A 55,390-nucleotide genomic window follows, 5' to 3' on the forward strand; every position below is an offset into this window, starting at 1 on the left:
CTCGGGCGAATGGGCATCGGACCTGGTAGGCCGTGATCTCAACCTCCTCAACCCGGTCGACAACGTCGAGGCAGGCGTAGCGATCCTCAAGCACCTCACCCGCGGCGGCCGCGCACTCGACACCGCCATTGCCGGCTACTACCAGGGCGAAGCCGGGGTCGCGAAGTACGGCATGTACTCCGACACGAAGCAGTACGTCGCGTCGGTCAAGTCGCTCATGGGCCGCTTCTGACAGGTCCCGCGGCGCACCGTGGCGGCGCCCCCGTCGCAGCCTCGCCCGCGCCTACAATGATCAGCGTGTCAGAGACCCTCACCGACCCCCTGCTCGGCCGCGTTATCGATGGCCGCTACGAGGTGCGTGAGCGTGTCGCCGCAGGCGGCATGGCCACGGTGTACGTCGCCTTCGATCGCAGACTCGAACGCGACGTGGCCCTGAAGGTCATGCACCCCCATCTCGCGGCCGATGCCTCGGAGGCCGACTTCGTGGCGCGTTTCCGCCGTGAGGCCAAGGCCGCGGCTCGACTGACCCACCCGGGCATGGTGCGCGTCTACGACCAGGGGGTCGACGGCTCCGTCTCCTACCTCACGATGGAATACGTGGGCGGCGAGAACCTGCGCCAGCGCATGGCCCATGAGGGCCCACTGAGCGTCGGTGAGGCCCTCGGTATCACCGAACGCGTGCTCGACGCCCTTGCGGCGGCGCACCGAGCCGACCTGGTGCACCGAGACGTCAAGCCCGAGAACGTCCTCATCGACGAGGAGGGCGGCCCCAAGCTCACCGACTTCGGGCTTGCACGCGCCGTCACCGAGGTCACCTCAACGGCCACCGGCACCCTGCTCGGCACCGTGGCATACCTCGCCCCCGAGGTCGTCACCGATGCCTCGGCCGATGCCCGCGCAGACGTGTACTCGACCGGCATCCTGCTGTTCGAGATGATCACCGGACACCAGCCATTCACCGGCGAGACGGCGCTGGCCGTCGCCTCGCGGCACGTCCACGAAGATGTGCCGCCGCCCTCTGCCCTGGTGCCGTGGCTGCCGCCCGAGATCGACGACCTCGTCACGTTGCTCACGGCACGCAACATCGACGACCGTCCCGCTGATGCCGGCGAGGCGCTGGTCGCGGTACGCAACACTCGCGCACAACTCGACGACCCCACGCTCGACCGACGCGCCGCGCGTCCTGCCGGCACCGAGAATCCGACCGGCACGAGCGACGACACCACCGTGCTCGAAGAGGCACCCGCAGGAGCCACCATCGCCCTGCCGATCGGCCTTGACGGCAACGCGACCGCGGTAGCAGTCAGCACCGATCTTCCGGAGGACGACCCCGAGGCAGGCGAGCCGGTGCGCCATCGCCACCGCGCCGGATGGTGGATCGGAGCGATTGTTGGCGCCATCATCGTCGTGGTCTCGCTCGCCGTGTGGTGGTACCAGGCCATCGGCCCCGGTGCCTACACCACCGTGACCGACGTCGCTGGGCTCACCGAGGACCAAGCCACCACCACGCTCCAGGGCCTCGGCTTCACCGTCTCTACCGATGACGCCTTTAGCGACTCAGTCGCTGAGGGCATCGTCATCGAGACGGATCCCAGCAAGAACGCCCGCGCACTCAACGGCGCCGAGATCCTCGTGACCGTTTCCAGCGGCCCGCGCATGACGGATGTTCCCAACGTCGTGGGATCCACCCAGGACGATGCGGAGGACGAGTTGGCGGACCTCGGCTTCACGATCGGTGAGACCGAGCAGAAGTACTCTGACAGCGTTCCGGCCGGCGAGGTTCTCGAGATGACTCCCGCCGCAGGCGAGACCGTCCGCCATGACAGTGTCATCACGCTGACCGTGTCCGAAGGGCCTGAGCCCATCACCACCCCCGACCTCACCGGTATGACGCAGGACGAGGCCGTCGCAACGCTCGCCGAGGCTCGGCATCGAGCCCACGATCACCACGGGCCGCACCGAGGCCGTCGAGACCGGCCAGGTCTACGAGCAGACGCCCACAGCCGGCGCCGATGGCTTCCGCACGCAGGAGATGACCATTACCGTCTCAGAGGGCCTCCCCCTCGTCACCATCGAGGACGTGCGTGGGCTCGGTTTCACCGAGGCCAAGGCCGCACTCGAGGCACAGGGTCTCACCGTTACCGGCGACGACAACCCCTGGAATTTCTCGACCGTGGTCTTCAACATGGACCCCGGCCCCAACACGCAGGTGGAACGCGGCACCGAGGTCTACCTCGAGTACTAGGCCATCGGGCCGATGCCTGGGGCCGCATCGGTCCTCACGCGCCTCAACGCATGATGGCCGGGTTCCCGCGAGGGAACCCGGCCATCATGCTGTGGCGGACGGTGCCTACTTCTGGCTCAGCAACTCCGACACCAGGAACGCCATCTCCAGCGACTGCTGGTGGTTCAGGCGCGGGTCGACCTTGGTCTCGTAGCGCGCCGCAAGGCCCTCGTCGTCGATCTCCTCCGTGCCGCCCATGACCTCGGTCACGTCGTCACCGGTGAGGCTCCACGTGGAGGCCTCCTGGCACGGTGCCCAACGCGCGGTGAACCTCAAAGAAGCCCGTGACCTCGTCGAGGATCGTGTCGAAGCGGCGGGTCTTGTAGCCGGACTCGGACGTGAAGGTGTTGCCGTGCATCGGGTCCGTGAGCCACGTCACGTTGATACCCGCGTCACGCACGGCCTCGACGAGCGCAGGAAGAGCTTCACGCACCTTCGCGGCACCCATGCGGGCCACGAACGTCAGTCGTCCCGGAGTGTTGTCCGGGTTGAGCCTTCTCCGCCAACGCGATCGCGTCCGCGCCAGACGCGGTCGGTCCGAGCTTCACCCCAATGGGGTTGCGGATCTTGGACATGAACTCGACGTGAGCGCCGTCCAGGCTCGCGCGTGCGCTCGCCGATCCACAGGAAGTGTCCGGAGCAGTCGTACGCGTCACCCGAGCGCGAGTCGATGCGCGTGAGTGCACGCTCGTAGTCGAGCAACAGTGCCTCATGCGACGCGAACAGGTCGACGTTGCGAAGGGCGTCAAAGTCGCCTCCCGCAGCACCCATGAACTTCACGGCACGGTCGATCTGCGCGGCCATCTGCTCGTAGCGGGCGTACGCCGGGTTGGCGGCGAAACCCTGATTCCACGAGTGGACGGCCCGCAGGTCCGCGAAACCTCCGTGGGTGAACGCGCGGATCAGGTTCAGCGTCGACGCGGACACGTGATAGGCATCGAGCAGACGCTGCGGGTTGGGGACCCGCGCCTCCTCGGTGAACGCAAAACTGTTGACGATGTCGCCGCGGTACGCGGGCAACGTGATGCCGTCGCGCGTCTCCTCGTCCGAGGAGCGCGGCTTCGCGTACTGACCGGCCATGCGCCCCATCTTCACCACGGGCGTCGAAGCGCCGTAGGTCAGAATGACGGCCATCTGCAGGATGGTCTTGATCTTGTTGCGGATCCGGTCGGCAGTCGCTTCCGAGAAAATCTCGGCGCAGTCGCCACCCATGAGGACGAAGGCCTCTCCCCTGCTCGCGGCGGCCGCCTGCTCACGCAGCACATCGGCCTCACCGGCGAACACCAGCGGGGGCAACTCACTCAGCCGTCCGGTGACCGCCTCAAGGGCGTCCCCGTCGGGCCAGGTGGGCTGCTGCTTCGCCTCAAGGGCGCGGTACGAGTCGACTCCGGCGGCCGCGAGGGCTGCCTCGCTCATGCGGTCACCCCTGGCCGATGTCGGCCAGCAGGCTCGGTGTACCACGAGGTCGTGGTGTCGAACGGCTTGTGGCCGGCAATGCGCGGGAACTCGATGGCCTTGAGGCGGCCGCCGTCCTCCTCGTCGTGACCGATGACGCCGGGCTCGCCGCGAAGGGCGCACTCGACCGCGAGGTCGGTCATCGACTTGATGAGGCGGAGGTCCTCAGCGTTGGCCTTCGCGGCACGCGAGAAGTAGCCCGACTTCTGGACCATGACCTTCTCCGCGCCCAGGCGCTCGGCGAACTGCTTGGCGAACCACTGACCGGGGTTGATCGTGTCGAGCCTTGACGTGGCCGAAGGGGTCCTTCTCGACCTCTCCGCCCGCAGGCTTCAATCTCGGCAATGATCTCGGGCACACCCGCACCCTCCGAAAGGAAGATGTTGACGTTGCCGACCTCGTCCATGACGGCCTTGAGGCGCTCGGCCTCGGCGTCGATGTCGAGCTTCTGCTCCGGCACATAGAGCGCGTGGATGTCCCAGCGCTCCTTGGACAGGCCGATCTCGGGCAGCCACTCCTGCGTGTCGAGCCACTGGCGGTACTTCATGCCTGCGGCAGCGGTCAGCCAGCCACACGCACGGCCCATGACCTCGTGGATGATCAGCATGCGCGGGCCCGAGCGGTGCTCACCGATGACGTTCTGCGCGAACTCCGAGGCCTGCTCGGCAGCCGACCAGGCGCCCAGCGACTGACGGATGGGCACCACGTCATTGTCGATCGTCTTGGGCAGGCCCACGACGGTGAGTTCGTAGTCGTTCTCGTGCAGGTACGCGGCGAGGTCAGCGGCGGTGGTGTTGGTGTCGTCGCCACCGATGGTGTGGAGCACGTCGACGCCATCGGCCTTCAGCCTGCTCAGCGGCCACCTTCAGCGGGTCCTGGCCCTCGCTCACGAGGCCGCGCTTGAAGCAGTCCTCGTAGTTGGTGAGCTTCACGCGCGAGTTGCCGATGGGCGAACCACCGAAGTTGTGCAGCAGGCCCGCCTTCTCACGAACGGTGTCCGTGATCTCCACATACTTGCCCTGCAGAAGGCCCCAGTAGCCGTGCTGATAGGCGATGATCTCCACTTCGGGGAGATCTCGGTGTAACGCTCGATCAGACCTCCGACGGCGGAGGACAGGCAGGGGGCGAAACCACCCGCGGTGAGCAGGGCGACACGGCGGACCGACATGGCAGACCTTTCGTGGGATGTGGTGGGTTGCGTTGACATTCTAGGGGGCCGAGGAGTCGGCTTCTGGCCGCGCGGCCTTGGCCTCACGCTCGAGCCTGGTGCTTGTACTGCGCCGCGTCCCGGTCGACATACTCTTGACCGGACAGCGCGGCGATGGCCTGCATGACGGTGTCCGTCGGCTCGCGCAGTGCCTCGCGGTCGTCCTGGCGCCCGGCGTAGGCCGCGATCTGGAGAGGTTCGCCGATGCGTACGCCGATGGGATGGCGGCTCGGCACACGTTGGCCAATGGGCTGCGCGATGTGGGTATCGATCATGGCGACAGGGATGATGGGCACAGCCGCCTCAATGGCCATGCGCGCCACACCGGTCTTGCCGCGGTACAGGCGTCCGTCGGGGCTGCGCGTTCCTTCGGGGTAGATCCCCAGCAACTCTCCGGCCTGGAGCGTCTCAAGACCCGTCCGTAGCGCAGCCTCGGACGCGCGGCCTCCCCACGGTGCACGGGGATGACGCCCGAACCCTCCATGAACGCCTTCGTCGCCCAGCCCTTGACACCCTTGCCGGTGAAGTATTCGGCCTTGCCGAGGAACAAGACCTTTCGCTTCAGGACCAGCGGGAGGAAGATCGAGTCCGAGAAGGACAGGTGGTTCGAGGCGAGGATGGCCCCGCCCGTCGCCGGCACGTTCTCCGTGCCCTCCGACCAGGGGCGGTAGTACGTCTTCACCGGCGGACCGATGAGGACGTGCTTAAAGAGCCCGTAGTACACGGCGGGTGGCCTCCTGTCGGGTGTGGCTAGGCGCGGGCGTCGCCCGCTCCGATCCGGTTTCCGTCCAGGTCGAGGCGCGCGAGTTCCGCCGCGCCCACGATACCCGCGTCGTTGCCCATCGACGCCGCAACAATCGGGGCAATGGTGCGGTGGCCCGCCGCGGGGAGGTGCTCCCGGTAGGCGGTACGGGCGGGTTCAAGGATCATGTCTCCCGCTGCGACAACGCCGCCGCCGATCACATACATCTCGGGGTCGAGCGCGGCCGAAAGCGACGCGGCACCCTCACCGATCCAGCGACCGAGTTCCGTCAGGAGCTCGATGCCGAGGTCGTCGCCGTCCTCCGCGATCTTGGTGACATCGGGCCCGGTGATGTTCTCGAGATCGCCGCCCACAAGGCGAAGGAGTCCGGCTGCGCGGACGGGACGCTCATGCGCGGCGCGCTTGGCCTCGCGTACCAGCGCCGAACCGGAGGCGTACTGCTCCCAGCAGCCCTTCAGTCCGCAGCCACACGGGTGACCGCCGGGGACCACGCGCAGGTGGCCGAGCTCCGCGGCAAAGCCCTCGGAGCCTCGCACCAGGCTTGCCGTCCGAAATGATGGCCGCACCAAGGCCGGTACCGATGGTCAGCATGATCACGCTCGACGCCTCGCGCGCTGGACCGAAGGCGAACTCGGCCCATCCCGCCGCGTTGGCGTCGTTCTCCACCACCACCGTCAGGTCATCGCGTCCGATGGCGTCGCGGACGCGCTGTGCCAAGGGGTACTCACGCCACGCGATGTTGGGAGCGAACAGCACGCGCTCACGGTCCGAGGACACGAACCCCGCGGCCGCCAGGCCGATGGCCGAAAACTCGTGATCCGCGGCAAGGCTCAGCCACCGCATCGGCGATGGCGACATCGATGCTCGCGGCATCCTCGGGCTGCGTCTTGCGCCGCGTCTTCGCAACGATTCGACCATCTTCATCGACCACGCCGACGGCAATCTTGGTACCGCCGATGTCAACGCCGATCGCGTGCATAAGCCAGGGCTCCCTCTTTTGGGTGGTGGGACTCCCTAGAGGGTATCGTGAGCGCCACCTGCTTCAACGACGGAGACACGACCCATGCCCTCACAGGACGCGACGTACGCGCCCCACATCGTCTCCCTGGTCCGCGAGACCTGGGAGAACCGCGCCTCGACGACGATCGCGCGCAACCCGCTAGCCGACAACAGTTGGAGCGATGTCACCGGCGCACAGGCACGCGCGCAGGTTGACGCCACGGCAAAGGGGCTCATCGCGCACGGCGTGCAGCCGGGCGACAGGGTCGCGATCCTCGCGCGCACGCGGTGGGAGTGGACGGTGTGCGACCTCGCCATCATGACGGCGGGCGCCATTCCTGTGCCGATCTACGACACCTCGTCGGTGGACCAGATTCAGTGGATCTGCGAGGACGCTCAAGTCACGGTGGTGATCGCGGAACGCACGTCTCACGCCGAGAGGGCGCGCGAGGTCATGGCTCAGGGCACGACGCCTGTCCGCGAGGTCCTCGTGATCGACGAGGGCGCGATGGACGCGCTCGCCAAGGACGGCACCACGGTGTCCGATGCCGAACTTGAGGCAGCGCTCGCCACGGTGGGCCACGGCACCCTCGCCACCATCATGTACACGTCTGGAACCACGGGACGCCCCAAGGGCGTGGAACTCACTCAGTTCTCGTACACGCGCCACATCGCGGGGATGAGCGACGAGATGAGCGACATCATCCAGGAGGAGGGCGCCTCGACGGTGCTGTTCCTCACGCTCGCGCACTCGCTCGCACGGCTGGTGCAGTACATCCTGCTCGCCGGCGGCGTCGTCATCGGGTACTGCCCGGACTCGTCGCGGCTCGTGCCACTGATCGGCACCATGCACCCCACGTTGCTCCTCGCCGTGCCCCGCGTGTTCGAGAAGGTCTACAACGGCGCCGAGCAGAAGGCCGCCGCGGACGGCAAGGTCAAGGTTTTCCGGTGGGCCGCGCAGCAGTCGATCGCCTATTCCAAGGCACTCGACACGGACCGGGGCCCCGGCCTCGCTCTGCGACTGCGCCACAAGGTCGCAGATGCGCTGGTGCTCAAGAAGATTCGGGCGCTGCTGGGTGGCCGCGCGCACTGGGCGGTGTCGGGATCCGCTCCGCTGGGCGACCGCCTTGGCCACTTCTACCGGGGCCTCGGCCTCGTGGTGCTCGAGGGCTACGGCCTGACAGAGACCAACGCCGCCTCGCACGTCAATCGCACCGATCTCGCGAAGATTGGCACCGTCGGTCCGCCCCTGCCCGGCATCGAGGTCCGTATCGCCGACGACGGCGAGGTCCTGATGCGTGGCGACCAGTTGTTCTCGGGTTATCACCGCAACGCCTCGGCGTACGCGGAGTCCGTGGTTGATGGCTGGTTCCACACCGGTGACATCGGAGCCGAGGACGAAGATGGCTACCTCACCATCACCGGGCGTAAGAAGGAGCCTCATCGTCACCGCTGGCGGCAAGAATGTGGCTCCTGCGGAATTGGAGGACCGGATCCGCGGCTATGCGCTGGTCAGCCAGTGTGTGGTGGTGGGCGATGCTCAGCCGTTCATCGCCGCGCTCATCACGCTCGATGCGGAAGCCCTTCCCGGATGGCTCAAGGGCAAGGGTTGGGAACCCATGACGGTCGCCGAGGCCGCGCAGGATCCTCGCATCCTCGAGCGAGTGCAGAAGGCCGTCGACCGCGCCAACCGTGCCGTCTCCCGCGCGGAATCCGTGCGCACGTTCCGCATCATCGATGGTGACCTGACCATCGAGAACGGCTATCTGACGCCCTCGCTGAAGGTTAAGCGCGCGCGGGTACTCGAGGACTTCGCGCCCGTGATCGACGCGATCTACTCCGGCAAGCACCAGGCAGGTTAGTCTCCGCGCGCAGTCGCGGGGCATGTCGCCGGGTGCGTCGCCGGCTTAGCCTGCCCTGCGGCGCCTCGGCGCATCGCTCAGGCGTAGCGGCGGGACCAGCCCTCCGGCAACCATCACGTCCACCGCACGGCGCTGAGCCTCGTCCATGACCACCGGCTGCGCTGCTCGCACCGGAATGGTCAAGAACGACACAAAGCAGTCTCCGCAGGCCTTGCCCTTCACCTCACAGGTGTCGCAATCAATGTTCATGCCTGCGACGCTACAACGGCCCTCTGACATCGCGGCGATTCCCGTGGTTCGACCGTGATGTCAGAGCGCCGTCGTACCGTGGGGGTCATGAGTACGCAGGTCCAGGACAGCCTCGACGCCATCGGTGAGCCGTTGTCGGCCACCACGTTTGTCGTGGTTGACCTGGAGACGACCGGAGGCTCCCCCGCGACGTGCGGCATTACGGAGATCGGCGCGGTCAAGACTCGTGGTGGCGAGGTCATCGGCGAGTTCCAGACGCTGGTCGATCCCGGCGCACCGATTCCACCGATGATTGTCGCGCTGACAGGCATCACCGATGCGATGGTGATGGCGGCGCCGCGGATCGAGCAGGTCCTGCCGTCCTTCGTCGAGTTCCTCGGTGACGCCGTACTGGTGGCTCACAATGCTCGCTTCGATGTCGGGTTCCTCAAGGCCGCCTTCCGCGCGCATGGCTACCGCTGGCCGGGCCCGGAGGTGGTCGACACCCTGACGCTCGCACGAAGGGTCGTCACCAAGGAGGAGGCTCCCAACCGCAAGGCTCGGCACCCTGGCACGGGTGTTCGGCACCCGTGTCACTCCCAACCACCGCGCGCTCGAGGATGCACGTGCCACCGGCGAGATCCTCCACGGGATGCTTGAGCGGCTCGCGGCCTTCGGCATCACCCACCGTGCCGATCTCGAGACGTTGCGAGATCCCGTTTCCGACAAGGTCAGGCGCAAGGCCACTATGGCGGACGCGGTTCCCGCGAAGCCGGGTGTCTATACCTTCAGGGGTCCGCGGGGCGAGCGTCTCTACGTGGGCACGTCGAAGAACCTCCGCTCGCGCGTGAAGTCGTACTTCACGAAGGCGGAAACACGGCGCCCCATTCGCGAGATGATCGACCTCGCGGTGAGTGTCGACACCGTCGTCTGCCCCACCGAACTCGAGGCGAACGTCCTCGAGGTGCGCATGATCAACGAGTTCCGCCCTCGGTACAACCGCCGCTCCGCACGCCCGGAGCGCACGCCGTGGGTGCGTCTCACCGACGAGGCGTTTCCGCGCCTCGTCGTGAGCCGCTCCGCCGCTGCCGATGGCGCGGACCTTGGCCCCCTGCGCTCTGCGGCCGACGCCCGGCGCGCCGTCGAGGCACTGCAACACGCACTGGGAGTGCGGACCTGCACCACGCGACTGACGAAGACGCCCCGACAGGGTGCGCGAGCCTGTATCCAGTTTGACCTTGGCCGATGCGCGGCGCCATGTGTCCTGGGTGCCGAAAGCGGCTATGCGGCGGCGATCGACGCCACTCGCGACGCACTGCGGACAGACATCTCACCCGTCGTCGACGCCCTCGCAGGCGAGGTGGCCGCCCACGCGCTCGCCGAGGAGTTTGAGCGCGCGGCTGATACCCGTGACGCCATCAGCGCCGTGGTGGATGCTGCCGAGCGAGCCGGGCGGCTGGCATCACTGCGCGCTTGCAAGATTGTCGCCGTGCGCCGAGTCGACGACGCGTGGGAGCCTGTCTCGAGCGCGCGCGGCATGCTGGTGGGCTCCGCGCGGGTGCGGTCCGGCGTCTGGGACGCCGCCGCCCCGTTGCGACGGGCGTGGGACACCCTGGAGATCGGCGGTGCGCTCGTCGAGGAACAGGAGATGATCCTGCGGTGGCTTGAACGGCCGGGCGTGCGGCTCCTCCATGTCGACGGCGAGTGGTCCTCTCCCCTGACGTCGGCGGGACGTCACCATCGGTGGGTCGATGCGCGACGGCGCGATCACGAACAGGTGGCGCAGTCAGCGCGATAGCGCGTCAGCGCACAGGCAACCGAGGACCTTTCCTCGCTGCCATGCTCGCGTTGTTCGACGCCGCCGCCCCGTCGACCTGCGCGACTACGCCTGGGTTGCCGCAGCCCATCGCTGCAGCACCGACGCAGCGGCGCCCGAATCGATCGCGCGCTCCGCGTGCCCGATTCCCGCCGTCATGCGCTCCACCAGGGTGCCCGAGGACGTCCCCGGCAAGGTCGCATCGGCCACGATGCCCGCGGCCGCGTTGAGGAGCACCGTCTCGCGCACGGGACCCGACGAGCCGTCCAGCACGGCACGCGCGATGACCGCGTTCTCGGACGCGGTACCGCCCCGGATGTCGTCGATCGAGATCGCGCTCAGGCCCAGGTCCGCCACTGGATCGAGGCGCAACTCGGTCACGCCTCCGCCGCGCACCTCCCACACGGTTGCCGGGCAGGTGCCGGCCAACTCGTCCAGCCCGTTGTCGCTGTAGAACACGAGTGCCTCGCGTCCCTGCTCTGCGATGACGCCCGCTAGCACCGGCGAGACCCTGAGGCTCGACGAACCGATGGCGGTCGCCGAAGGCTGGGCGGGGTTGGTGAGCGGCCCCAGAATGTTAAAGGTGGTCGGCACGCCCAGTTCCTTGCGGATCGGCATCGCGAACCGCATGGCGGGGTGGAATACCTGCGCAAAGCAGAAGGTGATGCCCACCTCATCGACGAGTTCCTTCACTCGCTCGACGGGGAGGTCAAGACGGACTCCGAGGCTCACCAAGAACATCGGCGCTTCCGGATTTTGACGTCGCCGCCCTGTTGCCATGCTTGACGACGGTCAGCCCCGCGCCCGCCATGACCAGCGACGACATGGTGGAGATGTTGACGGTCGCGAACCCGTCACCGCCCGTGCCCACAATGTCGACGGTCCGGCCGGGTACCTCGAAGCGCAACGCGTGACGCAGCATCGCTGCGGCAAGTCCCGCGACCTCCGTTGGCGTCTCGCGCTTCACCCTCAAGGCCGCGAGGAACGCCCCCATGGCCACCGGAGACGCAGCATCGGTGAGGATGTCGTCCATCACCGCAGCGGTCTCCTCCGCGCTGAGGTCCTCGTGTTCCACGAGTCGGGAAAGGAGTTCCTGCAGTGCGGCCACGGTGCCTCCGGTCTCGGGTCAGCGGCGAAATCAGCGGATCAGGATGCCTGAGCGGCGGGCGCGAAGAACTCGTCGACGGCGTCGCGCACCACGAACGGGTCAAGCGGGTGCGACACGGCGGCCTCTGCCTCGGACCACGTCGCGAGCCATGCATCGGCGGGACGACCCACAAGGAGCAACACCGGCGGCGCCGCGTAGATCTCGTGCTTGATCTGCCGGCAAATACCCATGCCGCCCACCTTCGCGGCCTCGCCGTCAAGGATGAGCAGATCGAACGGCTGTGACTCCACCGCCTCGATGACGGCGGCGTGCGTCGCGGTCTCGAGCCACTCGACGGGACGTCCATGCGTGGTGGAGCCGACGGCGAAGCGCACCTTCTCGCGCACGTTTCGGTCGTCGCTATAGATCAGGATGCGCGCCTTCAGGGGCGTCGCGGCAGATTCATCGTGCTTGGCCACGTCACTCATGGTGGCCATTCTGGCACGTTCCGGCGGGGTCGTTCGTTACCCTCGCGAGAGCCGCGACAGGCTGCCCTACCTGGCGCCCGCGGGTGCTTTCTTGCGCTTTAATGGGACCTATGTCCCAAGCGACGACTATGCCGTCACCCATTCATGCCACGCGCCCCAATCAGGTAGCCGTTGGCACCATCGTCTGGCTCAGGCTCTGGTGATGTTCTTCGCGGGTTTGTTCGCGATGTACTTCACGCTCCGTGCACAGGTGCCCGAGGTCTGGGCCGAGAAGACGGAGCTCCTGAACGTCCCGTTCGCCCTGGCGAACACCACCATTCTGGTGCTGTCCTCCTTCACCGCCCAGGCGGGTGTGTGGGCGGCAGAGCGCTACCAGCGCCGCCGCACCGGTTCCTTCTGGAACGTGAAGTCGTGGGGCATGCACGAGTGGTTCGTCCTGACGTTCATCATGGGCTCGATCTTCGTCGCCGGCCAGGTCTACGAGTACGCGATGCTCGTGTCCGAGGGCCTCACGATTTCCTCGAGCCCTTACGGATCGGTGTTCTACCTCACGACCGGCTTCCACGGCCTGCACGTGATCGGTGGACTGATCGCGATGCTGTTCGTCCTGGCACGCTCGTTCGCCGCCAAGAAGTTCGGCACGCACGAGGCAACCACCACCATCGTCGTGTCCTACTACTGGCACTTCGTTGACGTCGTGTGGATCGCCCTGTTCGCCGTGATCTACCTGGTTCAGTAAGGGAATCCCGATGCACGCAATCGCCCGCAGGCGCCACCACAAGGCAGCACCGCTGCTCCTGGTGCTGACCCTGCTCGCCCTCATCACCGGTGTGGCCGCCGTCGCCGCACCCTCCGCCGCCACGGCATCCGAGACTGCCTCCGCCGAGGACGTCGCCGCCGGTGAGGCACTCTTCACCGCCAACTGCGCCTCGTGCCACGGCCTCGACGCCGAGGGCCAGGACGGCGTGGCGCCGTCGCTAGTCGGCGTCGGAGCCGCCGCGGTCGACTTCCAGGTAGGCACCGGCCGCATGCCGATGCAGGCCTCGGGCCCGCAGGCCATCGCCAAGAAGGCGCAGTTCAGCCAGGACGAGATCGACCAGGCGGCCGCCTGGGTGGCTTCGCTTGGCGCCGGCCCTGCGGTCCCCACGCCCGAGCAGGTTGACCCCGAACTCGGCGACGCCGCCAACGGTATGGAGATCTTCCGCACCAACTGCGCGATGTGCCACGGCTCCATCGGTGGCGGCGGTGCGCTGACGCAGGGCAAGTACGCCCCGTCTCTGCTCGAGACGACCCCCACCCACATCTACGAGGCGATGCTGACCGGCCCGCAGTCCATGCCGGTGTTCAACGACGCCAACATCACCCCCGAACACAAGCGCGACGTCATTGCCTACATCGCGGCTCAGCAGGACGGCTCCCCCGGCGGCCTGTCGCTGGGCGCCATCGGCCCCGTCTCCGAGGGCTTCTGGGCCTGGTTGGTCCTCCTCGGCCTCATCATCGGCGCTACCGTCTGGGTTGGAGCACGTTCCTCATGAGCACGCCTGAACACCACGAAGAGCCCGTGACCAAGAACGGTTTCACGGACCCCGGACTCGCGGACCACCGTCCGCGCCGCGCCGACGTCGAGCCCAAGGCCGACCGTCGCGCCGAGCGCCAGGTCGCCGCACTGTTCGGCTTGTCGGTCATCGGCACCGTCATCGCCCTGTGGGCGTACTTCGGCCTCGACGCAGGCGACGGGAGCGACGTCAACGCGATTCACCGGGTGAACCTGTGGATCGGCATCGGCATCTTCCTCACCATGGTGGGCATCGGCTTCGGTGCCATCCACTGGGCCAAGACCCTCATGCGCGACCACGAGATGGTCGAGGAGCGTCACGCCCTGCGCACGTCCGACGAGAACCGTGAGGCCGCGATCCAGAACCTCAAGGACGGCGTCGCTGACTCCGGCCTTGGCACCCCGAGCGAGTCCGGCACCGGCGTGAAGCGCCGCAGCCTGCTCAAGGGATCTCTCATCACCGCGATGGCGATCGCTCCCCTGTCGCTCCTGGTTCCCCAGATCGGCAACATGGGTGCGGACTGGAACATCTCCAAGTTCCGTCACACCATGTGGGGTCCCGGCGTGCGCCTCACCCGCGACCCCGACGGCAAGCCGATCAAGGCCGCTGACGTCACCATCGGCTCGGTCTTCCACGTGATTCCCGACGGCCTGAACAAGCCTGGATCACCACCACAAGATGGCGGAGAAGGCCAAGGCTGTGGTGCTGCTGCTTCGCCTCAACCCCGAGGACCTCAAGATCCAGAAGGGCCGCGAGGACTGGTCGTTCGACGGCGTCATCGCCTACTCGAAGATCTGCACCCACGTCGGTTGCCCTGTGGCGCTGTACGAGCAGCAGACGCACCACCTGCTGTGCCCCTGCCACCAGTCGACCTTCGACGTCTCGGACGGCGCCAAGGTGGTCTTCGGTCCCGCAAAGCGCCCCCTGCCCCAGCCTGCCGATCGCCGTGGATGACGACGGCTACATCGTCGCCAAGAACGACTTTGACGAGCCCGTGGGCCCGTCGTATTGGACGCGTCTCACGGGTGACTCCACCACCGAGGCCACGTCCGTCGAGGAGGAGAGCCACTGATGGGCGCCAAGGCTGAACAACGCCGCCTCCGGCACCGCGAACTTCGTTGACGACCGCACCTCCATCGGAGGCTTCGTCAAGTTCTTCGCGCGCAAGGCTCTTCCCCGACCACTGGTCGTTCATGCTGGGCGAGATCGCCCTGTACTCGTTCGTTGTCCTGCTCATCTCGGGCGTCTTCCTGACGGCCTTCTTTGTGCCCTCGATGACCGAGGTGCACTACGAGGGCCCGTTCGAGACCATGCAGGGCGTCTCGATGACCGAGGCGTTCGCCTCGACCCTGCGCATCTCCTTCGAGGTTCCCGGCGGCCTGCTGATCCGTCAGATCCACCACTGGTCGGCGCTGCTGTTCCTCGCCGCGATCATGACGCACATGTGTCGCGTGTTCTTCACCGGCGCGTTCCGCAAGCCCCGCGAGCTCAACTGGCTCGTTGGCTTCACCCTGATGGTGCTGGGCCTCGCGGCAGGCTTCACGGGCTACTCGCTCCCCGATGACGTGCTCTCCGGCAACGGCCTGCGCATCATCGACGGTGTCGTCAAGTCCATCCCGATTATCGGCTCGTACACCTCGTACTGGCTGTTCGGCGGCGAGTATCCCGGCGGCGACATCATCCCTCGCCTATTCACGGCCCACATCCTGCTGGTGCCGGGTCTCATCCTGGCCCTGATCGCAGTACACCTCTTCCTGGTGTTCCTGCATAAGCACACGCAGTACCCGGGCGGCGGCAAGACCGACCGCAACGTGGTGGGCCTGCCCCTGTTCCCCGTGTACACGGCCAAGGCCGGCGGATTCTTCTTCGTCGTGTTCGGCATCATCGCCCTGGTGGCGGCGGTGTTCACCATCAACCCGGTGTGGAACTACGGGCCCTACGACCCGTCCCCCGTCTCAGCAGGTACGCAGCCCGACTGGTACATCCTCTTCGTCGACGGTGCGCTCCGCCTCATGCCCGGTTGGCTGTTCGGTGTCCCGCTCGAGTGGGAGATCTTCGGCTACACCCTGTCGATGAACATCCTGCTTCCTGCAGTCATCCTGCCCGGCTTGTTCTTCGGCTTCATCGCGATGTACCCGTGGATCGAGAAGTGGGCGACCGGTGACCGTGGCGAGAAGCACGTGCTCGATCGTCCCCGCAACGTGCCGGTGCGCACGGGCATCGGCGTGGCCACCATCACGTTCTACGTCATCCTGGTCCTCGAGGGCTCCAACGACATCGTGGCCACCCTGTTCCACCTGTCGCTCAACGACCTCACTATCTTCTTCCAGTGGGCGATCTTCATCCTGCCTCCGATCATGTTCTGGGTCACTAAGCGGATCTGCATGGGCCTCCAGCGCAAGGATCGCGAGCCTGGTGCTCCACGGTCACGAGACGGGCACCATCGTCCGTCACGAAGACGGCGAGTACATTGAGGTTCACCAGCCGCTCGACGAGCAGGAGGTCTGGCTGCGTGTCTCGCACGACGACATCGCCCCGCTCGAGCTCGAGCCGGAGTACAACGAGAACGGCGTCCGCCGTCCGGGGTACCGCTGGGATCGCTTCAAGCAGGCCCTTTCCCGCTTCTACTACGAGGAGCGCATCTCCCCTGTCACCAAGGCGGAGTACGACGAGGCCCAGCACCACCACGGTCACGGCAACGCCGACGCGGATATCCACGCGGCCGACGCCAAGGACGCTGACAAGCGTCTGACCGAGGAATGGGACAGGGTCGAAGACGAGGCCAAGTAGCCTCTGCGCGATCGCGTCACATGAGGGCGGCATCCCCTTTGGGGGGTGCCGCCCTCGTCGTTTCTTGGGACGTCTCGCTCCACGTGCCACGCCGAGGAATCGCAGGGCCTTCGCCGACGTTGACACACCCGGGCATCGGTGCCCGTCGCCGCGACGACGGCGATAGGCTCGACCCGTACCCCGGAAATACCTGCGCGGCCACCGCCGCGCCCTGAGCAGGAGGAAGCATGGCTGACTACACGCTGCCGGATCTGAGCCTACGACTACGGAGCTCTTGACCCGCACATCGCCGGCGAGATCATGGAGCCTTCACCACAGCAAGCACCACGCCGCCTACGTGGCGGGCGCGAACACCGCGCTCGAGAAGATGGCCGCTGCACGCGAGTCGGGCGACTTCGGCGCCATCGCGGGCCTTGAGAAGGCCCTCGCCTTCAACCTTGGTGGACACACCAACCACTCGATCTTCTGGACCAACCTCTCCCCCGAGGGCGGCGACAAGCCCACTGGAGAGCCTGTCCGCGGCCATCGACGAGCACTTCGGATCGTTCGACGGCTTCCAGGCCCATTTCACCAACAACGCCATGACCATCATGGGCTCCGGCTGGTCCATCCTCGCGTGGGACACCATCGGTCAGAAGGCTCATCATCGTTCAGGCTGTACGACCAGCAGGGCAACGTCCCTGTCGGCCTCATCCCGCTGCTCATGCTCGACATGTGGGAGCACGCGTTCTACCTGCAGTACAAGAACGTGAAGGCCGACTACGTCAAGGCCTGGTGGAACGTCGTGGACTGGGCAAATGTCCAGCAGCGCTTCATCACCGCTACCGCGACCAAGGGACTCATCGTCCAGTAGGTTGCGCGAACGCACCACGCCAAGGGCGGGCTCTCCACCAGAGGGCCCGCCCTTGGTGCGTCCTGGACTCGTCTAGCGCGCTAGATTTCCTCGATATGAGCTCTTCCCCGGCCGCGCCGTCCCGGCGCCACCTCACCGCATTGCTCGTGGTGCTCGTTGTCGTCCAGTTCGGCGCGCCCATCACACTCCATGGCCACGGCTGGGCGCTCGTGTATCTCGCGGTCTACATCGGCCTCATCGCGGTCGCCGTGACCCGGTTCGCGGCGAATCACGTCCAGCATCGGGTCCTGATCGGTGCCTCCGTCGCCATGGCGGGCGCGGGCGTCTGGTTCGCTTTTCACCAGGAGTCCACCGCCGCTCAGGGCGCGCTCATGGCGGGCATCGGCCTACTCCAGGCGGCGCTCCTCGTGACGATGTCGGGAGCACTCCTGAGGCCACCTCCGGACCTCAGGACCATCGACATGCTCCTCATCGCGCTCGGAGCGTATCTCCTCATCGGCGGCGTCTTCGGGGCCGTGATGGGCCTCCAGGAGATCGCCGTTCCTGGTTCCTGGCAGGCCAGCACCGGTGAGGCACTCACGTGGCAAGACATGGTCTACACGAGTATGTGACGCTCGCGACTCTCGGCTACGGCGACATCACCCCCGTGGGCGACTGGGCGCGCTCCCTCGCGGCAATGGAGGCCGTCGTCGGCCCCCTCTTTGTCGCCGTCGTGATTGCGCGCCTCGTGGGCGTCGCGGGACTGGCGCAGCGCGACCAGCGCTAGTCGCGCCCACCGCCCGCCACGAAGCCACCGCGTCGGCCTTCCCCCGCCGCTCCCCTCGCTGTGCCGCTCGTGGCCGCATCTGCGGCTCGGGGGCCACGTCGGTGCCGCTCATGGCCGCATTTGCAGCACGAAGGGCGCGCGCGAGGGCCGGCGTGGTGAGCCGTCAGGGTGGGGCGTGGACACGGTGAGGAGTGTCACCAGCCGGCCGATGCACGACAAAGGCCCGCTCCCCCGGTCAGGGGCAACGGGCCTTCGTCGTGAAAACTACAAGCCTAGTGTGCGTGGCGTCCCGTGGAGAACTCCATGACCCAGCCGCACAGGCCGACGACGCCGACCACGGTCGCGGGGACCAGGATCCACCAGCCCACGGCCAACGCAGTGAAGGCAAGAGCGGCGCCGAGCGCCAGCGGCAGCGGCCACCAGGCTCCACGGCGCGTAGACGCCCTGCTCACCGGAGAGCCTGAGCGATCTCGCCGTCATGGTCGTCCTCGGCGCGCATGCCGTGACGCTTGGCCAGCATGGTGAAGTACACGCCCACCATGATGAACATGCCGAACGTCAGCATGATGCAGGTGAGACCCACCCACTCGTCCCAGCCGGTCAGGATGCCGTACGCAGTGCCTGCCAGCAGGAAGAAGAACGACGGCAGCGTGAAGATGTTCGCTTCAAGACGCATGGGTCATGCCTCCTTCGAGACGGGCGCCGCGTCCACCAGTGCGTGGTGGGACGACGCGTGATCGCGGGCCGCGGCCTCCGGGTGGTGGAGGTCGAACGCGGGGCGCTCGGAGCGGATACGCGGGATGGACACGAAGTTGTGACGCGGCGGCGGGCAAGAGGTCGCCCACTCGAGCGAGTTGCCGTAACCCCACGGGTCGTCGACCGTGACCTTCGGCGCACGCTTCGCGGTGATGTACACGTTCCAGAAGAACGGCAGCGTCGACAGGGCGAGGATCACGGAACCGACGGTCGAGACCTGGTTCATGAAGGTGAACCCGTCCTCGGGCATGTAGTCGACGTAGCGACGGGCCATGCCGGAGGCGCCGAGCCAGTGCTGGATCAGGAAGGTGGTGTGGAAGCCGATGAACAGCAGCCAGAAGTGGACCTTGCCCCAACGCTCGTTGAGCATCTTGCCGGTGAACTTGGGCCACCAGAAGTAGAAGCCAGCGAACATCGCGAACACGACCGTACCGAACACGACGTAGTGGAAGTGCGCGACCACGAAGTACGAGTCGGAGATCGGGAAGTCCAGCGGCGGAGCCGAGAGGATGATGCCGGTCAGGCCACCGAACAAGAAGGTGATGAGGAAGCCGATCGTCCACAGCATCGGGGTCTCAAAGGTGAGCTTCCTCGCCACATCGTGCCGATCCAGTTGAAGAACTTCACGCCTGTCGGCACCGCGATCAGCATCGTCATGAACGAGAAGAACGGCAGCAGCACCGCGCCGGTCACGTACATGTGGTGCGCCCACACCGTCACGGACAGCGCAGCAATCGCGATCGTCGCGTACACCAGGCCGTGATAGCCAAACAGCGGCTTGCGCGAGAAGACCGGGAGGATCTCGGTAATGATGCCGAAGAACGGCAGAGCGATGATGTACACCTCGGGGTGTCCGAAGAACCAGAACAGGTGCTGCCACAGGATGGCGCCGCCGTTATCGGGGTTGAACACCTGGGAGTGGAGCACACGGTCAGAGCCCAGCGCGAACAGGGCCGAGGCCAGCGGCGGGAAGGCCAGCAGCACCAGCATCGAGGTCACGAGGATGTTCCACGTGAAGATCGGCATGCGGAACATCGTCATGCCAGGTGCACGCATCGTCACGATGGTGGTGATGAAGTTCACCGCACCAAGAATGGTGCCGAAGCCACCGAGCGCGAGGCCGAAGACCCACAGGTTGCCGCCCACGCCGGGCGAGTACACGGCGTTCGACAGCGGCGAATAGGCGAACCAGCCGAACGAGGCGGCGCCCTGCGGCGTGAAGAAGCCCGCGACCGCGATGATGCCGCCGAAGAGGTACAGCCAGTAGGCGAACATGTTCAGACGCGGGAATGCGACGTCGGGCGCGCCGATCTGCAGCGGCGTGATGACGTTCGCGAAGCCGGCGAACAGCGGCGTTGCGAACAGCAGCAGCATGATCGTGCCGTGCATGGTGAACAGGCTGGTTGTACTGCTCCGCGGACTGCACCACCTGCATGCCGGGCGCGAACAGGCTCGGCACGGATGAGCAGCGCGAGCACGCCGCCGATGATGAAGAACATGAACGACGTGATCAGGTACATGTACCCGATGGTCTTGTGGTCGGTGGAGGTGATCCACTTGACAACGATCGAGCCCGAGCGGGCGGGGGCGGCGGTCAGCGCGGGGGTCGAGCCCAGGCTGCCGTCGTTCTCATACGCTGCGGTCGCCATTACTCAGTCTCCCCGTGCTCGGTGGTGAACTCCACCACCTGGTCGCGGCTGTACTCGAGGCCGAGTTCGCCTTCGTAGCCCTTGTCTCGCAGTTCCTGCATGTGCGCGTCGTACTCGTCGCGCTCGACGACCTTCACGTTGAAGAGCATCGAGGCGTGGTACTCGCCGCACAGGCTCGGCGCACTTGCCCTGGTAGGTGCCCGTCTGCGTGGGCGTCACCTGCCATTCGTTGGTGCGACCGGGAACCGTGTCCTCCTTGTAGAGGAACGCGGGGATCCAGAAAGAGTGGATGACATCACGCGAGTCGAGGTAGAAGTGAACCGTCTCGTTCACCGGGAGGTACAGGGTCGGGAGGGTCTCCTCGACGCCCTCCTCACCCGTGAGTTGAGCCTGCACGCCCGGGTCGAAGACATCGTCCGTGAGGTAGTTGAAGTCCCAGGCTCCACTGCTTGCCCACGACCTGAATCTCGACGTCAGGCTCGGCAGAGACGTCGGTCAGGAACGCGATGTCCTCGGCCGTGTACTTGAACAGCACGCCGATCGCGATGATCGGAACGATCGTGTACATCAGGCTCGAGCGGCAGGTTCACGCGCGTCTGCACGGGCAGCTTGTTGTCGCCCTTGCGCTTGCGGTAAACAGCGACGCACCACAGGATCAAACCCCAGGTAATGACGCCGACGACGAGCGCGGCAATCCAGGATCCGTTCCAGAGCGTGATGATGCGGCCGGTCTGATTGGTGATCTCCGGAGTCGAGGGAAGCGCGCCGTTCTCGATGCCCTGGGAACAACCCGAGAGCAAGAGGACCGCGGCCGCCGCGCCGGCACCCATGACGGCTTTTCTGGGCATGCGGGGACGTAGTTCGTGGGACACACGGGCAGTCTAGCGCGCGATACCGTGAGGGCATGCCAGCGCAGCGCCTGTTCCTCGACGCCGGGGGCAGGCTCCCCATTTCCCCTCGTACCGCCGATGCGCTGAGGGCTGGCTTGGCCGATGGCTGGGCCGACCCGCGCCGTCTGACAACGGAGTCGCGGCGTGCCAGGGCGCTTGTCGATGGCGCGCGTGGCGCCATCGCCGAAGTCCTTGGTGTCCACCATGACAACGTCCACCTCACGTCCTCCGTTCCCCTCGGGTTCGAACGGGTCATCGGCGGCATCTATGCCGCACGGCGGGGACGCACGCGCATCGGCGTGTCGGCCATCGAACGGGACCTCGTTCTTGAGGCCGCATCCTTTGTCTCGTCGGGCGCCGTGGACACCTTCGAGGTGGACGCGGAAGGTCACGTTGACCTGGACGCGGTGCGCGCTGGCGCAAGCCACCCCGACACGGCGCTCGTGGCCGTGCAACACGCCAACCACGAGATCGGCACGCTGCAGCGGCTCGACGAGGTCGCGGAGATCACCACCACTGCCGCCGTTCCCCTCGTGGTCGACGCGACCGCATCCATCGGGCACGTTTCCGCGCCCGAGCACTGGGACGCCCTCATCGCCGACCCCGCCGACTGGGGCGCTCCGGCAGGCATCGGCGTCGTCGCACTTCGCCCGCGCACACGGTGGCTGCCCCACTGGCCCGAATCGTCTGACCCCTGGGCTCCGGGCGCGCTATCCGTGCCGCTCGCGTTGGCCGCAGCCGTGGCGCTCCAGGAACGCATGGAGAACCTGGAGGCGGAGGCCCGCCGCCAACACGATCTCGTCGACCGCCTGCGGGCCGGGATGGCACGCACCGTGGGCGTCCACCTGGTCGGTGATGCGGTGGAGCGCCTGCCCCACCTCGTCACCGCGGCCTTTCTGTACCTCGACGGTGAGCCCCTCGTCAGCCGACTCGATCGGGAAGGCATCGCGGTCGGCTCGGGCTCCGCGTGCGGCAAAGCAGCCTTCGAGCCGAGTCACGTCCTCGCGGCCATGGGCGCCCTCACCCACGGCAACCTGCGCATCGGCCTGCACCCCGGCGTGACCGACCAAGACGTCGACAGGTTCCTCGCGGTACTCCCCCGTGTCGTCGAGCACGTCCGCGACTCCATGAGCGCCTGAAACAGCAGAACGGGCGGCGGGGCCATTGGCCCGCACCGCCCGTCCGCGCAGTATCGGTCGTCGACTCAGGTGAAGGAGTCTCCACACGCGCAAGAGCCTGCAGCGTTCGGGTTGTCAATCGTGAAGCCCTGCTTCTCGATGGTGTCCGCGAAGTCAATCGTGGCACCGTCGAGGTAAGGCACGGACATCTTGTCCACGACTACCTCAACGCCCTCGTACTCCTTGACCGCGTCTCCGTCGAGCACTCGCTCGTCGAAGTACAGGCTGGTAGATGAGGCCGGAGCAGCCACCCGGCTGCACCGCAAGGCGCAGACGGAGGTCGTCACGACCCTCCTGCTCGAGCAGGCTCTTCACCTTGCCAGCGGCGGCGTCGGTGATGACCACTCCGTGAGCCGGAACCTCAACAGCGGTGTCAGTCATATGCCGCCTCCTCTCTCTTGTCGGTGCGCCCTAGCCTACGCCGATTCGTTGAAAGCGCCACCATCCGTGCGTGCGCGGCGACTCCGGGTCCGGCTAGCGCGCCGGTGTCCAGGTCTGGGCGACTCGCGCCAGCCTGATCCACCAGCCCCCCTCGCCCGGCTCGCCCTCGTGAGCGCCCACCACCCCCGCTGCCATCAGGTCACGTCGCCCCACGTGCACCTCGGGCGCGACCACCACGCAGGGCACGGCACGGCGCGCGGCCAGCAAGCTCGCAGCGGGCACGATGCCGTGGTCAAGGGTGCGCGGCGTCAGAATGCCGCTCACGGCCACCACGACGTCGGGCTCCACGTCGCCGGCGTGGGCTAGATCCGCCAGGCGGGCCGATGCCGGGGTGAGGTGCGCTCCCACCGCGGCAAGGCAGTACGCCAGTCCTCCCGCAGGCTCCGGTGCCGGGGGCATCGGACAGGCGGGCCGGCCCCAGCAGTGACGAACGCGCGCCCGGGTCGGTGGCCCGCGCCACCGTGCTCCACCGTTCCTCCTGGGCCTGCGCGGCCACCGCGAGGGCGGCGTCGCCCTCACGCCCGTCGCGCAGGGCGTTCGACATGCCGTGAAAGCCCACGAGGGGCCGGTCGGCACGCACCAGTACCTGGAGGTCAAGCCCCCGAAGCGCCGCGCGCATCGCGTCGACGTCGCCGCCCCAGAGCGCGGCGGCGTCCCCTGCGGGTTCGTCGTCGCCCACCGGCACCACCACGGGTCCCGTCTGCGAGGACTTGGCGAGGGCACGCAACGCTGCGCCGAGCGCGTCGGGGTTCCAGCGGGTCTGACCCCCGGCGGGCGCCAACAGTGTGACGCCCTCGACCGCGACGGTCTCGACAAGGGCCAGCCCCGCCGCGTCCGTCACGACCCCCGCTCTCCCGCCCACGCATCGGCCGTCCGTGCGCCACCGCCACCCAACGCGCGAGCCGTCACCTCGACCGCGGGATTCACCCCGGCCCACGCCTTGGCTGCGAGCTCGGCCCCGCGGGAGGCGGGGACGCCGGGCCAGTCTTCGGTCAGGACGAGGATCCGCATGGCCTCTAGTGTGCCCTGGCGACCGTGCGACAATGTGCGCATGAGCACGACGTTCTCCGAGCCCACTCAGTCTCCGGCGCTCCTGCTCCTGGGCAACCGCCGCGATCCCCTGTCGGAACGCGGTGTCGACTGCCCCGGTGATCTCCCGTCAGCATCGGACCCCGATCTCATCGTGCGCGCACGCGCGGCGAAGGCCGAGTTGGGCGACCGAGTCTTCATCCTCGGCCACCACTATCAACGCGATGAGGTCATCCAGTTCGCCGACGTCACCGGCGACTCCTTCAAACTCGCGCGCGAGGCTGCGGCGCGTCCCGAGGCCGAGTACATCGTCTTCTGTGGCGTGCACTTCATGGCCGAGTCCGCGGACATCCTCACCTCGGACGATCAGCAGGTAATCCTGCCCGACATGGCCGCTGGTTGCTCCATGGCCGACATGGCGAACATCAACCAGGTCGAAGACGCATGGGACCAGGCTCCGTGAAGCAGGAATCGCTGACCGCACGGTGCCCGTCACCTACATGAACTCGACTGCCGCCATCAAGGCCTTCTGTGGCCGCAACTCCGGCGTGGTGTGCACCTCCTCGAACGCCGAGGTCGCGTTGCGTTGGGCGTATGACCAGGTGGGCGGTGTGGACGGTGACGGCAAGGTGCTGTTCCTGCCCGACCAGCACCTTGGCCGCAACACCGCCGTCGAAAGGCTCGGCTACAGCCTCGACGACTGCGTGCTGTACGACCCCCGCAAGCCGCTCGGCGGCAACACCCGCGAGCAGGCTCGAGGCCGCACGCATCATCCTGTGGAAGGGCCACTGCTCCGTGCACGGGCGGTTCCGCAAGGAGAATGTGGACAGCGCACGCGCGAAGGTGCCGGGCATCAACGTCATCGTGCATCCCGAGTGCTCCAACGAGGTGGTCCGCGCCGCCGACTACGTGGGCTCCACGGAGTACATCATCAAGGCCCTTGACGCCGCAGAGCCAGGCTCAAAGTGGGTGATCGGCACCGAGCCTGAACCTGGTCCGCCGCCTTGCCAACCAGCACACCGACAAGGAAGTGCACTTCCTTGAGGACACCGTGTGCTTCTGCTCCACGATGAACCGCATCGACCTCCCGCACCTCGTGTGGGCACTCGAGTCGCTTGTGGCAGGCGATGTGCCCAACCGCATCGTCGTCGATCCCCAGACCCAGGTCGAGGCCAAGGTGGCCCTCGACCAGATGCTGGCGCTGCCCGGCATCACCGCACCCTCCAACTGGTGACCGCACCTCGCGGCCGCACTCCAAGGAACTCATGTCAGACAACACGCCCAGCAACGACTCGACGGTGGACCTTCCCGACGAGAACTCGACCGTCGAGTCGCCCTCCGACAAGAAGGGCCGCCCCACTCCCAAGCGCAAGGACCAGGAGGCCGCGAACCGCCGCACGCTGTTCGACGACCCCAAGGCCGCCAAGAAGGCCGACCGCGAAAAGATGCGGGTCCAGCGCGACAAGGAGTACCAGGCGATGCGCGAGGGCGATGAGCGGAACATGCCGCTCGAGCACCGCGGTCCCGAGCGGCGCTGGCTGCGCGACTACGTGGACGCCAGGTGGTCCATGGGCGAGTTCCTGCTGCCCGTGGCAATTCTCTTCGTGATCCTGTCGCTGTTCCTGGGTCAGTTCGGCGCCCTCGGCGGACTCATGGTGCTGGTGTTCTACATCCTGGTGCTCGCCGCCGCGATCGAGACCTTCGTGATGGTGCGCCGCATGAAGAAGCGCTTCATCGAGAAGTTCGGCGCCTCGCGCATGCCGCGCGGTTGGACGTTCTACGTTATCTCGCGCGCGCTCAACATGCGTCGCTTCCGCGTGCCCCGCCCCAAGGTGGCTCGCGGCGAGTTCCCTGTCTGACGGTGAGCCTCACACGCAGCGGCCGTCCGGACCTCTCACGAGGAACGGGCGGCCGCTGCCGTGCTGTGCCATGGCAGCCTGACGTGGCTTAGGTGCGCGAGCGCTTGCGGCCCTTGCGGTTCGTGAGCCGGCGCCACACATTGGTGTCGGCGAGGTCGAGTAGGCTCGTCTCCCCTGCCCGACATCACTGTGCGAAGCGCCCAGAGGGCAAAGCCTCGCGCCTGCGCCGCCTCGATCGCCGGCGGCAACGACAGTTCCTCTCGCGCTGTCACCACGTCAAGGACCACCGGCCCTTCGGTGGCGAGCATCCGCACCACGGCGGCCTCCAGGTCGGCCGGGTCCTCGACCCTGATCCCGGTCAGTCCCATGGCCGTTGCCACCTCGGCGAAGTTGGGGTTGTGGAGGTCGGTCGCGAAGGTCGGCAGGCCCGCGGCCTTCATCTCCAGTTCGACGAAGTTCAGCGACGAGTTGTTGTAGACCACCACCTTGATGGGCAAGTTCGCCTGGGTCGCTGTGATCAGATCGCCGAGGAGCATGGAGAGTCCCCCGTCTCCTGCCAGCGCGATGACCTGGCGGCCTCGGTCCTCGCCTTGCCCCGAGCGCCTGCGGCATGGCGTTGGCCATGGAACCGTGGTTGAACGATCCCACCAGACGGCGTGCCTTGGTCATCTCAAGGTAGCGAGCCGCCATCACCGTCGGGCTGCCCACGTCGGCGGTGAAGATCGCATCGGATGCGGCGTGCTGCGACACCAGCCGGGTCAGATACTGCGGGTGAATGGGGGTCTTGCCGTCGTCGGTGGCGAGGTCATCCAATTCCTCGCGGGCGCGCCGATAGTGCTTGAGGGCAGCGTCGAGGTGACGGCTGTTGCGTCCCTCTGCGATGAGTGGAGTGAGGGCACGAGCGGTCGGGCGCACGTCGCCGACAAGGCCAACGTCGAGCGCGGTGCGCCTGCCGAGTTGCCCGCCGCGCAGGTCCACCTGGATCACGGTCGCGTCCTCGGGGTAGAACTGCCGGTAAGGGAAATCCGAACCGAGGATCAGCAGCACGTCTGCCTTGAGCATCGCGCGGTATCCCGAGGAGAAGCCGATGAGGCCGGTCATCCCGACGTCATACGGGTTTTCCCACTCCAGGTGCTCCTTGCCTCGCAGGGCGTGGACGATGGGCGCCTGCAGGCGCCCGGCAAGCGTCACCACCTCGTCGTGAGCACCCGCCGCCCCTGCACCGGCCAGAATTGTGACACGTTGTGAGGCGTTGAGGAGGTCGGCCACCACCCGCAGGTCCTCCTCTTGCGGAATCACCACGGGGCGTGCGGCGCGGATGGGCGCGGATGGCCTGCGGTCGGGCGCCTCTGCGTAGAAGATGTCGCCGGGCACGACCACCACGGCAACATCGGAGTGTTCGACAGCGGCGCGCATGGCATTCTCGAGCACCCACGGCAGCTGTGAGGCGTCACTGACGAGTTCCGTGTACACCGAGCACTCCCGGAAAAGGCTCCTGCGGGTGGGTCTCCTGGAAGTAACCCGAGCCGATCTGGTCGAGCGGGATATGGGAGGCGATAGCAAGCACCGGGGTGCGGTTGCGGTGCGCGTCAAACAGCCCATTGATGAAGTGCAAGTTGCCCGGCCCACACGAGCCCACGGCAACCGCAAGACCCCGGTGATGTCCGCATCGGCGCCGGCTGCGAAGGCGGCCACCTCCTCGTGGCGCACGTGCATCCACTCCAGCCGACCGTCAGTGCGCATCGCCTCGCCGAACGCGTTCAACGAGTCCCCTGGCAGTCCCCAGACTCGGGTGACACCCGCGTCCACCAGGGTGTCGACAAACATCTGGGCTACACGGCGAGGCATGGATTTCTCCGTTCGGGTGGCGGGACGGCGACGCGGCGGCGCGGCCGGAGGGCTCGGTCAGCCCTCGCACACGTAAACTGAACAACGTGTCCACTAATTCCCTTGTGCCCCCCGCGGACAGCCCCCGGCGCGGACGCCCCCGCGATGCGACGGTGCGCCAGCGCGTGCTGGCAGCGCGGTCGAGATCGCGGCAGAGGACCCGGCGCTGGCGACATTTGACCGCATCGCGGCCGCTGGGAGCGTGAGCCGCACCACGCTGTACCGGTGGTGGCCGGGTCCTCGTGACCTCCTCCTTGAAGCTCTGATGGAGTCCACCCGCTGGTCGCTGGCGCATGACGACGGCGACGCTCGCGCCCGCATCACCGCACAGGTGGCCGACCTCGTCACGATCATGACGCACGAACCCACCGCGCGCATGGTGCGCTTCCTTGCAGGCGGTTCGGTGATGGATCAGGACGCGCGCGACCGCTTCGAGGCGCACTGGCTCGCGCCGCGTCATGATGCCGCGGCGGCGATCCTTGGCGCCGCAATCGACGCCGGTCAGGTGCGCGCCGATACGCCGGTCGATGTCACCATCGACCTCCTCTTCGCCGCCGTATACCGCCGCGCCTTGCTCACGTCCGCCCCGCTCGACGCGGGGTACGCCGACGCCGTGGTGGACGTGATCTGGCGCGCGATCGAGTCTCCTCAGTACCGAGAGCCGGGGCACAGCGCCCGGGGTTAGGGTGGCGGCATGGTCTCCTATCGCTACCTGGGCAACTCAGGACTCAAGATCACCGAACTCGTCTACGGCAACTGGCTCACCCACGGTTCGCAGGTCGAGAACGATCAGGCCGCCGCGTGCGTCAAGGCCGCGCTCGACGTGGGCATCACGTCCTTCGACACGGCAGATGTCTACGCCAACACCGCCGCCGAGACCGTGCTGGGCGAGATCCTGGCGGGTGAACGGCGCGAAAGCCTCGAGCTCTTCACCAAGGTGTACTGGCCCACGGGCCCCAAGGGCGCCAACGACATGGGGCTCTCGCGCAAGCACATCCTGGAGTCGATCGACGGCTCATTGCGCCGCCTCCAAACCGACTACGTCGACGTCTACCAGGCACATCGCTACGACCACGACACTCCGCTGGAAGAAACGATGGTGGCGTTCGCGGACGTGGTGAGGGCGGGCAAGGCTCACTACATCGGCGTCAGCGAGTGGACCGCAGACCAGATTCGCGCCGGTGCGGCGCTCGCCAAGGAGCCTGCATATCCACTCATCTCCTCGCAGCCCCAGTACTCCATGCTCTGGCGCGTCATCGAGGGCGAGGTCATCCCGGCGTCCGAGGAGTGCGGCCTCGGTCAGATCGTGTGGTCTCCCGTCGCTCAAGGCGTCCTGACCGGCAAGTACCGCCCGGGTGAGGCGCCTCCCGCCGGCTCGCGCGCCACGGACGACAAGGGCGGCGCGTCGATGATTCAGCGGTTCATGAATGACGACGTGCTGACGCGCGTCCAGGCGCTCGCCCCCATCGCCGATGCGCTTGGCCTGTCGATGGCGCAGGCTCGCCCTCGCGTGGGTGCTGCAGAACTCGAACGTCTCCGCGGCGATCATCGGTGCGTCCCGGCCCGAGCAGGTTTACGAGAACGCGAAGGCGTCGGGCGTCACGATCCCTGCCGACGCGATGGCGCGGATCGACGAGGCACTCGGAGACATCGTGGAACGCGATCCCGGCAAGACGGTCGAGACGAACCCCAAGCCCGGCCGGTAACACGACGAGGGCCCCGCGACCAACCCGTCGCGGGGCCCTCGTGTGTCAAAGGAGAAAACAACGTCCGCCTTGGAGAGGCGCACATCAAGGGAACGTGCGGTATCTGCGAGAAGTTCCCGGTTCTCGACCACTGGTCCAGATCACGAATCCGCAAAAAGGCCTCGGGACGGCTTGCCCCACTCACCGTCGCCACATAGTCTCATCTGCATACGTCAGTTTCGAAGCGTTTCGAGACTGCCTCACCGATGACGACGGAGTCCACATGGCCACGATTCAGGATGTTGCCCGCGAGGCTGGCGTGAGCATCTCGACCGTGTCCTACGCGTTGTCAGGCAAGCGTTCCATCAAGCCCGACACGCGCGACCGGGTGCTCGCCGCCGCCAAGGAGCCTCGGCTACCTCCCCAACGCGTCGGCCAGGATGCTCGCCGCGAATCGCTCTCAGATCTTCGCCGTGACCGCTCCCCTTCACCCCGACACGGACCACAGCGCGCACATGGTGTTCGCCATGGAGGTCACCAAGGCAGCGCGCGCTCACCACTACGACACCTTGCTCCTGGTCGACAACGACGCCTCTGAGGGGATGCGCCGCTCCTCGGCGACGTCGCTTGCCGACGGCATCGTGGTGCTCGACGTGGACGCCCACGACGATCGCGCTGATCTGGCGCGCTCCATCAGCACCCCCACGGTGTTCATCGGCATCCCCGCCGACACCACGGGACTCGTCTGCGTTGACCTCGACTTCGCGGAGGCGGCGCGTGCCGCCGTGGACGCGCTCGTCGCGGCCGGCCGCCGGAACATCGGCCTCATCTCGCACCCGAAGATCACCATGCGCCGCGAATCCAACTTCGCCCTGCGTTTTCATGACAGTTTCGTGGCCCACGCCAACGCGCTCGCCCTGGACGCGCCTGTCGCCTTCCCGGTAGCCGATCGTGCACATGAGGCGATCACCGCCCTGCTCGAGGAGTCACCCCACCTCGACGGCCTGGTGCTCAACACCACGGCAGAGGTTGCCGCCTCAGTCTCCGCGGCCCTGGCGGAAAACGGCAGGTCTGTCCCCTCCGACGTGTCCGTCATCGCCGCGGGCGTGACCTTCTCGACCGAGCGGATGGCCGTGCCCTTCGACACGATTCCGCTTGACCCGCAGGCTTCGTGCACCGTTGCGGTCGATCTGCTGGCATCCATGGTTGACGAGGGAACGACGCCTCCCGAGGTGACGCTCCTTCCTCCCACGTACATCAGCCGCGGTTCCGTCACTCCCAGCGACACGACCGCCACGGCGCAGGCGTAGGCCTTTCACCGATCACCATGTCCATCTCTGTGACCCCCATTTTCGAAGCGCTTCGAGACGGCGACGGTGCCGCCTCAAAGCCCCCACTCGCCGTGTTCGAGCGCGGCACTCATCCCTCAGGAGTACTCACCCCATGAAGTTCACCGACGGTTTCTGGTTGCGTCGCCACGGCGTCGAGGCGCTCTACGCCCACGAGGCCTATCGCATCACATCTCGGGACGGTGGCCTCCACGTTGTCGCTCCCACGCGCGAGATCGTGGCCCGCGGAAACGTCCTCAACCTGCCCGTGCTCGAGGTGACCGTCACGCCCGTCGACGAAGGCGTCATCCGCGTGCGCATCGACCACCACACCGGTGGACGTCCCTCCCCCGGTTTCGCGCTGAATCCCAGCGCTGGCGACGTCGGATCCGTCACGGTCACCGAGGACGGCGGCACGGTCACTGCGGGCCGCCTCAGCGCCGTCGTGTCGCAGGGTGCACCGTGGGATCTCTCCTTCTACGACGGCGATACTCGCCTCACCGGCTCCGGCGCCAAGGGCCCCGGCCACATGATCCTCGAGCCTGGAGCGGCCGTCGCCGCCGAGCCAGCCGGACCCACCGGCGTGGCACTCGACGGGCGTGCCCCGGCCCGTACGTACACGCATGAGCAGGCGGAACTTGGAGTCGGCGAACTCGTCTACGGGCTCGGCGAGAGGTTCGGCCCCCTCGTGAAGAATGGCCAGAGCATCGACATCTGGAACTCGGACGGCGGCACCTCGTCCGAGCAGTCCTACAAGAACATCCCGTTCTATCTGACCAACCGGGGCTACGGCGTCCTGGTCAATCACCCGGAACACGTGTCGTTTGAGGTGGGCTCCGAGGCCGTCGAGCGTGTGCAGTTCTCCGTGCCCGGCCAGTCGCTCGAATACCTGGTGATCGCCGGCCCCACGCCCAAGGAAGTCATCGACCGCTACACGCGCCTCACGGGCAGGCCAGCCTGCTGTCCCGGCGTGGTCGTATGGGCTGTGGCTGTCGACCTCCTTCACCACCGACTACGACGAGGCCACCGTGACGTCCTTCGTCGACGGCATGCGTGAGCGTGACATCCCCTTGAGCGTCTTCCACTTCGACTGCTTCTGGATGCGCGAATTCGAGTGGACCAACCTCACCTGGGACGAGCGCACGTTCCCGGACCCCGAGGGCATGCTGCAGCGGCTCCACAGCAAGGACCTCAAACTCTCGGCGTGGATCAACCCCTACATCGCGCAGCGGTCCGCGCTGTTCGCCGAGGGCCGCGACCGTGGGTACTTTGTGCGCAACCCCGACGGGTCCGTGTGGCAATGCGACCTGTGGGTGGCAGGCATGGCGCTCGTGGACTTCACGAACCCGGACGCGCGCGCGTGGTTCCAGGAGCACCTGCGGGTCCTCCTGCGCCAGGGCATCGATGCCCTCAAGACCGACTTTGGCGAACGCATCCCGACCGAGGTCACGTATCACGATGGCTCGGATCCGCTCGTGATGCACAACCTCTACACCCAGGCTCTACAACGACGCCGTTTTCGAGGTGCTGAGGGACGAGCGCGGCGACGGCGAGGCCGTGCTGTTCGCGCGCTCTGCCACCGCGGGTGGACAGCAGTTCCCGGTGCACTGGGGCGGCGACAACACGTCCACCTACGTCTCGATGGCGGAGACGCTGCGGGGCGGGCTGTCCCTCGCCGCTTCGGGTTTCGGCTATTGGAGTCACGACATCGGAGGCTTCGAGGGCACTCCCGACCCCGAGGTGTTCAAGAGGTGGGTGGCATTCGGCCTGCTGTCGAGCCATTCGCGCCTCCATGGTTCCGACTCTTACCGCGTGCCGTGGGCCTTCGACGACGAGGCCGTCGCCATCACCCGTCGGTTCGCGCAACTCAAGAACTCGCTCATGCCGTACCTCCTCACGGCTGGGGCCGATGCCGCCGCCACCGGCGTCTCCGTCGCCAGGCCGATGCTGTTCGAGTTCCCGTACGACGCCGGTGTGACGTACCTCGACCGCCAGTACATGCTCGGCGAGGATCTCCTGGTCGCTCCCGTGATGAGCGCGGGGGCGACGTCGATGTCTACCTGCCGGAGGGCATGTGGACATCGCTGATCACCCACGAGCGGGTTGAGGGCGGACGCTGGGTGCGGGAGCGCCACGCCTTCGATTCCCTACCTCTGTATGTACGGCCGGGGGCGATCATCCCCCGTGGAGCACGCACGGATCGCCCGGACTACAACTACCTCGATGGTCTCGTGCTCGACGTGTACCCCGATGCTGACGAGATCGACGGCACCGTGGACGTGGTGTGCCCCGACGGCACACGGGTGACGTACCAGGTGACGGGACGGGGAGGCTCCGCAACCGCATCGGCCGATGGCACTGCTCCCGCGCCGTCGGTGCGCGTGAACCGGTAGGCTCCACCCGGCTCAGGGCGCGCCGACGCCCAGTGCCGTGGCGAGGTCAAGGAACCTCGCCGCGGCGGGCGAGAGCGCGCGGGAGCCGTCCCATACCGCGGTCAGCGGCCGGGAGAACTGAGGCGCATCGACCGGCACACGCACCAGGCTTCCGGACACGAGATCCTCGCGCACGGCCAGGCTCTGAGACGGCGGCCGCACCCGCTCCGGACATCACCACTGCGCGGATCGCGGCTGTCGTGGACAACTCGGCTGCGGGTGGTGTGAGCGTGTGTCCGGCATCGGCGAGGCCCCTTTCCAGGGTGACGCGAGTGCCAGAGCCCTCCTCCCGCATGATGAGCGAGGTGCGGGCCACCTCGGCCGCCGCTACGGCGGTGCGGCGTGCCCATGGGTGATCGGGCGCGACGACTAGCACCACCTCATCGACGCCGATGCGCCTGCTGGCGAGCCGTCGTGGCACGTCGGGGGTCTCGATGAAACCCACCTCGGCCTCACGCTCACGCACGCGGGAGATGACCGTGGCGGAGTTGACGGCCGCCAGTTCGAGCCGCGTGTGGATGCCCCTTGCCCTTCCCGCGACCAGCCACCGGGGCATCAGCAGTTCGGCGATGGTCAGCGACGCCGCGACGCTCAGTTGGGCGTCCCTGTCCTCGCGCAGGGCGGCTGCCGCGGCGGTGAGGGCCTCGACCTGATCAACCACGCCCGTCGCCCAGTCGGCGATGAGGCGCCCGTGCGCGGTGAGGCGAGATCCGCGCGCACTGCGTGCCAACAGCGAGAGGCCGAGCCGGCGTTCGAGCGTGCGCATGCGCTGGGAGACGGCCTGCTGGCTGACACCCAACTCCTCTGCGGCTGCGGTCAGCGACCCGTGGCGCTGCACAGCCAGCAGCATGCGCAGTTCCTCCAGGGACGGCTCGGCCATCACACCTCCCACAACTATTGCTTGTGGATACCTCGCGAGGTCACTCTACCGGCGGCAGGGTGAAGCCGGAACGATGGGCGGTATGGCACCCCTGTCCTCGACCCCGCAATGGTTCACACCGGTCATGGGCACCGCCATCCTCGCCACGGCATGCGCAGCGGTGCCGCTCGACTCGAGGATCCTCGACCTCGTCGGCGCGACCGCATGGGGACTCGCGGTGACGTTGCTCGCCGCAGCCGCCATCCATGCGGCCGTCGCCTACCGCCGCGACCCCGGCCTCTTGTCCCGCGAGCCTGGCCGATCCGCGCATCGCGCCGTTCTTCGGTGCGCCGCCCATGGCGATCCTCGCGGTGGGGTCCGCGACCTTCACCGCGGCGCCCGGCCTGGCGCAGACCTCGGTTGCCACCGCCATCGACCTGAGCCTGTGGCTCGTCGGGACGGTCCTCGGGCTCGTGGTTGCGGTCACGATTCCCGCGCGCCAGTTCACGTCGCATCGGGTGGGCGTCGCCGACGCCTCGCCTACGTGGCTGCTGCCGGTCGTCACTCCCATGGTCTCCGCGGCCACGGGCGCATCCTTGGTGGACCGCGTGTCCGTTGACGTGGTGGCTCACGGCCTGGCCTGGGCGTGCCTCGCCATGGCGGGCGCCGCGGGGTTCGCCGCCGCCCTGACCACCGGCGCACTGTGGTGGAGGCTTGCCCACCATCAGCACGATGACGCGACCACCGCGCCGGCGCTCTGGATGGTGCTGGGTCCGCTCGGCCAATCCGTGACCGCGGCGGCCATGCTCGCGCTCCACGCCCCGCAGGCGCTTCCGTCACTCGCGGGCATCCTCTCCCCCGTGGCGATCCTCATCGGCGTCCCGACGCTCGGGTTTGCGGTGCTGTGGCTGTGCATCTGCGCGGCGGTGACGAGGCGCGTGAGCCACGGCCCCCTCCCCTATGCCATGTCGTGGTGGGCATTCACCTTCCCCGTCGGCACCCTCGTCACCGGCGCCTCAGGGGTCGCGGCCCTCACGGGCTCCCGGGCGCTCGGAGCGCTCGCCGTGGCCTTCCTCGCGCTGTTGCTCGCTGGGTGGGCGACCAGTGCCTGGGGCACAGTACGGGCGATGCTCGCGCGACGGTCCAACGAGCCCGCCCTCGCGTCGCCTACCGAGCGGGCCGCCACGTACGCGATCTAGCAAGACCGGCCCGTCGCGGGCGGATCCATTTTCATGCCTCCGGCGCTGGAGACATGGAAGTGGATCCCCTCGCGATGGCCACGGCGTGCGGCCTGAGCCGATGTCACGAAGCCGCCGCGCATCGGCCACGCCTGCGTAACACGCACCTGCCAGCATGCCTTCATGCTGCTGACTGGCGCCTTGCGCATCGTGACCGACCCTTCCGACACCTCACTCGACACCTCGGGCGATCTCGCAGTGAGTGGCGGCACGGTGTCTCGCCACACCTCCCCTGGCACCGAGGTCCTCGACGTTTCCGGGTGCGTCGTGACGCCGGGCCTGATCAACGCGCACCATCACCTCCTCCAAAGCGGGTTTCGCACCCTTCCCGGCACCCGAGGCGTGCCGATGCGCGAGTGGCTCCCCGCCATGGCGACCGCCTATGCCGCGGTAGGCATTGACGCCGATCTCACGGGGGCGACCGCCGCCGCAGGAGTCGCCGAGGGCCTCCTCAGCGGTGTCACGACGGTGGCGGATCATCACCTCAATTGGCCCCATGACGCGAGCGATGCCGACCGCACCGCGATCGCCGTCGCCGTGGCCGCCGCCGCACAGCGTTTGGGGTCCCGGCTCGTCTTCGTCCGCGGAAGCGCCAGGGACGAGCCCGAACAGGCTGCACGGGGCGCGGAGGACGTGGTCGGCGCGCTGCTCGCCGCAGGGCACGACGGCGGCGTCTCGCGCGATGGCATGCTCCAGGTTGCGGTGGGGCCAGCGGGCGTCCACTCGGACCCCAAGGAGACGTTCGCGTTGCTGCGCGAGGTGGCGGTCAAGCACGGGCTGCGGCGCCGCACCCAGGCCAACGAGCAGGTCGACACGGAGATCGCCCTCGAACACTACGGGCGCCGGCCGCTCGACCTGCTCGAGGAGTGGGGATGGCTCGAGCCGGGCGTCACCATCGCGCACCTCTGCGATGTCACCGACGCCGAGATTGAGCGCGTGGCGCGCGCTGGAGTGAGCGCCACGCACGCCCCCGGGTGCGACGTGCCGATGGGCTGGGGCGTTGCGCCGGTCGCGAAGCCTGCGCGCGGCAGGCATCCCGGTGGGACTCGGGACGTCCGGCGGAGGATCGAACGATGCGGGCCACCTGCTGGCCGATGCCCGTCTCGCCATGCAGGTCTCGGCGCTCGTCGGTGGTCCCCTACCCGCGCGCGACGTCCTCGCCATGGCCACCGTCGGCTCGGCCGATGGCCTCGGTCGGACCGACCTGGGCCGCCTCACCGAGGGGTCGCGAGCCGACATCTGCGTCTGGGACGTGTCCGGCGTGGCCGACGCAGGCGTCGCGGACCCCGTCGATGGCCTACTGTGGGCCAACCCCGGCAGGCGTCCGCGCCACGTCATCGTGGGCGGCAGGGTGGTCGTGAGGGACTACGCCCTCGTGACGGCCGACGAGCACGAGGTGGTTGCCGCCGTGCGCGCCCGCACGGGACGCTGAAGCGACGTCACAGGTCGAGCACGAGCCGGGGGCATGCGGCGCGGGAGACACACACATACATGACGTCGTGGCGCTCGCGTTCGGCGGGCGTGAGGATCGAGTCGCGGTGATCCACGACCCCCTCGAGCACCGGGGTCTCGCACGTCCCGCAGGTGCCCTCGGTGCAGGCGACAGGACAAGCGCGCCTGCGGCCTCGACCGCCGAAAGCACAGAGGCGCCCGGCTCGACGGTCACAGTCACGCCCGTCATCGCCAGTTCCACCTCGAAAGGCTCGTCACGGAGTGGCTCGCCCGCCTCGACCGGGGTGAAATGCTCCAGGCGGAGGTCGACTCCGTGGCGCTCTGCCGCCGCCTGGACCGCATCGAGATAGCGCGCGGGGCCACAGGCGTACACAGTGGTGCCAGGGGCGATCGCACCAAGCGTCGCATCGATGTCCAGGCGCGCGCCCTCGTTGCCCGCGTGAACAGCGAGACGAGGGCCGTGAACCTCGGCGAGTTCACCCAGGTGGACCATGGTGTCGCGATGCGCGCCCGAGTAGGCGAGTGAGTAGTCGGCGTTCTCGGATGCGGCGGCGTGCGCCATGGCGAGGATCGGGGTGATGCCGATGCCCGCCGCGAGGAACAACACCGGACCCTGGTGCGCCTCGTAGGCGAAGTGGTTGCGCGGAAGCGACGCCGCAAGTGTCACCCCAGGCGCGGCCTGCTCGGCGAGCCAGCGAGACCCACCGCGCCCGTCCTGCTCGCGCAGGATCGACACCCGCCACGTCGGGTCACCCGGCACGCCGCACAGGGAGTACTGACGCACCGCGCCACCGTCCACCGCCAGGTCGATGTGCGCCCCCGGCTCCCACGAGGACAGAGGGGCACCGTCGGCGGACTCGAGGACGAGTGTGACGACGTCGCCAAGACGCTCGACACTCGCGACGACGACGGACAGCGCTGGGGCTTCGGCGCTCATACGCCTCCTCCTTCAAGTCGGGGGCGTTCCTTGACGACGATCGCGTGGTAGCCCTCGGGGTCCACGGCACGCCAGCGGTGAGGAACGCGTGCGCCGTAGTAGACCGAGTCGCCGGGCACCAGGAGCCTGGCAGTCCCCGTCCAACTCAATCTCCATGTGGCCTGCGATGAGGTGCAAGAACTCGTGCTCGTCGTGCGCGAAGCGCTCGCCGTAGTCCTGCTGCGTTCCGCGCACGACGATGGGACTGAAGCGAGCGTCGGACCTCGTCACGAGCAGTGACGCGCGGCCGTCACCGTAGACGCCTCGCGCGGCATGCCCCGCGGGAATGACGCTGACGGGCGAGGCATCGGCGGCATCGGGCGCTGTGAGGAGCTCGATCTGCGAGGTGCCCAGCGCGTGGGCGATGCTGGCAAGGGAGCGCATGCTCGGCGTGGCACGGCCGCGCTCCACCTGCGACAGGAAGGGATGGGAAAGCCCTGCTGCGGAGGCGAGTTCGACCAGCGTGAGACCGCGAGCTCGCCTGAGGCGCCGTATGGCCGCGCCGGGAAGGGGCCCCTGAGCGCTCGACTCGTCGGGCGCCTCGGCGTCGGTCATCTTCACCTCCAGGTCTGTCCAGTGCCAGCGATAGTGCCGCATCTTGGGACGTTGGTCCCGAAACGTGACGCCGAATTTACGGTAGGAAACGGCCGCGTCACGCGCCCGAAATCATCGATCCCTAGTCTCGCTGATGTTGATCCTATCAACATTCCTAGGTCAGACAGGAGGGCCGATGCGCCACGGCAACGACACCCCGGCACTGCTTCGCAGCGCGACCACCGCCACGGGCGACAAGGTCGATGTGACCCTTGCCAACGGGATCGTGCAGGCCGTTGTCCCTGCGGGCACCGCCGCCATCCCCACCGACAGCGCTGCGGTCCTGGACCTCGACGGCCACCTCCTCCTGACGTCGATGGCGGAGCCCCACGCCCACCTCGATAAGGCAGGCTCCTGGGACCGTATCCATCCCCCGATGGGCGATCTGCGCGCGGCCATCGTGGTGGCGTGCCTACGCCGACACCATGACGGAGGCGGACGTGGTCGACCGGGCTCGAGCGCAGGTGCTGCGCAACGTCCGTCACGGCACCACCGCCATTCGCACCCATGTGGACCTCCTGCGAGGACCCGACCCGCTACTCGGCATCCGCGCCCTTGTCGCCGTGCGCGACGAGCCTCAGCGACATCGTCGACATCGAGATCATCACGCTGAGCCCCGACGACATCCCCACCGACATCATTGAGGCGGCCCTGGACGCCGGAGCCGATGGCGTGGGCGCTGCCGCACACCTGGCGCCCGAGCCATTGGCGGAGCTCGAGCGCATTGTCGGCATTGCCGAGCGCCGCGGCTGCGCGCTCGACATGCACACCGACGAGTCGCTCCATGAAGTCGTCACGCTCGACGCACTCGCAGGCCTCACCCGCGGATGGACCACCAACGTCTCGGCGGGCCACTGCGTGCGGCTCGGCACCGTTCCCGCGCCTCAGCGTGACGCACTCATCGCCGCGGCGAAGGAATCGCGCATCGGGATCATCGCCAACCCCATCACCAACCTGTATCTCCAAGGTTGGGGCGACGACGTCTCTACGCCGCGAGGAATCGCGCCCGCCCGCGCCCTCGTCAACGCGGGGGCACGCTTCGCCGCGGGTGCCGACAACGTGCGAGACCCGTTCAACCCGCTGGGACGCTCCGACGCCCTCGAAACCGCGATGCTCCTCGTGGTGGGCGCCCACCTCACCGCCCACGAGGCGTATGCCGCCGTGTCCAGTGGAGCGCGTGACGTGATGGGGCTTCCCGCGGCCGACGTCACCCCCGGCGCTCACGCGGACCTTGTCGCTATCCGCGCCGACCACCTCACCCAGGCCGTGGCGGAGGCACCCGCCGACCGCATCGTCCTTCGCCGCGGGCGCGTGGTCGCGCGCACCTCGTCCACCACCGACTTCCCCTCGCTCACCGCGCCAGCACCCCTGGAGGTTGCACGATGACCACACCCGCCCCCGCGGCCGGCCCACCCGCCACGCTGCTGGACTTCGCGGACGTCGAGATGACGTTCCCCGACGGCACCGTCGCACTCCGCGGCGTCGACCTGGCGGTCCGCCGTGGCGAGTTCGTCACGGTCGTCGGCCCCTCAGGGTGCGGAAAGTCCACCCTGCTCCGTATCGCTTCGGGGCTGGAGACGCCCTCACACGGCGAGGTCTCCCTCGCCACGGACCGCATCGGCTATGTCTTCCAGGACGCCACGCTGCTTCCCTGGCGCACCACCCGACGCAATGTCGAGGCTCCTCGCGGAGCCTGCACGGCGAGTCGAAGGAACGCCGCGCCAAGGCCGCGCAGGAAACGATCGACCTTGTGGGCCTCAGCGGCTTCGAGGACCACCTGCCACGGCAGCGTCCGGCGGCATGAAGATGCGCGCCTCGCTGGCGCGCAGCCTCACCCTCGACCCCGAAGTCTTCCTGTTCGATGAGCCCTTCGGCGCCCTCGACGAGATCACCCGCGAGCGCCTCAACGATGAGCCTTCTGCGGCTGTTCCACCAGAAGAGCTTCGCGGGGCTCTTCATCACCCACTCCGTCGCCGAGGCCGTCTACCTCTCCACCCGCGTCATCGTCATGTCCGGGCGCCCCGGCCACCTCGTCGCCGAGTTCGATGTGCCTTTCGACATGCCCCGCGACCCCGAGATCCGCTTCACCCCCGAGTTCGCGCAACTCGTCGGCGAGGTATCCCACGCCCTGAGGGAGGCACACTGATGGCCACCACCACCCCTACCCGCGGCACACGCCGAGCATCGTCACGACTGTTGTCGTGGGGCCCGCCGCTCGTCGTGGCCGCCATCCTCGTGGCGGCGGCATACATTGCGAACGCGGCGCTCGGAGAGCGCTCCTTCCTCCTGCCCGCGCCGCATGACGTGCTCGCCAAGGCTGTGGGCGCCTGAGAGTGCGCCCGACATCTGGACGGCACTGTGGCGCACCACCGTGGTGTCGCTCACGGGCCTCATCATCGCCATCGTCATCGGCGTCGGATGGGCCGTCATCATGAACCAGACCCGGTGGATGGAACGAGCACTGTTCCCCTACGCGGTCATGCTCCAGGCCATCCCCATCCTCGCCATCACTCCCCTGATTGGCTTCTGGTTCGGCTATGACTTCACTGCCCGCGTGGTGGTGTGCGTCATCATCGCGCTGTTCCCCATGGTGTCAAACACCCTGTTCGGGCTGCAGTCGGTCGACAAGGGCATGCGCGAGCTGTTTCAGGCTCCAGGGCGCGTCACGCTCCACGGTGCTTCAGAAGCCTGGAGATGCCCGCGGCCCTCCCCGCCGTCTTCGCCGGCATGCGCATCTCCGCCGGCTTGTCCGTGGTCGGCGCCATCGTCGGAGAGTTCTTCTTCCAGCGCGGCACGCCCGGCATCGGCTCTCTCATCAACCGCTACAGCGCACGCCTGCAGTCCGAGGAACTGTTCGCTGCGGTCCTGGTCGCCTCGCTCTTGGGCGTGACGATCTTCCTGATCTTCGGCTGGCTCGGACGACGAGCGGTCGGCAAATGGTACGACTTCGGCTGATGCGCCGAGGACGACCCGCCTGCTGAGGCACCCCCACCCATCCCCACCGAGGAGCGCACCATGCGAGTTCACCTCAAGTCCGGCATCGTCGTCGCGGGAATCGCTGCGACCGCCTTTACCCTGTCGGCCTGCTCGTCCGAGGCCGACCCCGAGACCAGCGACACTCCCGAGGCGGAGGCCACGTCAAGCGTGGCGGCCGCGTCGGGCGACGCCGTGGATCTGTCGGGAGTCTGCCCCGCTGACATCAAGATCCAGACCGACTGGAACCCCGAGATGGAGCACGGCCACCTTTACGCCATGCTCGGCGACGAGTACGAGGTGGACGCGAACAACAAGTCCGTCACCGGCCCGCTCATCGCTTCGGGAGAAGACACCGGCGTGGACATCACCATCCTGTCCGGCGGACCCGCCGTGGGCTACGCGCAACCCAACGCACAGGCTCTACTCCGACCCGTCGATCTTCATGGCATACGTGGGCACCGACGAGGCGATCGCGCACTCGACCGACCTCCCCACGGTGTCGGTGTTCCAGCCGCTCGAGAAGGACCCGCAGATGATCATGTGGGACCCGGCTACCTACCCTGACGTGGCATCGATCGCCGACCTCGGCGAGGCCGGCACCACGGTGCGCGTCTTCCCCGGTGGCGTCTACATCGACTACTTCGTGGGCGCGGGCATCCTCTCCGCCGACCAGGTCGACACCACCTACGACGGCACCCCCGCGGTGTTCGTGTCCGAGGCCGGCAAGATCGCCCAGCAGGGCTTCGCCTCCGCCGAGCCCTACATCTACGAGAACGAGGTCGACGCGTGGGGCAAGCCCGTCGCGTACGAACTCATCAACGATGCGGGCTTCCCGAAGTACGCGGCATCGATGTCCGTGCGCCCCGCGGACGTCACCGAGTACGCCGACTGCCTCACTCGCCTGGTGCCGATCATGCAGCAGGCCGAGGTCGACTACTACGACGGCACCCTGAAGGACTCGGTGAAGGACCTCGTCCTCGAGGCTCGTGGACGCCTACGACACCGGCTGGGTCTACTCGGCCGAGGTGGCCGACTACTCGTTCGACACCATGATCGCCGACGGCATCGCCGGTGACGGCCCCGATGGCGTCCTCGGCACGTTCGACGCCGACCGCGTCGCGGAGCCTCTTCAGCATCGTCGACCCGATCTTCACCGAGCAGGGCATCGAGATTGTCGACGGCCTCACGCCCGAGGACCTCTACACGAACGAGTTCATCGACGAGTCGATCTCGCTCGGCTTCTGAGACTGACTCACCCCTCGAAAGGAAAGCCCATGACGACCCCTCCGGTGACGACACCCCCGCGCCTCGCGCACGGCACGCGATCGTCACCGGAGGGGCGCGTGGCATCGGCCGGGCCATCGCCGCACGCCTCGCGGCCGATGGCCTGACCGTGACCATCCTCGACGTGCTGGCCGAGGACGCCGCTGAGGCGGCGCAGAACCTCGGCGGGTACGCGATGGGCGTCGACCTCGCCAACGCTGAGGCGACGGCCACCACCGTTGACGCCGCGATCGCCGCCCGAGGCGGGGTCGATGTCCTCGTCAACTGTGCGGGAATCTTCCGTCTCACCCCGCTGCTGGAGATCACACCCGAGTCGTGGGACAGCATGCTCGGCATCAACGCCAAGGCGACCATGATCACGATGCAGCGCGCGGCGCACGCCATGATTCCCGCCGGCGGCGGCACCATCATCAATATCGCCTCCATGGCCGCCAAGAAGGGCGGCGCCATGGAGGCGCACTATGCGGCGTCAAAGTCAGCCGTGGTCGCGCTCACCCGTGCCGCGGCCCTCGAATGGGGCGAGCACGGAGTGCGCGCGAACGCGATCTGCCCCGGCTACGTCCTCACCGACATGGGCGCAGCGACCCGTTCCACGGAGCAGGTCGACGGCTGGACCCGCCTGTCCCCCTTGGCCGCCTGGGAAACCCCGATGACGTCGCGGCCCTCGCCTCGTTCCTCGCGAGCGACGAGTCGTCCTACATCACGGGCCAGGCGCTCAACCTCACCGGCGGCATGGTGATGCACTGATGCCGCCTCTCACCTCTAGGAGGCCTCCCATGACGAGCCTGACCGCCGTCGATCCCGCCCGCATCGACGCCCTCGCCACCGAACTGCGCACCCTCCTTGGCGAAGCGTGCGTGACGACGGAGGCCGCCTCGCTCGAACGCGCCTCTGTTGACGGCGCAGGCATGTCTCCGCTGATCAAGGAAATGTTGCCGCTCGGCCGCGCCCAGGCTCGTCGCCACCCCCACCTCGAAGGACCTCATCGCGGCCACCGTCGCCGCCGCCGTCCGTCACGGCGTCCCCGTGACGCCGCGCGGCAAGGGCACGGGCAACTACGGTCAGGGCATCCCCATGGGAGGCGGGCTAGTACTCGACACGAGCCGTGCGCGCCGCATCCTCGACGCGGGCAACGGCTGGATCGAGGCGGAGGCGGGCGCCGTGATCTGGGCGATGGAGCAGCACGCGAACCGCAACGCCCAGCAGGCTGTGGATGTATCCCTCCACCGCGCAGTCGACCATCGGCGGCTTCGTGGCGGGTGGTTCAGGCGGGACGGGATCGATCGCCAACGGACTTCTGCATCAGGGCTTCGTCCTCGCGGTCGAGGTGGTCCATGCCCTACCCGAGCCGACGGTGGTCAGGGTGGAGGGCGCCGATGCGGTGCCGTACCTCCACAACTACGGCACCGCAGGCATCATCACCGCCGTCCGAGTCGCCACCGAACCGGCCCAGCCGTGGCGCGCGCTCCTTGCCTCGTTCCCCACCTACGAGCAGGTCGTCGGCCTCATGCGTCCCCTGGCGTCACTCACACCCACGCCTCGCCTGGTGTCTGGTGACCGAGCCGAGATCGCCGCATGCCTGCCCGCGGATCTCGCCATTCCAGCGGGCCGAGCGTCGCTGCGCGCCATCCTCGACGAGGCGAGCATCGAGGACGCCACAGCGCTGATCGAGGCTGCGGGCGGCACTGTCGACCGCGTGCTCGAGGGCGCCCAGCACACGGTCAAGTTGTCGATGAACTCCTACAACCACCCCATCGAGTGGCTGCAGAAGTCGGCTGCGGAGCCCTACTTCCATGTGGAGGTCTTGGGTGACGCGCTCGTCGATGACCTCGCCGCCGTGCAGGCCGTCTACCCGGGTGGCATGCTCCACATCGAGGCGCAACGCGACCGCCCCATCGGCATGCTGGCCGCACCGTACGTGTCGCCCGCCCAGGTGCTTGAGGGCTTCGACCGTCTGGCGGCGCTCGGCGTCCGCACCCACAATCCGCATCAGTGGGCGGTCGACTTTGAGCCCGAGCGGACCACGGCACTGGCCGCGACCACCGACCCGCTCGGGCTTCTCAACCCCGGCAAGGCTCGGCGCCGTGGTCCACGAGCACACCGGGACGCAGATGTGAGCGGCTCCGTCACCCGCGAACTCGCGGAACTGTCCGGCCCGGAGGTGGCGCGCACCCTCACCGCGGACTCGATCGTGGTCCTGCCGGTCGGGGCCGTGGAACATCACGGCGAGCATCTGCCGCTCGCGACCGACCTCATCATGGCCGACCTCCTCTCCCAGCGCATCGTCGCGGGCGCCGCGGCCATCGGGCTCGACGTGTGGCGATTGCCGCCGCTGGCGTACACCAAGTCCGATGAGCACGCGTGGGCGCCGGGAACGTTCTGGATGGGCGCCACCGAGTTCCTCGCGACCCTGGATGCCATCGGCCGCTCGCTCGCGGCGACGCCCGCACGCACCCTCGTGTTCTTCAATGGTCACGGAGGCAACGTCGCTCCCCTGGGGATCGCGCTGCGTGACCTGAGACGGGCATATGGGCTGCGCACCTTCGCCATGTCGGTCGCGGTCCCGTCTGGCGACGGCGACCCGGACGGCGAGGGAGGCCCGAACGAGCACGGCCTTGGCATTCACGGAGGATGGGGCGAGACCTCGCTCCTCATGCACCTGCGACCCGACCTCGTTCATCCCGACAGGTTCGTGCGCGCCATTCCTCCCGCGCTCGCGGCCCGTGACCAGGTGGGGTTCGCGGGAGCGCCCGTGCAGTTCGGATGGCTCAGCGACGACTTCGGGTACGGAGGTATCCTCGGCGACCCTACGGGCGCAGACGCGACCATCGGTGAACGGGTCGCCACGGGGATCGTGAAGCGCTCGGTCGCGGCGCTCGCGGAGATTGCCGTGTTTGATCCGGCCGGAGGTGTCTCGTGACGGCCCTCAGCGATCCGCTCGCCTTGGCCCGCGAGTGGCTCCCTGCCGGACCGAACCCCTGCCTCATGACGCTCGCGACCGTCGACGACGGTGTGCCCGATGCGCGCACCCTGTTGCTCTCTGACCTCGACGCGCGCGGCTTCCACTTCCATACGGATGCGCGCTCACGCAAGGTCGCACAGGCTCGAGGCGAATCCTCACGTGGCGCTTGTCATGTTCCTCGAGGATGCGGCGCGGCAACTGGTCGTACAGGGCGTGGCCCGCAGAATGACGGCCGAGGAGGCCGCCATCGCCTACGGCCAGCGCAGCGCCTACCTGCGACGGCTTGCGTGGGTCAACACCCCCGAGGTCGCGGCGTTGGACGTCGACGAGCGCCGCTCGCGGTGGAGCGCGTTCGGCGCGGCCCATGGCGACGATCTCGCCGCGCCCGAGTCGTGGGCAGGCTTCGTCGTGGAACCGACCCGCCTCACCTTCTGGTCGGGTGCTGCCGATGCCCCGTCGCGGCGCGTCGAGTACACGCTCTCCGACGCGCGGTGGCGGGAGAGCGTCCGTGCCGGATGAACTGACCCTCGCGCAGTCGCGCGCCACGGCGGGTTGCCCGAAGACCATGCAGTACGGGCCGTGCGGTGGCGTCAATCATGACGGTCGGTGCGAGGTGGCGGAGCACCCGTGCACCTTCCTGGAGATTCCCACGGTCCGATGGCACGGCTCACCGCCCGCCGACCCGGCCCCCGCCACCGTGCGCGCCGACGCCACCGGAAGGATCGCTCCCCCGGCGGCGGCGACCTCCATGCGTGAGCGGATCGCGGCTGGCCCCATCATCGTTGCGGATTTTCCCGCGACCGCGCTTGACGCCGCATCGCTCCACGAGTGCGCCACCATCCTGGCTCCCTCCGTTGATGCCGTGCTCGCCGGGGACTCGGGCACGGCCCGCGTGCAATTCCCTCCTGCCTACCGGGCGGCGCTGCTCCGAGACGCCGGGGTGACGCCATGGATGGGCGTCAACGCTCGCGACCGTAATCGCGTAGGCTCTCGAGGCCGAGGCGGCGGCCCTCGCCCACGCCGATGCGGCAGGCGTCCACTGCATTACCGGTGATCACACTCGCGTCGGCTCGCGCCCCGATGCGGCCCCCGTCTTCGACCTCGATTCGACCTCGCTCGCCGCGCTCATGGCGAATCACGGCCACCTGGTGTCCGTCGCCGAGGCCCCTCTGTCGCCGCCCCTCCAGGAACGTCCGGCCCGGTTGCGGGAGAAACAGCGCGCCGGCGCCGAACTGTGCTTTGTGAACCATGCCGGGGGCGCCGCACCCGTCGCACGCTTCATCCAGGCGACCCAGGCGCTCGGAATCACCATGGGCTTCGTTCCGTGCGTCCCGGTCATCGTGGACGCCGGCAGTGCGGCACTGCTGCGCGGGTTCACGTCGTTGGCGCTTCCGGTCGGGTACCTCGACGCGATTCTCGCGGCTCCTGACGTGTGCGAGGCGGGCATCGAGGCCGCGGTCGACCTCGCGGAGCGGATGCTGGCCATCCCCGGCGTGGTGGGCGTGGACCTGTCAGGTGGCCCGACTGCGGGCGCGGAAGCGGACTTCGCGCGTGCAGAGGCAGAGATCGCGTCAAGGCTGCGCGCCCGCCTCAGGCGGGACGGCACCCGCCCCTAGTCGAGAGAGGCGTTGAGGCGAGCCACCCAACCAGGACCCTGGTAGACGAACCCGGTGTAGGTCTGAAGCAGCGTCGCACCAGCGCGCAGCAGGGCGCGGGCATCGGCGTCCGACTCGATGCCGCCCACACCGATGATCACCAGGTCCTCACCGGCACGCGCGTGCAGCCGCGCCACCACCTCGACGGCCCGCTGGCGCACCGGAGGACCGGAGACGCCGCCGGGGCCCCGGTCGTGGGCGATGGTCGTGTTGGTGGCGATCACGCCGTCGAGTCCGAGTTCGACGGCGAGGTCAGCGACGGCGTCGACATCCTCGTCCGCGAGGTCGGGGGCGATCTTGACCAGGAGAGGCGCCTTGCGGTCGGTCACCACGGCGTCGGCCGCTTGCCTCACCGCCACCAGGATGGGGCGGAGCGCCTCCGTGGACTGAAGGTCCCTCAGCCCCGGCGTGTTGGGCGACGAGACGTTGACCACGAGGTACGACGCGTACGGGGCGAGGCGCGTGGCCGAGTAGGCATAGTCGGCGGCAGCGTCCTCGGGGGCGGTGACCTTGGTCTTGCCGATGTTGACGCCCAGCACTACCTCCGCGCCGCGCGACGTTGCACGGAGCCTTGCGCAGCCGCTCGGCTACGGCATCGGCGCCCTGGTTGTTGAACCCCATGCGGTTGCGCAGGGCTCGCAGGTCCTTCTCGCGCCACGACCGCGGCTTCTCGTTTCCCGGCTGACCCTCAGCCGTCACGGTGCCGATCTCGACGAACGCGAAACCCGCGGCCGCCAGGCCGAGCACGGCCTCAGCGTTCTTGTCCATGCCGGCGGCAAGACCCACCCGGCCGGGGAAGGTCAGCCCCAGCGCCTCGACGCGCTTGTCGACCTTGGGCAGCATGCCGATGGCACGGCCGGCCCGAAACGCCCAGGCGCCGTAGCGCATCCCCAGGACACCGAAGCGGTGTGCGCGCTCGGCATCGACGTGAGAGAGAACATGGTCGTAGAAGGCGCGATACACGCGACCACGGTAGCGCGGCGTAGGCTCGAGGCATGACCTCTATGAATGCCACAAGCACAGCCTGTGTCCACTCTCGCCGCCGACGCCCTCATCCTGGGCTTCGACGGCGATGTCACGTCCCACGACCTCCTCGACGAGTCCGTCCGCGTCGCGATCGCCGAGGCCGCCACCGCCCTTGAGGCCTCCGCCAAGGTGGGTTCCACCGTGGTGCTACCCGGCACCGGCGTGGAGGCCAAGCGTGTCGTGGTCGTCGGCATCGGCGATGGCTCCGAGGGCGCGCTTCGCGAGGCCGCGGGTGCCGCCGCCCGCGCCATCGGCACCCGCCCCACCACCGTCGTGGTGGCGCTGCCCGCCTCCGATGACGCTGCCGCCTCGGCGATTGCCGAAGGCGCCGTCCTTGGTGCGTACTCGTTCAACGCCTACAAGTCCGACGACGTGGTCGCCGCCTACCACGGGCCCGACTGGCTGATCGCTGGCGCTTCGGACGCCGCCATCACCCGGGCACGCATTCTTGCCGGCGCGGTCGCGGGCGCCCGTGACCTCGTGAACACCCCTCCGCTCGACATGTTCCCCGGCGCCGTCGCCGAGATCGCCCAGTCCTATGGCGAGGCCGACGGTGTCGAGGTGGAGGTGTGGGAGCCGCAGCGTCTTGCCGACGAGGGCTTTGGCGGCATCCTCGCTGTGGGTATGGGGTCGTCGCGTCTGCCGCGCCTCGTCAAGGTCGAGTGGGCACCCGAGGGCGCCTCGCAGCACGTCGCCATCATCGGCAAGGGCATCACCTTCGACACCGGCGGCATTTCGCTGAAGCCGTCCAAGTCGATGGAGACCATGAAGTCCGACATGTCGGGCTCCGCCGCCGTGCTCCACACCGTGCTCGCTGCCGCCAAGGCCGAGCCTGCCCGTGAAGGTCACCGGCTGGTTGTGCATGGCCGAGAACATGCCGTCCGGCACGGCCCAGCGTCCGTCTGACGTCATTCGCATCTACGGCGGCAAGACGGTGGAGGTGCTGAACACCGACGCCGAGGGCCGCCTGGTGATGGCCGATGGCCTCGCGCGTGCCGTCGAGGACAACCCCGATGTGGTGCTCGACATCGCAACCCTCACGGGCGCTCAGGGCGTGGCGCTCGGCACCAGGACCGCGGGCGTCATGGGTAGCGACGACATCCGCACCGAGGTGGTGGACGCCGCGGGCGCCGCCGACGAGCCGTTCTGGCCGATGCCGCTGCCCGACCACCTGCGTGAGGGCATCAAGTCGAAGGTCGCGGACCTGCAGAACATGGGTGACCCCAACGGCGGCGGCATGCTGACCGCCGGCGTGTTCCTCCAGGAGTTCGTGGGCGACACCCCGTGGGCCCACCTGGACATCGCACGCCCCGCATTCAACGAGGGCTCGCCCTGGGGTTCCACCCCCGCGGGAGCGACGGGCTTTGGCGTGCGCACCCTGTTCCGCTTCCTTGAGCAGCGCGCGGGACGCTAAACACGCGCTACCGCCGAGCACGAGGGCCCGGACGCCGCAAGGTGTCCGGGCCCTCGTGCGTGCGGCGACGGCCGCATCGGCCGATCAGCGCTGCTTGCGCTGCTTCTCATTCCACTCGCGCATGCGCGACGGGTAGCCGGAGAGATTCACGTCGAAGGCGGGGATGCCGAGCCTGAGCCGCGACCTTGCGACCCGTGTCCTGGTCGGGAACCCGGCGCCGCGTCCACTCCCCTGTCTCCGCGACCACCACCATCGTGGTCTGGGTCACGCGCGTCGGGGGCTCGATGAACGCCTCGCACCCCGGACGCGACCGCACGAATTCCTGCAGGTGCGCGATGGTTTCCGCGCGCGCCTGACTCGCCGACGTGCCGCCGGACTTCGCGGACTTCTTGGACCCGAACCTGCCAGAGAACAACCCCATGACCCCAGGTTAGTCACGCGTGGCGGTTCGCGGGAACGTGCCGGGGTGGCAAGATGGGAGGGACCGACACCCACAAGGAGTACACATAGTGACCGAGTCCACCCCACGCTCGTACGACCTACTCATTCTTGGCGGCGGCTCCGGTGGCTACGCCGCTGCGTTGCGCGCCGCACAGGCTCGGCCTCACCGTCGGACTCATCGAAGAGTCCAAGGTGGGCGGCACGTGCCTGCACAACGGCTGCATCCCCACCAAGGCCCTGCTGCACGCCGCGGAGCCTCGCGGACAACGCACGTGAAGGCGCGAAGTTTGGTGTCAACACCACGCTCGAGTCCATCGACATGACCGTGGTGAACCAGTACAAGCAGGGCGTCATCGACCGCCTGTACAAGGGTCTTCAGGGACTGATCAAGTCGCGCAAGGTCACCGTGATCGAGGGCCACGGCACGCTGGTGGGACCCGACGCCATCGAGGTGCGCGGCGAGCGCTACACCGCGAAGTCGATCGTGCTCGGCACCGGTTCCTACTCGCGCACGCTTCCCGGTCTTGAGATCGGCGGCCGCGTGATGACGTCCGACCAGGCTCTTGAGCCTCGACGTGGTTCCCGCGTCCGCGATCATCCTTGGTGGTGGCGTCATCGGTGTCGAGTTCGCGTCGGTGTGGAACTCCTTCGGTTCCGACGTGACCATCGTCGAGGGCCTTCCCCACCTCGTTCCGAACGAGGACGAGGCCCTGTCGAAGGGTCTCGAGCGCGCGTTCCGCAAGCGCAAGATCAACTTCAAGGTCGGCGTGTTCTTCGAGAGCGTCGAGCAGTCCGACACGGGCGTCACGGTCAAGGCGGCCGATGGCACCGTCCTCGAGGCGGAAATCCTGCTGGTGGCCGTGGGCCGCGGCCCCCGCACCACCGGACTTGGCTATGAGGAGCAGGGCATCCGCATGGACCGCGGCTTCGTCCTCACCGACGAGAAGCCGCACACGGGCGTGGGCAACATCTACGCCGTCGGCGACATCGTTCCCGGCCTCCAGGCTCGCCCACCGAGGATTCGGCCAGGGCATCTTCGTCGCCGAGACCATCGCCGGCATGAGCCCCCAGCCGATCGTCGAGTCCGGCATCCCGCGCGTCACCTACTGCGACCCCGAGGTCGCCTCGGTCGGCCTCACGGAGGCCAAGGCCAAGGAGACGCACGGCGACGACGCGATCGAGACCATCGAGTACAACCTCGGCGGCAACGGCAAGAGCCAGATCCTCGGCACGCAGGGCTTCGTGAAGGCTCGTGCGCGTCAAGGAGGGCCCCGTGGTCGGCGTTCACATGCTCGGTGCCCGCGTGGGCGAGCAGATCGGTGAAGCGCAGTTGATCGTCAACTGGGATGCACACCCCGAGGACGTGGCCCCCCTGATCCACGCCCACCCCACCCAGAACGAAGCCCTCGGCGAGGCACACCTCGCCCTTGCCGGCAAGCCGCTGCACGCGCACGACTGATTCAACGGAGAAGATCACTCTTATGAGCAACGACGTCACTCTTCCCGCCCTTGGCGAGTCCGTCACCGAAGGCACCGTCACCCGCTGGCTGAAGTCGGTCGGTGACACCATCGAGGTCGACGAGCCCCTCCTCGAGGTCTCCACCGACAAGGTCGACACCGAGATTCCGTCGCCCGTCGCGGGCGTGCTCCTCGAGATCCTCGTGAACGAGGACGAGGAGGCCGAGGTGGGCGCCGTCCTGGCCCGCATCGGCGAGGCAGGCGAGGCCAGCGGCCAGTCCGCACCCGCCGCCGACGCTGCGCCCGCGCAGGAGTCCGCTCCCGCGGAGCCCACCCCCGCGCAGACCGAGCCCGCCGCGACCCCGGCAGCCGAGGCAGCCGCCCCGGCGCAGCAGGAGCAGCCCGCCGCGGCATCGGCCCCCGCCGGTGGCGCAGGACACGACGTGGTCCTTCCCGCTCTCGGCGAGTCCGTCACCGAGGGCACCGTCACCCGCTGGCTGAAGTCCGTGGGCGAGGAAGTCGAGGTCGACGAGCCCCTGCTCGAGGTCTCCACCGACAAGGTCGACACCGAGATTCCGTCGCCCGTCGCCGGCACGCTGCTCGAGATCCTCGTGAATGAGGACGAGGAGGCCGAGGTGGGCGCCGTCCTGGCCCGCATCGGTGACGCAGGGGCCGCCCCCGCGGCTACCTCCGCCCCCGCCGCCGTGTCGGCTCCCGCGGCCGAGCCCGCCCCCGCACAGGAGTCGGCTCCCGCAGCGCCCGCGACCCAGCCCGCCGCCGCGGCCCCCGCGGTCGCGTCCGCTCCCGCTACCCCGGCGCCTGCTGCAGCATCGTCCGCTCCCGCCGCCGCGGCCTCGGCTCCCGAGGCCTCCGCCGGCGGTTCCGGTTACGTCACGCCCATCGTGCGCAAGGCTCGCCAAGGAGCGCGGCGTCGACCTCGCGGCCGTCACCGGCACCGGCGTGGGTGGACGCATCCGCAAGGAGGACGTGATCGCGGCCGCCGAGGCCAAGCCGGCTGCTGCAGCCTCCGCGGTTGCCGCCGCTCCCTCCGCCCCGGCGGCGACCTCCTCGGCCAACGAGGTGAAGGTCTCCGACCTGCGCGGCCAGACGGTCAAGATGACCCGCATCCGCAAGATCACGTCGGACAAGATGATGGAGTCGCTGCACGGCATGGCGCAGGCTCACCTCCGTCGTCGAGGTCGACTGCACCAAGATCTTCGCGCTGCGCGCCAAGTCGAAGTCCGCGTTCTCCGAGAAGCACGGCGTGAACCTCACGTTCCTGCCGTTCTTCACGCGTGCGGTGGCGATCGCCCTCCAGGAGCACGCGTTCCTCAACGCGTCGGTGGACGGCGACTCGATCGTCTACCACCCCACGGTGAACCTGTCTCTCGCGGTCGACACCGAGAAGGGCCTCATGCTGCCGACGCTGCGTGACGCCGACTCGAAGACCATCGTTGACCACGCCAAGGGCATCGTCGACCTCGCCACCAAGGCGCGTGACGGCGGCCTCAAGTCGGACGAGATCTCCGGCGGCACGTTCTCGGTGACCAACACCGGCTCGGGCGGCACGCTGTTCGACACGCCCATCGTGCCGTCGCCGCAGGTGGGCATCCTCGCCACGTGTGCCATCGTCAAGAAGCCCGTGGTCGTCAAGGGTCCCGACGGCGAGGACGTCATCTCGGTGCGCCCGATGTGCTACCTGCCGCTCGCCTACGACCACCGCATCGTCGATGGCGCCGACGCCGCCCGCTTCCTGCAGACGGTCAAGCGCATCATCGAGGCCGGCGAGTTCGAGTCCGAGCCTCGGCCTGTAAGTACCCATGCGCCTCGTCATCGCTGGCTCGTCCGGCCTCATCGGCACTGCTTTGCAGCAGTCGTTGAGGTCGGACGGCCACGATGTCGTCTCGCTGGTCCGCCGCGAGGCGCGCGGACCACAGGAGTCTGCTTGGGATCCCCAGGCAGGCACCGTTGACACCGCCCTGCTGGGTACGGCCGATGCCGTGGTCAACCTGGCGGGCGCCTCCATCGGCGCCAAGCGCCTGACGGACTCCTACGCGGACGTGGTGTTGCAGTCCCGTCTGGACGCGACCTCGACCCTCGTGGGCGGCCTCGTTGACGTCGGCTTCGGTGGCGTGCTGTTGCAGGGCTCGGCCATGGGCTACTACGGGGCCCGCGGCGAGGAACGCCTCTCGGAGCGTTCCGGCCCCGGCGACACCCTCCTCGCGTCCATCGTCACGAAGTGGGAGGCCGCCGCGGCCCCCGCTGTCGAGGCCGGGATTCGCACCGTGTTCTGCCGCACCGGGCTGGTCCTTGCGGGTCATGGCGGCTTCGCGGAGCGCCTGATGCCGCTGGTGAAGCGCGGTTTGCTGCGCTCGCTGGGCTCGGGTGAGGCCTGGCACGCCTGGATCACGCTGACGGACCAGATCCGCGCGCAGCGCTTCCTGCTTGAGTCCGCGCACGAGGGCCCCGCGAACCTCATCGCCCCCATCCCTGTGCGCGACCGCGAGTTCATCCGCGTGATGTCCGAGGCCGCTGGCCGCTCCCCGGCCTTCCCGTTCCCGCCTTCGCGCTCCGCGCCGCCATCGGCCCCGCCGCCGAGGATCTCCTGTCCAGCCAGTTGGCGTCTCCTGGAGTCCTCACCCGGCTCGGCTTCGAATGGCGCCATCCCGAGATCACCGCCGCGGCGCACGCCGTCATGGCGCAGGCGTAGTCCCGCTTAGCGCGTCTGGGCCCGGGTGACCCGCCACTGGTCTCCCACCCACACAAGGGACAACCGCACCTGCTGCGTCTCCGCAGGCACCGACACTGACTTTCCAGCCGTGGAGACTTCATGCGCGGTGATCTCGTACGTCACCTCCACGGTGGCAGAGTCGTCGCCCTCCTCGGTGACGGCCACGTCCCCCACCTCCACGGCGAGGCCCTCATAGACCACGTCACCGCCGTCGAGGGCGGTCGCCGTCGTGGCGGCGTCGCTTGCGACCGCTCCCTGACCGGTCACGGTCGCAAGCAGCGCGGTGCCGTCCTCGGCCTCAAGCGCAGCGATGCGGGCCTCCGTCAGCGCCCGGGCCGCATCCGCGGCGCTCAGGCGCGCGGCCGTTGCCGGAGAGTCCGAGGAGACGGTTGCGTCCGCTGCAGGACCCGCGGCGGCGTCGGAGTCCAGCAGACGGGGCATCAGGATCACGGCCCCGGCCAGTACCCCCGATGCGCCGGTGACCGCGATGCCTCTCAGCGTCCAACGCAGCGCACGCCACCATCGGCCCTGCGCGATGCGCTCGGTGCGCGCCACGGCGCGCGCCCGCACAGCCGTAGCGACGTCGGTGCGGGGCAACGGCACGCGCCGCTCAGGCGCGCAGCGAGACAGGACCGCGTCGACCTCGCCGGCGCGAGGGCGCTGGTCGGGGTGTGAGGCCACACACGGGACCGTCCACGCCCGCACGCGGGCCTCATCCTCCTCGCAAACCGCCCAGCGCAACAGCCTCCCGAGCGCGAATACGTCGGAGGCCTCGACCAGGTCTCCGGCCACCGCCTCTGGAGCGCGGAATCCAGGCGTACCACGCTCGTCTCCGCGCACGGCGCCCAGCGTGTCGACGAGCGTGACACCATCGGCCCGCACCACCACGTTCGCGGGCGACACATCGCCGTGCACCAGACCCGCCGCGTGCAAGGCGGCAAGCGCGCTCGCCACCCGACGCCCCAGCCACACGCACTCCCCCGCGCTCAACGGACCCCGCTGCGCCGCCAGGTGGGCGAGGTCGACTCCGTCGATC

At 68.2% G+C, this 55,390-nt stretch carries 49 protein-coding genes and 24 pseudogenes (2 of these 73 cut by a window edge); 47 read left to right on the top strand and 26 right to left on the bottom strand.

Translation table 11 applies throughout. The features are described from left to right. Positions 1 to 232: the end of a lytic transglycosylase domain-containing protein gene (locus QQK48_RS00695; RefSeq protein ID WP_431308260.1), read on the top strand. It extends 350 nt beyond the left edge of the window; only the last 232 of its 582 coding nucleotides appear in the window; the start codon falls outside the window, past its left edge; the stop codon is at positions 230 to 232. Between the two features lie 56 nt (positions 233 to 288). Then, a pseudogene (pknB, locus tag QQK48_RS00700) lies at positions 289 to 1,917 on the top strand (Stk1 family PASTA domain-containing Ser/Thr kinase); the annotation flags it as partial. Positions 1,918 to 2,350: 433 nt separating this feature from the next. Here pknB and QQK48_RS00705 read toward each other — a convergent pair. The 5 genes and pseudogenes from QQK48_RS00705 to QQK48_RS00720 all read right to left on the bottom strand — a co-directional run bounded on the left by QQK48_RS00705 (position 2,351) and on the right by QQK48_RS00720 (position 6,688). Then, positions 2,351 to 3,700: pseudogene (locus QQK48_RS00705) on the bottom strand (class II 3-deoxy-7-phosphoheptulonate synthase). A 4-nt stretch (positions 3,701 to 3,704) separates the two neighbouring features. Further along, positions 3,705 to 4,907: pseudogene (locus tag QQK48_RS00710) on the bottom strand (pyrophosphate--fructose-6-phosphate 1-phosphotransferase). Positions 4,908 to 4,990: 83 nt separating this feature from the next. Next, on the bottom strand, positions 4,991 to 5,221 hold the full coding sequence (locus QQK48_RS18605; protein WP_348523356.1) for a hypothetical protein: 231 nt from the start codon (positions 5,219 to 5,221) through the stop codon (positions 4,991 to 4,993). 57 nt (positions 5,222 to 5,278) lie between these two features. Continuing rightward, positions 5,279 to 5,670, bottom strand: a pseudogene (locus QQK48_RS00715) (lysophospholipid acyltransferase family protein); the annotation flags it as partial. Positions 5,671 to 5,696: 26 nt separating this feature from the next. Next, positions 5,697 to 6,688: pseudogene (locus tag QQK48_RS00720) on the bottom strand (ROK family glucokinase). Between the two features lie 84 nt (positions 6,689 to 6,772). Between QQK48_RS00720 and QQK48_RS00725 the strand changes: the two are divergent. Continuing rightward, positions 6,773 to 7,975: pseudogene (locus tag QQK48_RS00725) on the top strand (AMP-dependent synthetase/ligase); the annotation flags it as partial. 136 nt (positions 7,976 to 8,111) lie between these two features. Next, positions 8,112 to 8,570 (top strand): hypothetical protein, encoded by a 459-nt coding sequence (locus QQK48_RS20895; protein WP_431308261.1) that lies wholly within the window; start codon positions 8,112 to 8,114, stop codon positions 8,568 to 8,570. Positions 8,571 to 8,615: 45 nt separating this feature from the next. Here the strand turns inward: QQK48_RS20895 and QQK48_RS00735 are convergent, their stop codons facing one another. Beyond that, positions 8,616 to 8,819: a hypothetical protein gene (locus QQK48_RS00735; RefSeq protein WP_284327144.1), complete on the bottom strand. Its 204-nt coding sequence runs from the start codon at positions 8,817 to 8,819 to the stop codon at positions 8,616 to 8,618. Between the two features lie 87 nt (positions 8,820 to 8,906). Here QQK48_RS00735 and QQK48_RS00740 point away from each other — a divergent pair, with 87 nt between their 5' ends. Both QQK48_RS00740 and QQK48_RS00745 read left to right on the top strand, forming a co-directional pair. Beyond that, complete coding sequence (locus QQK48_RS00740; RefSeq protein ID WP_284327145.1) at positions 8,907 to 9,458, top strand: exonuclease domain-containing protein; 552 nt, start codon at positions 8,907 to 8,909, stop codon at positions 9,456 to 9,458. Further along, a complete protein-coding gene (locus QQK48_RS00745) occupies positions 9,376 to 10,596 on the top strand; it encodes a GIY-YIG nuclease family protein (protein ID WP_284327146.1) in 1,221 nt (406 codons plus the stop codon). The genes QQK48_RS00740 and QQK48_RS00745 overlap by 83 nt, the downstream gene beginning before the upstream one ends. A gap of 84 nt (positions 10,597 to 10,680) precedes the next feature. Here QQK48_RS00745 and QQK48_RS18610 read toward each other — a convergent pair whose 3' ends face one another. From QQK48_RS18610 to QQK48_RS00755, 3 genes are read right to left on the bottom strand one after another with little or no spacing between them, the layout of a single operon-like run. Continuing rightward, complete coding sequence (locus tag QQK48_RS18610) at positions 10,681 to 11,346, bottom strand: hypothetical protein (protein ID WP_348523358.1); 666 nt, start codon at positions 11,344 to 11,346, stop codon at positions 10,681 to 10,683. Beyond that, positions 11,324 to 11,722, bottom strand: a complete 399-nt coding sequence (locus QQK48_RS18615; RefSeq protein ID WP_348523359.1) for a hypothetical protein — start codon at positions 11,720 to 11,722, stop codon at positions 11,324 to 11,326. Before QQK48_RS18615 ends, QQK48_RS18610 begins: the two co-directional genes overlap by 23 nt. Positions 11,723 to 11,760: 38 nt before the next feature. Then, positions 11,761 to 12,189: a response regulator gene (locus QQK48_RS00755; RefSeq protein WP_284327147.1), complete on the bottom strand. Its 429-nt coding sequence runs from the start codon at positions 12,187 to 12,189 to the stop codon at positions 11,761 to 11,763. A 110-nt stretch (positions 12,190 to 12,299) separates the two neighbouring features. Here QQK48_RS00755 and ctaE point away from each other — a divergent pair. The 7 genes and pseudogenes from ctaE to QQK48_RS00790 all read left to right on the top strand — a co-directional run bounded on the left by ctaE (position 12,300) and on the right by QQK48_RS00790 (position 18,154). Then, positions 12,300 to 12,928: pseudogene (gene ctaE / locus QQK48_RS00760) on the top strand (aa3-type cytochrome oxidase subunit III). 10 nt (positions 12,929 to 12,938) lie between these two features. Continuing rightward, positions 12,939 to 13,724 carry a cytochrome bc1 complex diheme cytochrome c subunit gene (gene qcrC / locus QQK48_RS00765; RefSeq protein ID WP_284327148.1) on the top strand — a complete coding sequence of 262 codons (786 nt, stop codon included), beginning with the start codon at positions 12,939 to 12,941 and terminating at the stop codon, positions 13,722 to 13,724. After that, on the top strand, positions 13,721 to 14,833 hold the full coding sequence (locus QQK48_RS00770) for a hypothetical protein (RefSeq protein ID WP_431308262.1): 1,113 nt from the start codon (positions 13,721 to 13,723) through the stop codon (positions 14,831 to 14,833). Before qcrC ends, QQK48_RS00770 begins: the two co-directional genes overlap by 4 nt. Further along, positions 14,830 to 16,535 (top strand): annotated as a pseudogene (qcrB, locus tag QQK48_RS00775) (cytochrome bc1 complex cytochrome b subunit). The gene QQK48_RS00770 and the pseudogene qcrB overlap by 4 nt, the downstream one beginning before the upstream one ends. A gap of 227 nt (positions 16,536 to 16,762) precedes the next feature. Further along, positions 16,763 to 17,388 (top strand): annotated as a pseudogene (locus QQK48_RS00780) (superoxide dismutase). Positions 17,389 to 17,483: 95 nt separating this feature from the next. Continuing rightward, complete coding sequence (locus QQK48_RS00785) at positions 17,484 to 17,999, top strand: hypothetical protein (RefSeq protein WP_284327149.1); 516 nt, start codon at positions 17,484 to 17,486, stop codon at positions 17,997 to 17,999. Continuing rightward, on the top strand, positions 17,996 to 18,154 hold the full coding sequence (locus QQK48_RS00790) for a potassium channel family protein (RefSeq protein ID WP_284327150.1): 159 nt from the start codon (positions 17,996 to 17,998) through the stop codon (positions 18,152 to 18,154). Before QQK48_RS00785 ends, QQK48_RS00790 begins: the two co-directional genes overlap by 4 nt. Before the next feature lie 272 nt (positions 18,155 to 18,426). On the opposite strand, the gene ctaF (QQK48_RS00795) is transcribed toward QQK48_RS00790, so the two are convergent. The 5 genes and pseudogenes from ctaF (QQK48_RS00795) to QQK48_RS20905 form a co-directional block, all read right to left on the bottom strand. Further along, positions 18,427 to 18,606: an aa3-type cytochrome oxidase subunit IV gene (gene ctaF / locus QQK48_RS00795; RefSeq protein ID WP_284327151.1), complete on the bottom strand. Its 180-nt coding sequence runs from the start codon at positions 18,604 to 18,606 to the stop codon at positions 18,427 to 18,429. Then, complete coding sequence (gene ctaF / locus QQK48_RS00800; RefSeq protein WP_284327152.1) at positions 18,603 to 18,830, bottom strand: aa3-type cytochrome oxidase subunit IV; 228 nt, start codon at positions 18,828 to 18,830, stop codon at positions 18,603 to 18,605. Before ctaF (QQK48_RS00800) ends, ctaF (QQK48_RS00795) begins: the two co-directional genes overlap by 4 nt. 3 nt (positions 18,831 to 18,833) lie before the next feature. After that, positions 18,834 to 20,559, bottom strand: a pseudogene (gene ctaD / locus QQK48_RS00805) (aa3-type cytochrome oxidase subunit I). 3 nt (positions 20,560 to 20,562) lie between these two features. Further along, on the bottom strand, positions 20,563 to 20,955 hold the full coding sequence (locus QQK48_RS20900) for a cytochrome c oxidase subunit II (protein WP_431308263.1): 393 nt from the start codon (positions 20,953 to 20,955) through the stop codon (positions 20,563 to 20,565). Continuing rightward, a complete protein-coding gene (locus tag QQK48_RS20905) occupies positions 20,933 to 21,127 on the bottom strand; it encodes a hypothetical protein (protein WP_431308264.1) in 195 nt (64 codons plus the stop codon). Before QQK48_RS20905 ends, QQK48_RS20900 begins: the two co-directional genes overlap by 23 nt. Between QQK48_RS20905 and QQK48_RS20910 the strand changes: the two genes are divergently transcribed. Together QQK48_RS20910 and QQK48_RS00815 are read left to right on the top strand one after the other, a co-directional pair. Further along, positions 21,120 to 21,419: a hypothetical protein gene (locus QQK48_RS20910; RefSeq protein WP_431308265.1), complete on the top strand. Its 300-nt coding sequence runs from the start codon at positions 21,120 to 21,122 to the stop codon at positions 21,417 to 21,419. The two genes, QQK48_RS20905 and QQK48_RS20910, sit on opposite strands and share 8 nt — an antisense overlap. Before the next feature lie 44 nt (positions 21,420 to 21,463). After that, positions 21,464 to 22,588, top strand: coding sequence for a cysteine desulfurase family protein (locus QQK48_RS00815; RefSeq protein ID WP_284327153.1), 1,125 nt, complete (start codon positions 21,464 to 21,466; stop codon positions 22,586 to 22,588). A 65-nt stretch (positions 22,589 to 22,653) separates the two neighbouring features. On the opposite strand, the pseudogene erpA reads toward QQK48_RS00815, so the two are convergent. The 4 genes and pseudogenes from erpA to QQK48_RS00835 all read right to left on the bottom strand — a co-directional run bounded on the left by erpA (position 22,654) and on the right by QQK48_RS00835 (position 24,079). Continuing rightward, a pseudogene (erpA, locus tag QQK48_RS00820) lies at positions 22,654 to 23,008 on the bottom strand (iron-sulfur cluster insertion protein ErpA). A gap of 93 nt (positions 23,009 to 23,101) precedes the next feature. Then, entirely contained in the window at positions 23,102 to 23,332 is a 231-nt protein-coding gene (locus QQK48_RS00825; protein ID WP_284327154.1) for a hypothetical protein, read from the bottom strand. Continuing rightward, complete coding sequence (locus tag QQK48_RS00830) at positions 23,301 to 23,909, bottom strand: hypothetical protein (protein WP_284327155.1); 609 nt, start codon at positions 23,907 to 23,909, stop codon at positions 23,301 to 23,303. Before QQK48_RS00830 ends, QQK48_RS00825 begins: the two co-directional genes overlap by 32 nt. Continuing rightward, on the bottom strand, positions 23,906 to 24,079 hold the full coding sequence (locus tag QQK48_RS00835) for a hypothetical protein (protein ID WP_284327156.1): 174 nt from the start codon (positions 24,077 to 24,079) through the stop codon (positions 23,906 to 23,908). The genes QQK48_RS00830 and QQK48_RS00835 overlap by 4 nt, the downstream gene beginning before the upstream one ends. Positions 24,080 to 24,119: 40 nt before the next feature. On the opposite strand from QQK48_RS00835, the pseudogene nadA reads away from it, so the two are divergent. Both nadA and QQK48_RS00845 read left to right on the top strand, forming a co-directional pair. Then, positions 24,120 to 25,331 (top strand): annotated as a pseudogene (nadA, locus tag QQK48_RS00840) (quinolinate synthase NadA). Positions 25,332 to 25,362: 31 nt separating this feature from the next. Beyond that, complete coding sequence (locus tag QQK48_RS00845; protein ID WP_284327157.1) at positions 25,363 to 25,956, top strand: DUF3043 domain-containing protein; 594 nt, start codon at positions 25,363 to 25,365, stop codon at positions 25,954 to 25,956. Between the two features lie 88 nt (positions 25,957 to 26,044). On the opposite strand, the pseudogene poxB reads toward QQK48_RS00845, so the two are convergent. Next, positions 26,045 to 27,804: pseudogene (poxB, locus tag QQK48_RS00850) on the bottom strand (ubiquinone-dependent pyruvate dehydrogenase). 304 nt (positions 27,805 to 28,108) lie between these two features. Here poxB and QQK48_RS00855 point away from each other — a divergent pair. The 5 genes and pseudogenes from QQK48_RS00855 (at position 28,109) to yicI (ending at position 33,249) form a co-directional block, all read left to right on the top strand. Further along, positions 28,109 to 28,528 (top strand): TetR-like C-terminal domain-containing protein, encoded by a 420-nt coding sequence (locus tag QQK48_RS00855; RefSeq protein WP_284329265.1) that lies wholly within the window; start codon positions 28,109 to 28,111, stop codon positions 28,526 to 28,528. 9 nt (positions 28,529 to 28,537) lie between these two features. Continuing rightward, positions 28,538 to 29,549: pseudogene (locus QQK48_RS00860) on the top strand (aldo/keto reductase family protein). A 262-nt stretch (positions 29,550 to 29,811) separates the two neighbouring features. Further along, positions 29,812 to 30,126 (top strand): LacI family DNA-binding transcriptional regulator, encoded by a 315-nt coding sequence (locus tag QQK48_RS00865; RefSeq protein WP_284327158.1) that lies wholly within the window; start codon positions 29,812 to 29,814, stop codon positions 30,124 to 30,126. Further along, positions 30,056 to 30,838: a substrate-binding domain-containing protein gene (locus QQK48_RS00870; RefSeq protein ID WP_284327159.1), complete on the top strand. Its 783-nt coding sequence runs from the start codon at positions 30,056 to 30,058 to the stop codon at positions 30,836 to 30,838. Before QQK48_RS00865 ends, QQK48_RS00870 begins: the two co-directional genes overlap by 71 nt. A 133-nt stretch (positions 30,839 to 30,971) precedes the next feature. Then, positions 30,972 to 33,249, top strand: a pseudogene (gene yicI / locus QQK48_RS00875) (alpha-xylosidase). Positions 33,250 to 33,261: 12 nt separating this feature from the next. On the opposite strand, the gene QQK48_RS00880 reads toward yicI, so the two are convergent. After that, positions 33,262 to 33,450, bottom strand: coding sequence for a LysR substrate-binding domain-containing protein (locus QQK48_RS00880; protein WP_348523360.1), 189 nt, complete (start codon positions 33,448 to 33,450; stop codon positions 33,262 to 33,264). A 34-nt stretch (positions 33,451 to 33,484) separates the two neighbouring features. Then, positions 33,485 to 34,168 (bottom strand): annotated as a pseudogene (locus tag QQK48_RS00885) (LysR family transcriptional regulator); the annotation flags it as partial. A gap of 124 nt (positions 34,169 to 34,292) precedes the next feature. On the opposite strand from QQK48_RS00885, the pseudogene QQK48_RS20915 reads away from it, so the two are divergent. From QQK48_RS20915 to QQK48_RS00900, 4 genes and pseudogenes are all read left to right on the top strand, one after another. Further along, a pseudogene (locus QQK48_RS20915) lies at positions 34,293 to 34,379 on the top strand (hypothetical protein); the annotation flags it as partial. 34 nt (positions 34,380 to 34,413) lie between these two features. Further along, entirely contained in the window at positions 34,414 to 35,346 is a 933-nt protein-coding gene (locus tag QQK48_RS00890) for an SLAC1 family transporter (RefSeq protein WP_284327161.1), read from the top strand. A gap of 162 nt (positions 35,347 to 35,508) precedes the next feature. Beyond that, a pseudogene (locus QQK48_RS00895) lies at positions 35,509 to 36,279 on the top strand (amidohydrolase family protein); the annotation flags it as partial. 106 nt (positions 36,280 to 36,385) lie between these two features. Next, positions 36,386 to 36,817, top strand: coding sequence for an amidohydrolase family protein (locus tag QQK48_RS00900; RefSeq protein WP_284327162.1), 432 nt, complete (start codon positions 36,386 to 36,388; stop codon positions 36,815 to 36,817). 969 nt (positions 36,818 to 37,786) lie between these two features. Here QQK48_RS00900 and QQK48_RS00915 read toward each other — a convergent pair. Continuing rightward, a complete protein-coding gene (locus QQK48_RS00915; RefSeq protein ID WP_284327165.1) occupies positions 37,787 to 38,368 on the bottom strand; it encodes a helix-turn-helix domain-containing protein in 582 nt (193 codons plus the stop codon). A 154-nt stretch (positions 38,369 to 38,522) separates the two neighbouring features. Beyond that, entirely contained in the window at positions 38,523 to 38,777 is a 255-nt protein-coding gene (locus QQK48_RS00920; RefSeq protein ID WP_284327166.1) for a hypothetical protein, read from the bottom strand. A gap of 55 nt (positions 38,778 to 38,832) precedes the next feature. On the opposite strand from QQK48_RS00920, the gene QQK48_RS00925 reads away from it, so the two are divergent. The 16 genes and pseudogenes from QQK48_RS00925 (at position 38,833) to QQK48_RS00995 (ending at position 47,245) form a co-directional block, all read left to right on the top strand. Then, entirely contained in the window at positions 38,833 to 39,051 is a 219-nt protein-coding gene (locus tag QQK48_RS00925; protein ID WP_284327167.1) for a hypothetical protein, read from the top strand. Beyond that, a complete protein-coding gene (locus QQK48_RS00930) occupies positions 38,963 to 39,793 on the top strand; it encodes an amidohydrolase family protein (protein WP_284327168.1) in 831 nt (276 codons plus the stop codon). The genes QQK48_RS00925 and QQK48_RS00930 overlap by 89 nt, the downstream gene beginning before the upstream one ends. Next, positions 39,790 to 40,272 carry an ATP-binding cassette domain-containing protein gene (locus QQK48_RS00935; protein WP_284327169.1) on the top strand — a complete coding sequence of 161 codons (483 nt, stop codon included), beginning with the start codon at positions 39,790 to 39,792 and terminating at the stop codon, positions 40,270 to 40,272. Before QQK48_RS00930 ends, QQK48_RS00935 begins: the two co-directional genes overlap by 4 nt. A gap of 44 nt (positions 40,273 to 40,316) precedes the next feature. Next, positions 40,317 to 40,553: a hypothetical protein gene (locus QQK48_RS00940; RefSeq protein WP_284327170.1), complete on the top strand. Its 237-nt coding sequence runs from the start codon at positions 40,317 to 40,319 to the stop codon at positions 40,551 to 40,553. After that, positions 40,553 to 40,738 carry a hypothetical protein gene (locus tag QQK48_RS00945; RefSeq protein ID WP_284327171.1) on the top strand — a complete coding sequence of 62 codons (186 nt, stop codon included), beginning with the start codon at positions 40,553 to 40,555 and terminating at the stop codon, positions 40,736 to 40,738. The genes QQK48_RS00940 and QQK48_RS00945 overlap by 1 nt, the downstream gene beginning before the upstream one ends. A gap of 118 nt (positions 40,739 to 40,856) precedes the next feature. Continuing rightward, positions 40,857 to 41,000, top strand: a pseudogene (locus QQK48_RS20920) (ABC transporter permease); the annotation flags it as partial. Then, a complete protein-coding gene (locus QQK48_RS00950; RefSeq protein WP_284327172.1) occupies positions 40,970 to 41,362 on the top strand; it encodes an ABC transporter permease in 393 nt (130 codons plus the stop codon). The pseudogene QQK48_RS20920 and the gene QQK48_RS00950, both read left to right, overlap by 31 nt. A gap of 60 nt (positions 41,363 to 41,422) precedes the next feature. Next, a complete protein-coding gene (locus QQK48_RS00955; protein ID WP_284327173.1) occupies positions 41,423 to 41,947 on the top strand; it encodes a hypothetical protein in 525 nt (174 codons plus the stop codon). Continuing rightward, complete coding sequence (locus QQK48_RS00960; protein WP_284327174.1) at positions 41,835 to 42,458, top strand: hypothetical protein; 624 nt, start codon at positions 41,835 to 41,837, stop codon at positions 42,456 to 42,458. The genes QQK48_RS00955 and QQK48_RS00960 overlap by 113 nt, the downstream gene beginning before the upstream one ends. 8 nt (positions 42,459 to 42,466) lie before the next feature. Beyond that, a complete protein-coding gene (locus tag QQK48_RS00965) occupies positions 42,467 to 42,628 on the top strand; it encodes a hypothetical protein (RefSeq protein WP_284327175.1) in 162 nt (53 codons plus the stop codon). Further along, positions 42,555 to 43,414, top strand: a pseudogene (locus QQK48_RS00970) (SDR family NAD(P)-dependent oxidoreductase). Before QQK48_RS00965 ends, QQK48_RS00970 begins: the two are co-directional and overlap by 74 nt. Before the next feature lie 237 nt (positions 43,415 to 43,651). Then, positions 43,652 to 43,807: pseudogene (locus QQK48_RS20925) on the top strand (FAD-binding protein); the annotation flags it as partial. Between the two features lie 73 nt (positions 43,808 to 43,880). After that, a complete protein-coding gene (locus QQK48_RS00975; protein WP_284327176.1) occupies positions 43,881 to 45,587 on the top strand; it encodes a creatininase family protein in 1,707 nt (568 codons plus the stop codon). A 213-nt stretch (positions 45,588 to 45,800) separates the two neighbouring features. Then, positions 45,801 to 46,148: a hypothetical protein gene (locus QQK48_RS00985; RefSeq protein ID WP_284329456.1), complete on the top strand. Its 348-nt coding sequence runs from the start codon at positions 45,801 to 45,803 to the stop codon at positions 46,146 to 46,148. Next, a complete protein-coding gene (locus tag QQK48_RS00990; protein ID WP_284327177.1) occupies positions 46,138 to 46,683 on the top strand; it encodes a methylenetetrahydrofolate reductase C-terminal domain-containing protein in 546 nt (181 codons plus the stop codon). The genes QQK48_RS00985 and QQK48_RS00990 overlap by 11 nt, the downstream gene beginning before the upstream one ends. Before the next feature lie 187 nt (positions 46,684 to 46,870). Beyond that, positions 46,871 to 47,245, top strand: a complete 375-nt coding sequence (locus tag QQK48_RS00995) for a hypothetical protein (RefSeq protein ID WP_284327178.1) — start codon at positions 46,871 to 46,873, stop codon at positions 47,243 to 47,245. Here the strand turns inward: QQK48_RS00995 and QQK48_RS01000 are convergent. Then, positions 47,242 to 48,247 (bottom strand): annotated as a pseudogene (locus QQK48_RS01000) (quinone-dependent dihydroorotate dehydrogenase). The gene QQK48_RS00995 and the pseudogene QQK48_RS01000 overlap by 4 nt on opposite strands. A gap of 63 nt (positions 48,248 to 48,310) precedes the next feature. On the opposite strand from QQK48_RS01000, the gene QQK48_RS18620 reads away from it, so the two are divergent. Both QQK48_RS18620 and QQK48_RS18625 read left to right on the top strand, forming a co-directional pair. Further along, positions 48,311 to 49,216, top strand: a complete 906-nt coding sequence (locus tag QQK48_RS18620; RefSeq protein WP_348523361.1) for a M17 family peptidase N-terminal domain-containing protein — start codon at positions 48,311 to 48,313, stop codon at positions 49,214 to 49,216. Next, on the top strand, positions 49,185 to 49,724 hold the full coding sequence (locus QQK48_RS18625; RefSeq protein ID WP_348523362.1) for a leucyl aminopeptidase family protein: 540 nt from the start codon (positions 49,185 to 49,187) through the stop codon (positions 49,722 to 49,724). Before QQK48_RS18620 ends, QQK48_RS18625 begins: the two co-directional genes overlap by 32 nt. 106 nt (positions 49,725 to 49,830) lie before the next feature. Here QQK48_RS18625 and QQK48_RS01010 read toward each other — a convergent pair whose 3' ends face one another. Further along, a complete protein-coding gene (locus tag QQK48_RS01010; protein ID WP_284327179.1) occupies positions 49,831 to 50,145 on the bottom strand; it encodes an oxidoreductase in 315 nt (104 codons plus the stop codon). 85 nt (positions 50,146 to 50,230) lie between these two features. Here QQK48_RS01010 and lpdA point away from each other — a divergent pair. From lpdA to QQK48_RS01025, 3 genes and pseudogenes are all read left to right on the top strand, one after another. Beyond that, positions 50,231 to 51,624 (top strand): annotated as a pseudogene (gene lpdA / locus QQK48_RS01015) (dihydrolipoyl dehydrogenase). 22 nt (positions 51,625 to 51,646) lie between these two features. After that, positions 51,647 to 53,424 (top strand): annotated as a pseudogene (gene sucB, locus QQK48_RS01020) (2-oxoglutarate dehydrogenase, E2 component, dihydrolipoamide succinyltransferase); the annotation flags it as partial. Positions 53,425 to 53,500: 76 nt separating this feature from the next. After that, a complete protein-coding gene (locus tag QQK48_RS01025) occupies positions 53,501 to 54,343 on the top strand; it encodes an NAD-dependent epimerase/dehydratase family protein (RefSeq protein WP_284327180.1) in 843 nt (280 codons plus the stop codon). On the opposite strand, the gene QQK48_RS01030 is transcribed toward QQK48_RS01025, so the two are convergent. Further along, positions 54,340 to 55,390, bottom strand: the 3' portion of a protein-coding gene (locus QQK48_RS01030) for a protein kinase domain-containing protein (RefSeq protein ID WP_284327181.1). The gene runs 179 nt beyond the window's last position; 1,051 of the gene's 1,230 nt are visible here — the last part of the coding sequence; its start codon lies beyond the right edge, outside the window — the gene reads right to left on this strand; its stop codon occupies positions 54,340 to 54,342. The genes QQK48_RS01025 and QQK48_RS01030 overlap by 4 nt on opposite strands.

The sequence above is a fragment of the Demequina litorisediminis genome, from assembly GCF_030161615.1.
In the GTDB taxonomy this organism is placed as follows: domain Bacteria; phylum Actinomycetota; class Actinomycetes; order Actinomycetales; family Demequinaceae; genus Demequina; species Demequina litorisediminis.

Bases quoted from the DNA above. Each gene is read 5' to 3' on its own strand.
- QQK48_RS18605 (WP_348523356.1), bottom strand. From the start codon at position 5,221: ATGATCGATACCCACATCGCGCAGCCCATTGGCCAACGTGTGCCGAGC.
- QQK48_RS20895 (WP_431308261.1), top strand. From the start codon at position 8,112: ATGGCTACCTCACCATCACCGGGCGTAAGAAGGAGCCTCATCGTCACC.
- QQK48_RS00735 (WP_284327144.1), bottom strand. From the start codon at position 8,819: ATGAACATTGATTGCGACACCTGTGAGGTGAAGGGCAAGGCCTGCGGA.
- QQK48_RS00740 (WP_284327145.1), top strand. From the start codon at position 8,907: ATGAGTACGCAGGTCCAGGACAGCCTCGACGCCATCGGTGAGCCGTTG.
- QQK48_RS00755 (WP_284327147.1), bottom strand. From the start codon at position 12,189: ATGAGTGACGTGGCCAAGCACGATGAATCTGCCGCGACGCCCCTGAAG.
- qcrC (WP_284327148.1), top strand. From the start codon at position 12,939: ATGCACGCAATCGCCCGCAGGCGCCACCACAAGGCAGCACCGCTGCTC.
- QQK48_RS00770 (WP_431308262.1), top strand. From the start codon at position 13,721: ATGAGCACGCCTGAACACCACGAAGAGCCCGTGACCAAGAACGGTTTC.
- QQK48_RS00785 (WP_284327149.1), top strand. From the start codon at position 17,484: ATGAGCTCTTCCCCGGCCGCGCCGTCCCGGCGCCACCTCACCGCATTG.
- ctaF (WP_284327152.1), bottom strand. From the start codon at position 18,830: ATGCGTCTTGAAGCGAACATCTTCACGCTGCCGTCGTTCTTCTTCCTG.
- QQK48_RS20905 (WP_431308264.1), bottom strand. From the start codon at position 21,127: ATGTACACGATCGTTCCGATCATCGCGATCGGCGTGCTGTTCAAGTAC.
- QQK48_RS00815 (WP_284327153.1), top strand. From the start codon at position 21,464: ATGCCAGCGCAGCGCCTGTTCCTCGACGCCGGGGGCAGGCTCCCCATT.
- QQK48_RS00835 (WP_284327156.1), bottom strand. From the start codon at position 24,079: ATGCGGATCCTCGTCCTGACCGAAGACTGGCCCGGCGTCCCCGCCTCC.
- QQK48_RS00845 (WP_284327157.1), top strand. From the start codon at position 25,363: ATGTCAGACAACACGCCCAGCAACGACTCGACGGTGGACCTTCCCGAC.
- QQK48_RS00855 (WP_284329265.1), top strand. From the start codon at position 28,109: ATGGAGTCCACCCGCTGGTCGCTGGCGCATGACGACGGCGACGCTCGC.
- QQK48_RS00865 (WP_284327158.1), top strand. From the start codon at position 29,812: ATGGCCACGATTCAGGATGTTGCCCGCGAGGCTGGCGTGAGCATCTCG.
- QQK48_RS00870 (WP_284327159.1), top strand. From the start codon at position 30,056: ATGGAGGTCACCAAGGCAGCGCGCGCTCACCACTACGACACCTTGCTC.
- QQK48_RS00890 (WP_284327161.1), top strand. From the start codon at position 34,414: ATGCGGCCGTCGCCTACCGCCGCGACCCCGGCCTCTTGTCCCGCGAGC.
- QQK48_RS00915 (WP_284327165.1), bottom strand. From the start codon at position 38,368: ATGACCGACGCCGAGGCGCCCGACGAGTCGAGCGCTCAGGGGCCCCTT.
- QQK48_RS00920 (WP_284327166.1), bottom strand. From the start codon at position 38,777: ATGGATACGGTCCCAGGAGCCTGCCTTATCGAGGTGGGCGTGGGGCTC.
- QQK48_RS00925 (WP_284327167.1), top strand. From the start codon at position 38,833: ATGACGGAGGCGGACGTGGTCGACCGGGCTCGAGCGCAGGTGCTGCGC.
- QQK48_RS00935 (WP_284327169.1), top strand. From the start codon at position 39,790: ATGACCACACCCGCCCCCGCGGCCGGCCCACCCGCCACGCTGCTGGAC.
- QQK48_RS00940 (WP_284327170.1), top strand. From the start codon at position 40,317: ATGAGCCTTCTGCGGCTGTTCCACCAGAAGAGCTTCGCGGGGCTCTTC.
- QQK48_RS00945 (WP_284327171.1), top strand. From the start codon at position 40,553: ATGGCCACCACCACCCCTACCCGCGGCACACGCCGAGCATCGTCACGA.
- QQK48_RS00955 (WP_284327173.1), top strand. From the start codon at position 41,423: ATGCGAGTTCACCTCAAGTCCGGCATCGTCGTCGCGGGAATCGCTGCG.
- QQK48_RS00965 (WP_284327175.1), top strand. From the start codon at position 42,467: ATGGCGTCCTCGGCACGTTCGACGCCGACCGCGTCGCGGAGCCTCTTC.
- QQK48_RS00975 (WP_284327176.1), top strand. From the start codon at position 43,881: ATGTATCCCTCCACCGCGCAGTCGACCATCGGCGGCTTCGTGGCGGGT.
- QQK48_RS00985 (WP_284329456.1), top strand. From the start codon at position 45,801: ATGTTCCTCGAGGATGCGGCGCGGCAACTGGTCGTACAGGGCGTGGCC.
- QQK48_RS18625 (WP_348523362.1), top strand. From the start codon at position 49,185: ATGCCGTCCGGCACGGCCCAGCGTCCGTCTGACGTCATTCGCATCTAC.
- QQK48_RS01010 (WP_284327179.1), bottom strand. From the start codon at position 50,145: ATGGGGTTGTTCTCTGGCAGGTTCGGGTCCAAGAAGTCCGCGAAGTCC.